At 62.8% G+C, this 41,429-nt stretch carries 34 protein-coding genes and 1 pseudogene; 20 read left to right on the top strand and 15 right to left on the bottom strand.

The window, feature by feature from the left end; genetic code table 11:
• Positions 1 to 220: 220 nt before the first annotated feature.
• The 5 genes from FS320_RS13110 to FS320_RS13090 are packed head-to-tail and all read left to right on the top strand — an operon-like array spanning position 221 to position 5,325.
• Positions 221 to 1,261 carry an ABC transporter substrate-binding protein gene (locus FS320_RS13110; protein WP_152712179.1) on the top strand — a complete coding sequence of 347 codons (1,041 nt, stop codon included), beginning with the start codon at positions 221 to 223 and terminating at the stop codon, positions 1,259 to 1,261.
• Positions 1,262 to 1,271: 10 nt separating this feature from the next.
• A complete protein-coding gene (locus FS320_RS13105; RefSeq protein ID WP_152712177.1) occupies positions 1,272 to 2,120 on the top strand; it encodes an ABC transporter permease in 849 nt (282 codons plus the stop codon).
• On the top strand, positions 2,117 to 2,908 hold the full coding sequence (locus FS320_RS13100; protein ID WP_162002961.1) for an ABC transporter permease subunit: 792 nt from the start codon (positions 2,117 to 2,119) through the stop codon (positions 2,906 to 2,908). The genes FS320_RS13105 and FS320_RS13100 overlap by 4 nt, the downstream gene beginning before the upstream one ends.
• Before the next feature lie 6 nt (positions 2,909 to 2,914).
• Positions 2,915 to 4,000 (top strand): ATP-binding cassette domain-containing protein, encoded by a 1,086-nt coding sequence (locus tag FS320_RS13095; RefSeq protein WP_162002960.1) that lies wholly within the window; start codon positions 2,915 to 2,917, stop codon positions 3,998 to 4,000.
• The gene (locus tag FS320_RS13090) at positions 4,000 to 5,325 is read left to right on the top strand and encodes an amidohydrolase family protein (RefSeq protein WP_152712173.1); all 1,326 of its coding nucleotides are present in this window, start codon (positions 4,000 to 4,002) and stop codon (positions 5,323 to 5,325) included. Before FS320_RS13095 ends, FS320_RS13090 begins: the two co-directional genes overlap by 1 nt.
• Before the next feature lie 3 nt (positions 5,326 to 5,328).
• On the opposite strand, the pseudogene FS320_RS13085 reads toward FS320_RS13090, so the two are convergent.
• A pseudogene (locus FS320_RS13085) lies at positions 5,329 to 7,196 on the bottom strand (adenine deaminase).
• A gap of 83 nt (positions 7,197 to 7,279) precedes the next feature.
• On the opposite strand from FS320_RS13085, the gene FS320_RS49750 reads away from it, so the two are divergent.
• Genes FS320_RS49750 through FS320_RS13075 form a run of 3 tightly spaced genes read left to right on the top strand, consistent with a single transcriptional unit; the run spans position 7,280 to position 8,766 of the window.
• Positions 7,280 to 7,528 (top strand): nucleoside hydrolase, encoded by a 249-nt coding sequence (locus FS320_RS49750; protein ID WP_274597170.1) that lies wholly within the window; start codon positions 7,280 to 7,282, stop codon positions 7,526 to 7,528.
• Complete coding sequence (locus FS320_RS13080) at positions 7,525 to 8,202, top strand: nucleoside hydrolase (RefSeq protein ID WP_338105324.1); 678 nt, start codon at positions 7,525 to 7,527, stop codon at positions 8,200 to 8,202. Before FS320_RS49750 ends, FS320_RS13080 begins: the two co-directional genes overlap by 4 nt.
• 36 nt (positions 8,203 to 8,238) lie before the next feature.
• Positions 8,239 to 8,766 (top strand): ankyrin repeat domain-containing protein, encoded by a 528-nt coding sequence (locus FS320_RS13075; protein ID WP_152712171.1) that lies wholly within the window; start codon positions 8,239 to 8,241, stop codon positions 8,764 to 8,766.
• Between the two features lie 2 nt (positions 8,767 to 8,768).
• Here the strand turns inward: FS320_RS13075 and FS320_RS13070 are convergent, their stop codons facing one another.
• The 6 genes from FS320_RS13070 to FS320_RS13045 all read right to left on the bottom strand — a co-directional run bounded on the left by FS320_RS13070 (position 8,769) and on the right by FS320_RS13045 (position 14,023).
• Positions 8,769 to 9,626, bottom strand: coding sequence for an SAM-dependent methyltransferase (locus FS320_RS13070; protein WP_152712169.1), 858 nt, complete (start codon positions 9,624 to 9,626; stop codon positions 8,769 to 8,771).
• Complete coding sequence (locus FS320_RS13065; RefSeq protein ID WP_152712167.1) at positions 9,623 to 10,777, bottom strand: NAD(P)/FAD-dependent oxidoreductase; 1,155 nt, start codon at positions 10,775 to 10,777, stop codon at positions 9,623 to 9,625. Before FS320_RS13065 ends, FS320_RS13070 begins: the two co-directional genes overlap by 4 nt.
• A complete protein-coding gene (locus tag FS320_RS13060) occupies positions 10,774 to 11,487 on the bottom strand; it encodes a methyltransferase domain-containing protein (protein WP_152712165.1) in 714 nt (237 codons plus the stop codon). Before FS320_RS13060 ends, FS320_RS13065 begins: the two co-directional genes overlap by 4 nt.
• Positions 11,488 to 11,493: 6 nt before the next feature.
• A complete protein-coding gene (locus tag FS320_RS13055) occupies positions 11,494 to 12,585 on the bottom strand; it encodes a type III polyketide synthase (protein WP_162002959.1) in 1,092 nt (363 codons plus the stop codon).
• Between the two features lie 118 nt (positions 12,586 to 12,703).
• Complete coding sequence (locus FS320_RS13050) at positions 12,704 to 13,624, bottom strand: DMT family transporter (RefSeq protein ID WP_152712161.1); 921 nt, start codon at positions 13,622 to 13,624, stop codon at positions 12,704 to 12,706.
• Between the two features lie 93 nt (positions 13,625 to 13,717).
• Entirely contained in the window at positions 13,718 to 14,023 is a 306-nt protein-coding gene (locus tag FS320_RS13045) for a hypothetical protein (protein WP_152712159.1), read from the bottom strand.
• 388 nt (positions 14,024 to 14,411) lie between these two features.
• Between FS320_RS13045 and purT the strand changes: the two genes are divergently transcribed.
• The 4 genes from purT (at position 14,412) to FS320_RS13025 (ending at position 19,356) form a co-directional block, all read left to right on the top strand.
• Positions 14,412 to 15,584 carry a formate-dependent phosphoribosylglycinamide formyltransferase gene (gene purT, locus FS320_RS13040; protein WP_162002958.1) on the top strand — a complete coding sequence of 391 codons (1,173 nt, stop codon included), beginning with the start codon at positions 14,412 to 14,414 and terminating at the stop codon, positions 15,582 to 15,584.
• Between the two features lie 171 nt (positions 15,585 to 15,755).
• A complete protein-coding gene (locus FS320_RS13035) occupies positions 15,756 to 17,876 on the top strand; it encodes a PAS domain-containing sensor histidine kinase (RefSeq protein ID WP_152712158.1) in 2,121 nt (706 codons plus the stop codon).
• Positions 17,876 to 18,307 (top strand): response regulator, encoded by a 432-nt coding sequence (locus FS320_RS13030; RefSeq protein ID WP_152712156.1) that lies wholly within the window; start codon positions 17,876 to 17,878, stop codon positions 18,305 to 18,307. The genes FS320_RS13035 and FS320_RS13030 overlap by 1 nt, the downstream gene beginning before the upstream one ends.
• Positions 18,304 to 19,356: a histidine kinase dimerization/phosphoacceptor domain -containing protein gene (locus FS320_RS13025; protein WP_152712154.1), complete on the top strand. Its 1,053-nt coding sequence runs from the start codon at positions 18,304 to 18,306 to the stop codon at positions 19,354 to 19,356. The genes FS320_RS13030 and FS320_RS13025 overlap by 4 nt, the downstream gene beginning before the upstream one ends.
• Before the next feature lie 226 nt (positions 19,357 to 19,582).
• Here the strand turns inward: FS320_RS13025 and FS320_RS13020 are convergent, their stop codons facing one another.
• Complete coding sequence (locus FS320_RS13020) at positions 19,583 to 19,924, bottom strand: hypothetical protein (protein ID WP_152712152.1); 342 nt, start codon at positions 19,922 to 19,924, stop codon at positions 19,583 to 19,585.
• A gap of 420 nt (positions 19,925 to 20,344) precedes the next feature.
• Here FS320_RS13020 and FS320_RS13015 point away from each other — a divergent pair, with 420 nt between their 5' ends.
• The gene (locus FS320_RS13015; RefSeq protein WP_152712150.1) at positions 20,345 to 21,988 is read left to right on the top strand and encodes a Na/Pi cotransporter family protein; all 1,644 of its coding nucleotides are present in this window, start codon (positions 20,345 to 20,347) and stop codon (positions 21,986 to 21,988) included.
• A gap of 8 nt (positions 21,989 to 21,996) precedes the next feature.
• Here FS320_RS13015 and FS320_RS13010 read toward each other — a convergent pair whose 3' ends face one another.
• Positions 21,997 to 22,197, bottom strand: coding sequence for a hypothetical protein (locus FS320_RS13010; protein ID WP_152712148.1), 201 nt, complete (start codon positions 22,195 to 22,197; stop codon positions 21,997 to 21,999).
• Positions 22,198 to 22,324: 127 nt separating this feature from the next.
• On the opposite strand from FS320_RS13010, the gene gcvA reads away from it, so the two are divergent.
• A complete protein-coding gene (gene gcvA / locus FS320_RS13005; protein ID WP_152712146.1) occupies positions 22,325 to 23,260 on the top strand; it encodes a transcriptional regulator GcvA in 936 nt (311 codons plus the stop codon).
• Positions 23,261 to 23,281: 21 nt separating this feature from the next.
• Here the strand turns inward: gcvA and mdoH are convergent, their stop codons facing one another.
• Together mdoH and FS320_RS12995 are read right to left on the bottom strand one after the other, a co-directional pair.
• Positions 23,282 to 25,477 carry a glucans biosynthesis glucosyltransferase MdoH gene (gene mdoH, locus FS320_RS13000; RefSeq protein ID WP_152712144.1) on the bottom strand — a complete coding sequence of 732 codons (2,196 nt, stop codon included), beginning with the start codon at positions 25,475 to 25,477 and terminating at the stop codon, positions 23,282 to 23,284.
• Positions 25,453 to 26,883 carry an OpgD/OpgG family glucan biosynthesis protein gene (locus tag FS320_RS12995; RefSeq protein WP_152712142.1) on the bottom strand — a complete coding sequence of 477 codons (1,431 nt, stop codon included), beginning with the start codon at positions 26,881 to 26,883 and terminating at the stop codon, positions 25,453 to 25,455. Before FS320_RS12995 ends, mdoH begins: the two co-directional genes overlap by 25 nt.
• A 325-nt stretch (positions 26,884 to 27,208) precedes the next feature.
• On the opposite strand from FS320_RS12995, the gene glmU reads away from it, so the two are divergent.
• From glmU to FS320_RS12980, 3 genes are all read left to right on the top strand, one after another.
• A complete protein-coding gene (gene glmU / locus FS320_RS12990) occupies positions 27,209 to 28,627 on the top strand; it encodes a bifunctional UDP-N-acetylglucosamine diphosphorylase/glucosamine-1-phosphate N-acetyltransferase GlmU (protein ID WP_152712140.1) in 1,419 nt (472 codons plus the stop codon).
• Positions 28,628 to 28,696: 69 nt separating this feature from the next.
• Positions 28,697 to 30,523, top strand: a complete 1,827-nt coding sequence (glmS, locus tag FS320_RS12985; protein ID WP_152712138.1) for a glutamine--fructose-6-phosphate transaminase (isomerizing) — start codon at positions 28,697 to 28,699, stop codon at positions 30,521 to 30,523.
• Entirely contained in the window at positions 30,520 to 31,089 is a 570-nt protein-coding gene (locus tag FS320_RS12980; protein WP_162002957.1) for a GNAT family N-acetyltransferase, read from the top strand. The genes glmS and FS320_RS12980 overlap by 4 nt, the downstream gene beginning before the upstream one ends.
• Here FS320_RS12980 and recG read toward each other — a convergent pair.
• Entirely contained in the window at positions 31,041 to 33,158 is a 2,118-nt protein-coding gene (recG, locus tag FS320_RS12975) for an ATP-dependent DNA helicase RecG (protein WP_152712136.1), read from the bottom strand. The two genes, FS320_RS12980 and recG, sit on opposite strands and share 49 nt — an antisense overlap.
• A gap of 88 nt (positions 33,159 to 33,246) precedes the next feature.
• On the opposite strand from recG, the gene FS320_RS12970 reads away from it, so the two are divergent.
• Both FS320_RS12970 and mfd read left to right on the top strand, forming a co-directional pair.
• Positions 33,247 to 33,543, top strand: a complete 297-nt coding sequence (locus tag FS320_RS12970) for an FAD assembly factor SdhE (protein ID WP_152712134.1) — start codon at positions 33,247 to 33,249, stop codon at positions 33,541 to 33,543.
• A gap of 313 nt (positions 33,544 to 33,856) precedes the next feature.
• The gene (gene mfd, locus FS320_RS12965; protein ID WP_152712132.1) at positions 33,857 to 37,378 is read left to right on the top strand and encodes a transcription-repair coupling factor; all 3,522 of its coding nucleotides are present in this window, start codon (positions 33,857 to 33,859) and stop codon (positions 37,376 to 37,378) included.
• A 210-nt stretch (positions 37,379 to 37,588) separates the two neighbouring features.
• Here mfd and FS320_RS12960 read toward each other — a convergent pair whose 3' ends face one another.
• Both FS320_RS12960 and FS320_RS12955 read right to left on the bottom strand, forming a co-directional pair.
• The gene (locus FS320_RS12960) at positions 37,589 to 37,933 is read right to left on the bottom strand and encodes a response regulator transcription factor (protein ID WP_152712130.1); all 345 of its coding nucleotides are present in this window, start codon (positions 37,931 to 37,933) and stop codon (positions 37,589 to 37,591) included.
• Positions 37,934 to 38,062: 129 nt separating this feature from the next.
• On the bottom strand, positions 38,063 to 39,874 hold the full coding sequence (locus FS320_RS12955; RefSeq protein WP_152712129.1) for an extracellular solute-binding protein: 1,812 nt from the start codon (positions 39,872 to 39,874) through the stop codon (positions 38,063 to 38,065).
• A 218-nt stretch (positions 39,875 to 40,092) separates the two neighbouring features.
• Here FS320_RS12955 and FS320_RS12950 point away from each other — a divergent pair, with 218 nt between their 5' ends.
• Complete coding sequence (locus FS320_RS12950; protein WP_152712127.1) at positions 40,093 to 40,878, top strand: invasion associated locus B family protein; 786 nt, start codon at positions 40,093 to 40,095, stop codon at positions 40,876 to 40,878.
• Between the two features lie 72 nt (positions 40,879 to 40,950).
• Here FS320_RS12950 and hspQ read toward each other — a convergent pair whose 3' ends face one another.
• A complete protein-coding gene (gene hspQ, locus FS320_RS12945) occupies positions 40,951 to 41,280 on the bottom strand; it encodes a heat shock protein HspQ (protein WP_152712125.1) in 330 nt (109 codons plus the stop codon).
• Positions 41,281 to 41,429: the final 149 nt, after the last annotated feature.

Raw genomic sequence — 41,429 nt, 5'->3', positions numbered from 1 at the left:
CAGGCGCCCACCGTCGAAAGCAGCGGTGATCTTCTTGCGGCCAACGGCTGGAAACGGGAAGGTGGCAGGTGTATCGTCCGGCATGGCGAGTGTGGCACAGGGCAATTGGTGGCAGGGATTAGTCTCAACAACCAAATCCTACGCTGCTTCAAGTGCTTAAGCTACACTCGCCAGCCTTCATCAACCTTCCCATGCATAAGAACGGCTAGGAGATCCTGAGATGGTAGGGCGTTGGTGGAAACCGATTGCGGGCATGGCTCTTGTCGCTGGAGCGCTGACTGCCGCTCCGGCCATGGCTCAGAACAAGACCCTCACGATCTCCTGGTGGGGTTTCAACGGCGACAAGCTGGAAGAAATCATTCTCAAGCCGTTTCGCGCCCAGTGCGGCTGCGAGCTGGTCTTCGAAACCGGCAACAATGCCGACCGCCTGAACAAGATCAAGATCCGCGGCGGCGGCGGGGTGGATGTCGTCTATCTCACCGACAGCTACTCCCAGATCGGCATCCAGGAAGGCCTGTTCCAGCCAGTCGACCGCTCGAAGGTCCCCAACGTCAACGGCATCTACGAACTCGCCAAGGAGCCGCAAGGCAAGTTCGGTCCCGCCTACACCATCGGCCGCGTCGGCATTATCTATGACAGCGCCAAGGTGTCGGCACCGATCACCTCCTGGAACCACCTTTGGCGCGACGATCTCAAGCGCCGTGTCTCGCTCCCCGGCATCACCACCACCGCCGGCCCGATGACGGTTCTGGTCGCCGCCAACAAGGCGGGCGTCGATCCCTACAAGGACGAGAGTGCGGCCTTCAAGGCTCTCGAGCAGCTGAAGCCCAACGTGGTCAAGAACTACAACACCGGCTCGGAGCTCGTGAACCTGTTCTCGACCGGCGAGGTCTCCGTCGCTATGGCGCAGGACTTCGCTCTGGCCCAGATCCAGGCGGCCGTGCCGACGGTGCGCTGGGCCGAGCTGAAGGAGGGCGATTATGCCACCCTCAACACGGTGAACATTGCCAAGGGCGCTGCGAACCCCGATCTGGCGCACCAGTTCATCAACTTCATCCTCGAACCCAAGATCCAGCAGACGCTGGCCGAGCGGGGCGTCGATGCTCCTGTTGCCACCGCAGTGCAGCTGAAGCCCGAGGAAGCGGCCCGTTGGACCTATGGCCAGAAGATGATCTCGTCCCTCAAGCGTCTCGACTACGAGAAGCTGAATGCGGCGAAGAACGACTGGCTCGATGCCTGGAGCGAGGTCTTCGGGAAGTAATCCTGCCATCATGACATCAAGACACTTCTGGCGCCGGGATGGCGCAACCGGGTGGGCGCTGTCAGCGCCCGCCACGCTCGCCGTGATCGGATTCCTGATCGTGCCGATCGGAGCGGTGATCGCGGGAACCTTCATGGATCCGCGCGGGGCTTTCTCCCCCTACATCTCCTATTTCAACAGCGGCTTTCGCACGACTGTCCTGTTTCGGACGCTGCAGATTTCGGCCTTCACGACGATCATCTCCCTGATCTTCGGCTTCATGACCGCCTATGTGGTGTCGCGTGCGCCGGGCAAGCTGAAGAGCCTGCTCATCGTGGCGGCGGTGTTTCCGCTTCTGACGGGCGTCGTGGTCCGCGCCTTCGCCTGGCTCATCATTCTTGGCCGCAACGGCATCCTGAACCAGACCCTACTCGCGCTCGGCATCGTCAACGAGCCGCTCGAGTTGCTCTACACGCAAGGCGCCGTCATCATCGGCATGGTCTATCTCTTCGTGCCGCTCATGGTTCTGTCGCTGGTCGGTGTGCTTGAGAACATCCCTCGCGATGTGCTGCAGGCCTCCTCGTCGCTCGGCGCTTCGCCCATGGCGACGTTCTGGCAGGTCCTGCTTCCCCTGGCCGTGCCTGGCCTCATCGTCGGTGCCGTGCTGGTCTTCACCGGCAGCTTCACGGCTTACGCGATCCCGCAGCTTTTGGGCGGTGAGCGCCAGACCGTGCTCGCGACGCTTCTGCAGCAGCGCGCCATGGTCTCGTTCGACTGGGTCGGCGCCTCGACGATTGCGACCATCATGACGGTCATCACCATCTCCATCGTTCTTGCGATGAGCCACATCGCCCGCCGCATCAACCCCATGGCCACGTGATGTCCGACAGACCTCATCCCATCCTCATCGCCGTCGCGGCGCTGGTCTATCTCTTCCTGATGGTGCCGCTGGTCATTGTGGTCGGCGCGGCACTCAGCGACACGACCTACCTGACCTTTCCGCCGCGGGGGCTCTCCTTGCGCTGGTTCGAAAACATCTTCGAGATCAGCGCCTTCCGGCGGACCATCGTCACCAGCCTCCAGATCGCCTTTTTGGGCACGCTGATCGCGCTCCTGATCGGCGTTCCGGCGGCCTATGCCCTCAATCGATTCCGGGTCGAGCTTCCGCGCTGGCTCGGAACGCTGTTCGTGCTGCCGATCCTCGTACCCGAAATCGTGTTCGGCTTCGCGCTTCTGAAGTCGTTGACGGTCGGGGCAGGCCTTCCGATCTTCGCGGCCCTTCTGATCGGTCACACGCTGATCGTGCTGCCCTATGTGGTGCGGGTGATCAGCGCGAGCCTGGCCTCCTTTGACTTCTCCATCGAGGAGGCAGCGATCAGCTTAGGGAGCGCTCCGGTGAAAACCTTCTTCACCATCGTGCTGCCGAATGTGAGGGCAGGGGTGATCGCCGCATTCATTCTCGCCTTCATCACCTCGCTTAATGACGTGTCAGTGTCGCTCTTCCTGACAGGACCGGGCATCAGCACTCTGCCGATCCAGATCCTGGCGCATGTGGAGCAGTTCTTCGACCCGACGGTCGCCTCCGTCTCCGTCCTTCTGATGTTCCTCACCGTGGCCGTGATGGCCATCGTGGAGCGAACCCTCGGCCTCACCTTTCTTGCGAAGTAGCTTTCCGTGGCACAGCCTCTCGATATCAACGCCGTTTCCGCCCATTACGGGACGACCAAGGTTCTCGAAGATCTCTCGCTCTCGGTTCAGGCCGGAGAACTCGTGTCCCTCCTCGGTGCCAGCGGCTGCGGCAAGACCACGACCCTGCGCCTCATCGCCGGTTTTCTATCGCCCACCAGCGGATCGATCCTGCTCGGCGGGCGCGACTTGACGCGGTTGCCAACACATAAGCGCGATATCGGCCTGGTCTTCCAGAACTACGCCCTGTTCCCGCACCTGTCGGTCCTCGACAACGTCGCCTTCGGCCTCAAACAGCGGGGCATCGCCCCAGCCGAGCGTCGCAAGCGAGCCTTGGCCATGCTGGAGCGCGTGGGCCTCGCAACTCTCGCAGACCGCGCGCCGGGCGCGCTCTCGGGCGGACAGAAGCAGCGTGTCGCTTTGGCGCGGGCGCTCGTTATCGAGCCGCCGCTCCTGATGTTCGACGAGCCACTCTCCAATCTCGATGCCAAGCTCAGGGTCGAGATGCGCGTCGAGATCCGCCAACTGCAGCGCGCCAACGGCACCACCTCGGTCAACGGCACCACCTCGGTCTATGTCACGCACGACCAGGAGGAGGCGTTCTCGATCTCCGACCGCGTCGCCATCATGGATGCCGGGCGCCTCATGCAGTTTGATCGGCCTGAGGTGCTCTACCGCCGTCCGGCCAACACCTTCGTGGCCCGTTTCGTCGGCTTCGAAAACATCATTCCCTTGAAGGTGGTTGCGCGCGACGGCGATGTCGTGACCGCTGAGATAGCAGGAATGCGACTGCGGCTGTCTCAGAACCTGTTCGGCGCGATCCCGGACACGTTCCTGCTCGCCACGCGGCCCGATGGCCTGATGGTATCGACCGCTTCGGCCGCTGAAGGGCTTCCCGCCCGATTGGGCCTGCGGACCTATCTCGGCCGAGCCTATCAGTATCACTGTGAGACGGCTGCAGGCCATCTGATTGGCAACGGTAGCCTGACGGCGCCGTTGGAGGCAGGCACAAGCGTGAAGCTCGTGCCGGTGCCGGAGCAATCCACCATCCTTGCCTCCGAGGAGGACGAGTGATGGCTGCGATTCTGATCAAGAACGCCTGCCTTCTGCCTATCGATACGACCATGAGCGTCATCGACGGCGGATGGATCCATGTCGAGGGCAGCACGATCCGGGCGCTTGGGTCCGGCGAGCCGCCTCAGGTGGAAGGCGCCGAGATCATCGACGTCGACGGCGATGTGGTCATGCCCGGCATGGTCAATCCCCACGCGCATCTGGCGATGACGCTCTTCCGCGGCCTCGGCGAAGACGTGGACGACCGGCTTTTCCGCTATGTGCTGCCGATGGAGCGCAAGTTCGTGACGCCGGAGATGGTGCGTGTCGGCACGCTTCTCGGCGCGCTCGAATCCATTGAGGCGGGCGTCACCACCATCGCCGACATGTATTATTACGAGACCGAGGTCGGGCGGGTACTTGATCAAGCCGGGCTGCGAGGTGTGGTCGGCCAGACCCTCGCGACCTTCGATCCGCCCGATCACAAGACCATCGACGAGGGATTTGCCCTTGTCGAAGAGCTGGTGGCCGAGTTCTCGGGTCACGAGCGGATCGTTCCGTCCATCGCGCCCCATGCGCCGTACTCGACCGACGTCGAAATCATGGCCCGCGTCGCCCGGTGGGCCGAGGCACATCCGGGCGTGCCGGTGCAGCTCCATCTCGCCGAGATGGACAGCGAGATGGAATGGTGCCGCAAGAACCACGGCCTGCGGCCCGTCGCGGTGGTCGAGAAGGCGGGGCTTCTGCTGCCCGGACTGATCACGGCCCATTGCCTGCATATCGACCCCTTCGAGATCGAGCGCATGGCCAAAGCGGATGTACGCGTGGCCCACAATGCCCGCTCGAATGCGAAGGCCGGGCGCGGCATCGCGCCCATCGAGGCCATGCGGGCGGCGGGCATCAAGGTCGGCATCGCCACCGACGGACCGATGAGCGGCAACACCCTCGACCTGTTCAGCCAGTTTGGTCCGGTTTCCATGTTCCAGAAGCTGCTCGGTCACAGCCGCAAGCCCATGCCGGCGGCCCAGGTGATCCGCATGGCAACGCTGGAAGGAGCGCAGGTGCTGGGTCTCGACAGCCGCATCGGTTCGCTCGAGCCCGGCAAGCAGGCGGATCTCATCCGCATCGACCTGTCGGCGCCGCGTCTGCAGCCGGTCTACGACATCTACGCCACGCTGGTGTTTTCAGCGATGCCGGCTGATGTGCAGGACGTGATGGTCGGCGGCCGCTGGATCATGCGCGGCCGCAATGTCCAGAGCCTGGAGCGCAAGAAGATCCTGCGCGATGCGGGCCAAATCGCAGCCACGTTCAAGGCCGAGATGGCGCGGATCGACGCGGCGGGCTGATTCTTACCAGACGACCGGGTGCGTCTGTCCGGTCGCCACGTTGACGAAGCCTTGTGGAGCGGCCTCGCACGGCGCGACCAGCACCCAGCGCCAGGGCGCACAGGTGAGGGTCGCGAACTGGAGCCGCTCCGGAAAGCCCGGAAACCAGCGCGGCGAGAAGGTGGGCTCGTACAGCCATTCGATCTTTGCCGCTTCCGCGTACAGCTGCTGCATCTCGGCATCGAGGTCTTCCGCCGGGCGCTGGGTCATCAACCCACCGATCTCGTAGCGCACCTCGGCCAGCACCTTTCCGCCGCTGACGAGAACCCAGCCGCCGCCGATTTCCGCAACGCGGTTGGCCACCATCGCCATGGCTTCGTCGGACGATCCTACGATCCAGAGATTGTGCTTGTCGTGAGCGACCGTGCAGCCGACCGCCGTATCGGGCGTTTTCGGGCCGCAGCCAAGCCAGAACATGCGGGAGATCTTTGCCTCGCCTGAAAAGCGGTCGACGATGGCGAATTTCGTTACGTTACGCCCTAAGTCACGCTGAACCTCACCGGCGTCTACAGGAAGTTCCATCGTGATGAAGTCGTCGTGCCAGTGGAACGGTCGCAGCAGTGCCGCCTGCACGCTGGCGCGGTCGGGTGCGGCGACGACGAAATCCCTCGCTTCAATCCTGCGCTGGATGTTCACTGTCTTCGAGGCCCAGTCGGGCCATTCGATGGAGGGCAGAGGACCCAGATAATCCGTTCCCTTGGACACCGGCTTTCCGTCCGCCCAGACCTCAGCGATCGAGAGCGTCTCCACGTCGTCGAGAAGCACGATATCCGCGAAGCGTCCTGGCGCGATGCTGCCGACCCAGTGTCAGCCGCATGTGTCGAGCTGGATTGATCGTGACGCACTGGATCGCGATCTCAGGCGAGAGCCCCGACTGAACGGCCAAGCGGACATTGTGATCCGTGGCGCCCATCCGCAGCGTATCCGACGCGCTGCGGTCATCGGTGGCGAAAGCTACCTGCGACCAGTCCGAGAGACCGCGCTGAAGCAGTCCCCCGATGATCTCAGGCATCGAATGCGGCCTGATCTCGATGAAGATGCCGTGGCGCAGCTTGTCCCAGACTTCCTCAGCCGTCCAACCCTCGTGATCGGAGGCAAGTCCCGCTGCGGAAGGCGTTAATGGAGTTCATATCGCGCAAGCCCGCGCCGTGACCCTCCACGACGCCACGCTTCTCGAACGTCGCCTGGATCATGCCCCAGAGCCGCTTGTGCGAAGGGTTCTCCGGGTTCCAGACGGCGGGCCAATCCATGACCTCGTCGAGGCCCGCGACCATGAGGCTTTCTCTCAGAAAGCCAGCCTGCTCGTCGTAACCGTAGTATCCGCCACCCCATTCGTAGGCTGTCGGAGGCACGGCCGATCCCGGAAGCGGGAAGATCTTCATCGGCGAGCCGTGCCGCCGGGCGGTGAGCCAGAATTCGAGGTTGTGGGGGCCATCCACGTTCGAGAATTCATGGCTTGCCTCACAGGTCCAGGTATTGCCGCGCGGCAGAACGAGCGCCGCCTCGTATTCGGGCGTGATGTGCGAGCTCTCGATATGCTTGTGCACCTCACCGAATCCAGGGACAGCGGCGAGATCGCTGCGATCCGCGTGCGCACGAGCCGTTCCGGGGTAGGTGCCTGAAGGTCCGGTCCAGGCGATGCGCCGGCCGCGGATGGCGATCTCCTGATCCTCGACCCACGTGCGCGTGTGAACATCGAGCAGGCGACCGACCCGCAACAGCATATCGGCAGGCCGCTTGCTCAGGGCGACCAGAACGAGACCCTGGCGGATGTTCACCTCATCCTCGGCATTCACCAGGAGATCGTCGGGAAGCGAGGCTGAATGGATCACGGAGCACCTGTGACTATGGTCAAATTCCGTCCGGTGTCGGATAAGCGGCCGCACGGACTCACAGCAAGGTTTCTAACCTCATCATGCCTCACGCAAAACCCCGGCTGATCGTCATCGATACGGATCCAGGCATCGACGATGCCATTGGAATCCTGCTTGCCCTTGCCTCCGCTGAATTTGCCATTGCGGGCATGGCGACGGTTGCCGGCAACATCGGCATTGAAACGACGACTCGAAACGCGGGCCGGCTGCTGGCTTTCGTCAGCCGGGAGGATATTCCGGTCTTCGCAGGTGCGGCTACGCCTCTGTCCCGGCCGGACCTGAGCCGCTGAACCTGCATGGGAAAGACGGCATCGGCGGCGTCGCTCTGCCTGATCCCACAAAGCAGCCGGAAAACCAGCCTGCCGTCGCATGGCTGGCGGAACTCCTGCTCAACGAGCCGGCCGGTACAGTCGATGTGCTCGCTCTCGGACCGCTGACCAACATCGCCCGCCTCATTCTCGAAAAGCCGGAAGCCGCCAGTCGCATCGGCCGGATCATAGCCATGGGAGGCGTGGTTCACGAGGCTGGCAATGTGGGTCCGCGCTCCGAGTTCAATCTGTGGGCCGATCCGGAAGCGGCGGCTGTCGTCGTGTCTTCGGGACTGCCCCTCGTGCTCGTGCCGCTGGACGTGACCCGACAGGTGCGCGCCACGCGGGATTTCGCGGAGGCGCTGTCTGCGACCGGGATGCCTCTGGCCGCCATGGTCGCCGATCTCATTGAGTCCTATTTCGAGACCACGACTCATCGGCAAAGCCGTCCGCTCCACGACCCTTGCGTGATGCTGTTCGCACTGGCACCGGAACTCTTCCGTCTGGAGGATTTGCGCTTGAGCGTCAGTACCGGTTCCACGGAGGAAGCGGGAGCGTTGACGATCGGGGAGAAAGGGACGCTGGTTCAAGTCGCCTTGGGCGTCGATGGTTCAGCCGTTCTCGATCTACTCTCCGCGAAATTGACCGCTATCTGAGGCATGAATGGTCTCACGAGTCGTATGGAGCGCACGATGCAGAATGAACCGCCCAAGCCGGAACTGGACGAGGAGACGATCGCCTTCGCCCAGCGGGTCTTTCAGCATGCCAGGGCAGGGCAGGCGCAGGATCTCGAGGAATTGTTGCGCATGGGGCTGCCGCCGAATCTGCGCAACGAGAAAGGCGACTCGCTCCTGATGCTGGCGAGCTACCACGGCCATGTCGATGCCGTGCGGGTTCTCCTGGCGCATGGCGCAGACCCGGAACTCGCCAACGATCGCGGGCAGACGCCCTTGGCGGGCGCGGCCTTCAAAGGCGACATGGCAACGGTCCAATGCCTGCTGGACGGTGGAGCGGATGCCAACGGCCGCAGCGAGGGCGGAAAAACCCCGCTCATGATCGCAGCCATGTTCAACCGCACCGAGATCGCCGAGGCCCTTCTGGCGCGAGGAGCGGATCTCCAGGCACGCGATGCGGGCGGCCTCACCGCCGAAGCGCTTGCCGGCGCCATGGGCGCCGCGGACACGGCGGAGCAACTTGCCAGGGCGGCACCGAATTTCTGAGATCAGGCAGGACTTGGTGGCCTATGGGCCGTCAGAAGCCCGTAGCGCATCGATCCGGTGGCATAGGCCAGCCAGATCCGCGGAAGGCTCAAGGCAAAGATGCGGTTCTGGGAGCGCGCATCGAGCAGGTAGCGCCGGTAGTGCGAATGGGTCAGGAGCTTCTTTGCAACCCGTCCGGTGCAAAGAGCCCAGGTGCGCCTCACCTTCAGGCTGAGATCCTCGAATCCATCCACGACGAAGCCGGCCGTTTCCGCCCATTCGCGGTATTCCGCCTCGGTGCCCATACCAGGCAGGCGTCCTTCACGACAGATCGGCTCGAGGAGCAGGCGCTCCTCCCAGGGGTGGGCCTTATCGCGTGCGAGCCAAGCATAGATGGCAAGCCGCCCAACCGGTCGGAGAGTTCGATACGCTTCGTCGAAGAACCGCTGCTTGTCCGTCATATGCTCGGAACTCTCGATCGCGATCACATGGTCGAAGGCGCCATCTTCGAATGTGTTCGCGAGCCAATCCTGCCGCATGAACTGGAGAAGGGGCGATCCGGCCGCTCGTCTTTCTGCCTGCCGAAGCTGCGCGGATGAGAGGGTGACGCCCATGACATGGACACCGTGATGCTCGGCAAGCCATTCGGCCGTCGCTCCATAGCCGCAGCCGATGTCGCAAACCTGCTGCCCGGGCCTTAGCGCCAATGTGTCGGCCAAATGTGCGATCAGAGCCTCGACAGCTTGATCCGGTGCTTCCCGGCCCGTCGTCCAGAGACCGTGATGGACGTGCTCGCCCCAGATCTCGCGATAGAACGGATCGAGCTCATCATAATGCTCCGCGACAGCGGCGGATGACTGAGGCTCTCTGGGGACGATCATGATGCAGAAAGCGCTCTGCTCATGGAGGCCTCCTGCACACGGGTCAGCGTCGTCACATGCCGCATCGCAGCCGGCCAGATCCGGCACAGATGAAAGACCGCTCGCTGTCCTGCCGCGTGTCGCACGGCGCGGTTCAGGATGGATGCGAGCCGGATCGAGCGGTGGATATCGGAGCGGATCCAGCCATGGTAGATCGAACTCACCCTGCCATGCGCAAGAAAAGTTGAGGCGGCAAGACATCCGCTGTGCAGAGCGATCGACATGCCCTCGCCGGTAAAGGATGGAATGACGCCGACCTGATCGCCCAGCCGGAACAAGCCTTGTGGCTCGTTTGGGTCCGGCGCGTGGACAAAGCCGTAGGGGATTTGGAAGATGGACAGCGGGCGCTCGAAAAGCGCCCGCGCGCCTTGGAGGCGTTCCGCGATATACGGACACCCACCGATGATGCGATCGAGAAGGGTGTCCCAGCTTCTGCTGACCTGTTCAAAACATTGCCGAGAAACGACGAGGCAGAGATTGGCAACATACTGCTCGACCATCTGGAGCCCGGCATAACCGCCTGAAAAGAGAATGACTTCCACGGCGCCCTCGAGCGCCTGCTGCTGCTCCTCTGCCAAATGATAATGCATCTTGAAGCCGATGAGGTCGTCCATGGCGCCGGCATACACTCGCTTCATCCCTCTGACGTCATGCTTGCCCGTTGCCAGGAAAGCAGTCGCCGCAGAGATTTGACCGCTAGACGCAACATCGATGCGGACCTTCGAAGGATCTACAGAGATGGACTTGACAGCCTGGCCTCTGATGATCCGGGCTCCTCGGGAATGGGCCTGCTGCAGCAGAGCCTCGTCCAGGATCCTGCGGGATAATCCTCTGGCGACAAAGGGCAGGCGGACTTTTGTCATACTCCGCCCCTGGATGAGGCGCAGGTGCGAGATGCGGCTTGCTCCAAGTGCGTCGAGGTCGATGCCGAGATGGGCCAAATAGGTCTGAGCCTCGATGCTTAGAAACTCGCCGCAGACCTTGTGTCGCGGCTCCGCATCGCGTTCGATCAGGAGCGCAGGTCGTCCGGCACCGGCGAGAATGCTGGCCGCGGATGCGCCGGCGAGACCGCCGCCGACGATCACGATCTCTTCTGCGCGTCCCTCGCTCATTTCAATCGGCTCACGCAGAGGCGGAAGGCCGGATACCAGCGGATTTGAGCAGTTCCAGGCTTAAGACCGGCTGAAGCCAGAATTGTCTCCCAATCCTTCCGGCGGAAGCTGCGGGCTATCGAGATCGGGCCATCATGCCGCACGAAGCGATGCCATCCGGCCGCCCAGGACAAGGCGCGGAAGAAATGGAACGGGATGGGATGACGGTAGAGATCGGCGATGTACCAGCCGCGCGTGGCGACCCGCTCCATCCAGCGGACAAAGCCTGCAAGCTCCTCATTCGACATGTGGTGCGTCGTCTGCGAGCAGATGATGAAGTCGATGGGGCGTTCAGGCTGGAAATCGAAGACGTTGCCGGTCCGGTAATTGATGCCAACACCGGGAGGCGTCGCAGCGCGGGCAATCAGCTCGCTCATGGGGTTGAGATCGACGCCGATCAGGCTGGCGGGCCGGTTCCGACGGCGGCTCCAGGCATGGATCCGTCGCAGCAGGTCACCGTATCCATATCCGACATCGAGGATCGTCACCCGATCCTGTGGGTTCAGGTGGCGGGTGGCGCGGTCGAGCCATTTCAGGATCGGTCCATGTGTCATGGTCACGACATTGACCGTGGCCAGATCCTTCAGGCAGGAGCGGTAGTCGTCGAGACTGACGGCCTCGGTATCCATCCATTCCGTCTCGGGGCTGCGCTCGGCAAAACTCCGACTCATGGGGCTTCATCCGGCAAGGGTGAAGCGGAAGGTTTCGGCCACCAATCCCGGGCCGAATGCCATTCCGAAACCGTTTGAACTCGGAGGGGCATCCTGCATGATCCGGCCGAGAACGAACATCAGTGTGGCGGACGACATGTTGCCGAAGTCTCGCAACACATTACGCGACCAGCGCAACGCCTCAGGCCCGAGGTCGAGACCCTGTTCGACCGCATCAAGGATTGTTCTCCCGCCGGCGTGGACTGCCCAGAGGTCGAAATCGTCCTTGTGCTGGCCGCGCAGGATACCGCCATCATCATTGCGGGTGGCCTCGTGGCGAAGGGCTTTCGTAATCTGCTGGGGAACCTCTCCGGACAGGCTCATCTCGAACCCAGCATCGCCGATACGCCAGGTGATGAGATCGCGGGTATCCGGAATCGTCGCGACGCGAAAATCCTTGAGCGCAATGCCTTTCGGTTCGGCCGAGACGAGGCTCGCCGCGCATCCGTCGCCGAACAGCAGGGCGCTGAGGATGACCTCGAGGTCGGAGGTTTCCTGAAGATGGAGCGTGCAGAGTTCCAGATTGACCACCAGGACCCTGGCGCTTGGCTCGGACCGGACGATGTGATGAGAAACCTTCAGAGCGTTGACGGCGGCGGCGCAGCCCATGAACCCTACCATGGTGCGCTCGATGGAGGGATTGAGCCCTAAACGCTCCATGAGCTGCTGATCGAGCCCCGGGGCTGTAAATCCGGTGCAGGAAGCGACCACCATGTGGGTGATGGATGTCAGGTCCTCTTGCAGGCCGAGAGCCTCGATGGCCTGCTGCGCGAGATCGACGGCATGGGTCTCGAAGCGCTGCATGCGGGCACCGGTCCCGACAAACTGTCCAGGTCGGAAAAAGCCTTCTCGGTCAGCGGCTGCCTCAAGGTTATCGCTCGGCGGTAGGGTCGAGTAGCGGTGTTCGATCCCCGACCGCTGGACCATCCGCCTGAAGATCAGCTTGTCCTTCCGCTCAGACAGAAACTGATCCACGAAGCCGATGAAGGTCTGGTGGACATCGTGCTGCGGAACGGCGGTGCCGATCCGGTTGATATACGCGCCTGCCAAGGAAACCACCCTGTCTACCTTGGCCCTGGCCCGGACACCGAGCAATCAGAGCCCTACAAAGGCGGAGATAGGGCGGCTTGGAGATGAGGAAACGAAGGTTGACGCAGAAGTCGCACCCCGGGAGGCTTCAATGGGGTATGGGGGCGGCCACCGTTTCGGGCTGGGCAGGCTCGGCTGGAGCCGCACCCTGAGGCTGCCCCCGCTTGAGCGTCTGTTCCCGCGCGAAGATAAACAGACCGGCCGCAACGACGATGAAGATGCCGACCAATGCCAGAGCATCGGGCCATTCGTCGAAGAACAGCGCCCCGATGGCCAGAGCCCAGAGGATCTGGCTGTACTGAGCCGCTCCGAGCCGGTCAGCCGGAGCGTACAAGGTCGCGATGATAAACAGGGCTTGCGCAACGAAGGCGGTTGCGGCGAAGGCGAGCAGCAGCACCCATTGATGCATCATCGGCCAGGCAAAGCCCGGAATCATCAGAATTCCGGCCAGAAGTGTCGTTGCCAGGAAGACGGTTCCGATCAAGGTGAAACGTTTCTCGGAGTGACCGATCATCCTGCCCGTAATGACACCGCCTGCCGAGCATAAGGCGGTGGCGAGCGCCGCCAGGTGGCCCGGCAGAAACTCCTTGAAGCCCGGACGCACGATGATCAGCACGCCGATGAAGGCCGCGCAGACGGCAAGGCCACGGCGCCATCGGACATGCTCCTTCAGCACGAAGATGGAGAGGATCGTGACCAGGCTGGGCATGAGGAACATAAGGGCGAAGGCCTCCGCGAAGGGCAGGCTCCGGAAGGCCATGACGCTGAGCGGCGTCGTAATGGCGATCAGGAAAACCCGAAGCCCCATGAGCCAGGGCTTATTCCACCGCACCAGATCGACGAGCCTGTCGCCGGGCTTCATGAAGACAGGCGATAGGAGAAAGGGAATGAGATATCCGAAGAAGGTCACCTCGAAGGGATCGAGGCCGTGCCCGATTTCCTTTACCAACGCGTCGCCCCAGGCGAAGACGGCAAAGGCAAGAAATGCAAGAACAATACCTTTGACCATGGTCGGACAATCCCGCAGGACGGCGGCGGTGAGGATGCGCAGGGACGAGCGGTTGCGCCAGGCGCGTCCGGACGGGGTGAGAGGATAAGGGAACTATCTCGGCATGACGAGGCGGGGGCGCTTGCGCTCGACCACCACGACCTTCGGGCCTTCGCTCCGCTCAGACATGATCATACGCTCGGGCAGGCGCTCGGAACGGCGGGGCTGGGACACCGACTTCAGCACGACGGGACGTACTTCATCCTCCGGCAGTCCCATGAGCTGTGCGGCGATCTCGACCTGGCTTTCAATGTTATCCGTCAGTCCTTGTGCCGCGACAACCGCCTCCTCGAGGACGGGGGGTTCGACTCGGGTCACGCGCCGGTTCCGGCTCTCGGATGATTTCTTCTTGGCTAGCATTGGGCTTCTCCTGCGCAGACCCCTTAGCCCATTGAACCTGGGATTGCGTAATGCGCGATTGAGGCGGCAGGGCTGCATCCAGCGCAAGCGAGGCCGAAACCCTGTCGCTGCTGTTGAACGCTACGCAAGGGAAACTTGATCCATGGTGTGCTGTTAAAATGCCGAAAGCAGCGGGTTTCAGACGGATCTGCAAAGAGGAACCAGGACTGAGATTATCCTATGTGAATAAGGACCGTCTGTTGCCGGTTTGAAAGAACCGGGACTCGACCCTGCGGCCTGTCTCAGCCATGGATGCTTCAAAGCGCTGGCTCTTCTGTACCAGGGGAATTAAGTCTGGCGCGTTGTCACACAGGCAAAGCGGCCCAAGTCCTGAACGAAAGGCATTACCGTGTTCACAGCCAAGATTCTTCTCCTCGGATCGGGCGAGCTCGGCAAGGAGTTCGTGATCTCGACCAAGCGCTATGGCTGCTACGTGGTGGCCTGTGACAGCTATGCGAACGCTCCCGCCATGCAGGTGGCGGACGAGTCCGAGGTGTTTTCCATGCTCGATGCGGGTGCCCTCAGGAACGCTATCGAGAAGCATCGGCCCGATTTCATCGTTCCGGAGATCGAGGCGATCCGCACGGAAGTGCTGCAGGATTTCGAGGACAAGGGATTTACGGTCGTTCCCTCCGCCCGAGCCGCGTCGCTGACCATGAACCGGGACCGGATTCGGGAGCTTGCCGCAACCGAACTTGGTCTGCGCACGTCAAAGTACCGCTATGCGGAAAGCCTGGAAGAGGTGAGGGAAGGTGCCGAGCACACGGGTCTGCCCTGTGTGATCAAGCCGGTTATGTCCTCTTCCGGCAAAGGACAGAGCACGGTGAGAACGCCCGATCAGTTGGAACTGGCCTGGAACGATGCCGTGGCGAACATGCGCGGGGACCGGAAGAAGGTGATCGTCGAGGAGTTCATCGCCTTCGAGTACGAGATCACCCTGCTGACGATCCGCTCGCGTGAGGGCGTCTCGTTCTGCGAACCCATCGGGCATCGGCAGGAGCGAGGCGATTACCAGGAATCCTGGCAGCCGACCCCCATGACCGAGAAGCTGCTCGACGACGCCAAGGAAATGGCCCGGAAGGTCGTCGATAATCTCGGCGGCTACGGGATCTTCGGCGTCGAGTTCTTCGTGACCCGTGACGAGGTGGTTTTCTCCGAGCTCTCCCCCCGCCCTCATGACACGGGCCTCGTGACACTTCTTTCCCAGAACCTGTCAGAGTTTGACCTTCATGCCCGCGCCGTGCTGGGCCTGCCGATCCCACAGGTTCGACTGCACGGTCCCACCGCCTCGGCCGTGATCCTGGCCGACCGGGAGGCCGAGCGGTTTACGATTCAAGGGCTGAGCAATGCCCTCGTCTTGGGCTCGGCGGACGCGGACGTGGAGGTGCGTATCTTCGGCAAGCCGACCACCCGCAAGCACCGCCGCATGGGGGTCGCTCTGGCCTCCGGCGGTACGGTGGAGGAAGCGCGCGAGCGGGCGCGGCAGGCGGCTAGCCGGGTCCAGATCGGATACGAGCCCTGAGCGGGCACTGACGCCACTCGCTCGGGATGGCCGCTGCGGCTTTTGAGTGTCGGATTGGTCACAGGTACAGGGTGATTGTCGCGCCCTATGGCACTTGGCTGTGAGCCGCCTAAATACGGACAAACTCTGTCAGGCAACAACGAGGGGGCTGGCGGCCGCCCAGCATAGTGATTGAAGACGATCAATTTCGAAGCGCTCTTCAGCGCGTCTCCGAACCCTTACGTGCTGCTGGACCTCTCGCTCACCATTGTCGGGATGAACGACGCCTATCTCCACGTCACCATGCGCAAGCGGGAGGACCTGCTCGGACGCAACATGTTCGAGGCATTTCCGAGCGATCCCGATTCTTCGAGCCACCGGCAACTGCGAGGTTCCCTTGAGAAAGTCGTCCGGGAGAAGACTGCGGATTATCTATCGTTGATCGAGTACGCCATTCCGCTGCCGAGCGGCCAGGGATTCGAGGAGCGCTACTGGAGTGCGACCCATACGCCGCTCTTCAACCACAACGGCGAGATGACCTTCATTCTCCAGCACACGGTCGATGTTACGGAACTACATCGGCTGCGGAACCTGGCGAGAACCACAATCCTGCCGTCCGGTCCCTCCGCGCTGATCGAAACGGATATGTTCCGCCGCGCGCAGGCCGTGCAGGAAGCCAACCAAGCTCTGAGTGAGGAGCGACAGCACCTGCGAGGATTGTTCCAGCAGGCGCCCGGCTTCATGGCCGCCCTCGGCGGGCCCGATCACGTCTTCACCATGGCCAATGCGGCCTATCTCCAGCTGATCGGTCGTGAGAACATTGTTGGGAAGCCCGTCCGGGACGCGTTGCCGGAGGTGGTAGGGCAGGGCTTCATCGATCTTCTCGACCGGGTTTATCACAGCGGTCAGCCTTTCGTTGGCCGAAGCATCCGTGTTCACTTGAGGCAGTCCTCCGGGGATGTTCGGGAGGAGCGCTTTCTCGATTTCGTTTATCAGCCGATCTTCGATCCCGATGGACAGGTGTCCGGCATCTTCGTGCAGGGTCATGATGTCACTGAGCAGAAACGCAGCGAGGAGGCCCTGCGCGAAAGCGAAGAGAGATTCCGCGCCATTGCCAATTCAATCGACCAGCTGATCTGGGCGACGCAGCCGGACGGGCATCACGACTACTACAACCAGCGCTGGTACGAGTATACGGGCGTTCCAGAAGGCTCGACCGATGGCGAGGCCTGGAATGGCATGTTCCATCCGGATGATCAGGAGCGGGCGTGGGGCGTCTGGCGCCACTGCCTTGCGACGGGCGAGCCGTACCACATCGAATACCGGTTGCGGCATCGCTCCGGTGAGTACCGATGGGTGCTCGGACGGGCCCAGGCGGTTCGTGACGAGGAAGGGCGGATCAAACGCTGGTTCGGAACCTGCACCGACATCCATGATCTCAGGCAGGCTCAAGACGCGCTTCGAGAGAGCCGCGAGCGTGCACTGCGCACCGAGGAGGAAACCCGCCGACTGGCATCGATCCTGGCGGAGCGGGTGACCGAACTCGATGCCGCGAACGAAGAGATTCAGCGCTTCGCTTATATCGTTAGCCATGATCTGCGGGCTCCGCTCGTCAACGTCATGGGTTTCACGAGCGAGCTCGAAGGGGCGCAGGCCGAGATCGAGCGGTTCTACCGGAATGTTCGGCAAGCCGATTCCAACCTGATCTCGCCGGAAATACGCGCGGCTATCGAATCCGATCTGCCAGAGGCGATCGGCTTCATCCGGTCCTCGACCGTGAAGATGGACAAGCTGATCCGTGCGATCCTGAAACTGTCCCGTGAGGGAAGGCGGGTTCTGGCTCCCGAGCCCATCGATATGGCCCAACTGCTCGAGGCCCAGCGCCACAGCGTTGCGCATCAGCTGCACGAGCGGAGCGCGATACTGCTGATCGAGCCCCTTCCCGATCTCACCAGCGATCGGCTGGCCATCGAGCAGATCTTCGGGAACCTCATCGACAATGCGGTAAAATACCTTCACCCATCCCGCCCTGGTCGGATTGCGGTCCGGGGGCGGCATCTCGGGGCCAATGTTATCTATGAGATCGAGGATAATGGGCGGGGCATCGATCCGAAGGATTTCGAGAGGATCTTCGATCTGTTCCGACGCTCCGGAGTCCAGGATCAGCAGGGCGAGGGAATCGGGCTTGCACATGTACGCGCTCTTGTGCGAAGGCTCGGCGGGACAATCTCCGTATCGTCGCGGCTGGGCGAGGGCTCGATCTTCACCGTCGTCCTGCCAAGCTATATCAGCATGAGTTCGGAAGCCGCCTGATGCCCCACCAACAGCCCGTCACCATCATCATGGTCGAGGACGATGAGGGACATGCCCGCCTGATTGAGAAGAACATCCGCCGGGCGGGCGTCTACAACGAACTTCGCACCTTCACCAGTGGGACGGCTGCCCTGGAGCACCTGTTCAGCGAAGCGGTGCGCAATGCCGGTCCCTTCCTGGTTTTGCTCGATCTCAACCTGCCGGACATGAACGGGGTCGACATTCTCGCCAAACTGAAAAGCGACGAGAAGCTGAAACGTGCTCCGGTGGTGGTGCTCACGACTACGGATGATCGGCGCGAAGTGCAGCGCTGCTACGACCTCGGTGCCAATGTCTACATCACCAAGCCGGTGGAATACGAGTCCTTCTCGCAGGCCATCCGCCAGCTTGGGCTCTTCCTTTCAGTCATTCAGGTTCCCGAAGCCCTATGAGCCAGGGCGTCTCGGAAACCCCACCGATCCGGCTTCTTTATATCGATGACGATCACGGCCTTGGCCGGCTCGTCGAGCGCTCGCTGTCACGCTACGGCTTTCAGGTCAGACATGCCCTCAGCGGCGATGAGGGTCTGAATCATCTTGCCGCCGAGCATTTCGACGTGATCGCGCTCGATCACTTCATGCCCGGCAAGGAAGGCCTCGAGGTTCTCACCGAAATCCGGACCCTCTCCAATCCGCCTCCGGTCGTCTACGTGACCGGAGCCGATGAGGGGAGGATTGCAGTCGCCGCCCTGAAGGCAGGCGCGGCCGACTACGTCATCAAGGATGTCGGCGGGGTTTTCCTCGATCTCCTCCGGACGGCTGCCGAGCAGGCGCTCGCCGCCGAAAGGCTCCGCCAGGGGAAGGAGGCCGCGGAAAGGGAAATGCGCGAGGCGCGAGAGCGGGCAGAGATGCTGCTCCGCGAGGTGGATCATCGCGTTGCAAACAGTTTGCAACTGGTCGCGTCCCTCGTCGCCATGCAGCAGCGGGCGCTCGGCAGCGATACCGTCGCGAGAGACACGTTGCGGGAAACCCAAAGCCGCATCACGGCCATCTCGCAGATCCACCGGCGCCTTTACACCTCGAACGACGTGCGGTTCGTCGAGATGGATACCTACCTGCAAGGTCTTGTCGAGGAACTCGAGGGCGCCATGCGTGCCGCTGGGCGCGAGCACACGATTACCCTGTTGGCTGAGACGATTTCGATTCCGACGGACAAGGCGGTCTCCGTTGGCGTGATCGTAACAGAACTTGTCACGAACGCTTTCAAATATGCTTATCCGGCCGGCAGGACGGGTGATATCCGTGTTGGCCTGTCTTCCGCAGACGGTCATGCGGTACTTGTTGTCGAGGATGACGGGATCGGGTGGAAGGGCACCGGGGTGGTGCAGGGAAGCGGCCTTGGCACGAAGATCGTGAAAGCCATGGCATCCAACCTACAATCCGCCATCGAGTTCGATCAGAATCACATGGGGACCCGGGCCAGCCTGTCCTTCGTGATCTAGATCGTTAAATTTGGTCGAAGAGCAGTTTTGGAAGGCTAGCGCATCGCGCGGAACCAGAGGTTCGCGTCAGCGAAAAATTGACCCGTTTTTCTGCAGCCGTCGATGCGCTACTTTGGGAATTGAGCCTCGGACCCAAAAGTGGGTCCGAGGCTCTCGTGCGATTGCTTCCCATGCTGCACGCGGCATCGCTTCGATCGCGATCTTTCAGACGTGCAGGATTCTAAGCTTACCGCGGCTGATTTTTCTTAGAGATCCCGGCACTGAAGCGTGCCCGGATCTCTCCGACGATGATGTTCAACTCCCGTTGCAGGCGGTTGAGTCGCGAGAGCAACTCTCCGTCCGGCATCCCTGTTGGATTCGGGCGGGATTCTCCGTTGGGGACAGGGTGCGTCATGCTGCGTAACTCTTCCAATGTCGTCGGGCCGATATTGGGGACGGTCAGCCATTGGGCATCTGAAATGCTGGCAACTTCGCGGATGGTGGGACACCGTCCTTGAAATTCCGCCAGAATGGCTCCCCGGACGCGTCCGGAGCATTTCTCAATTGGAAATGGATCGTCCAAACCCATCTCGCGCCCTCGCACACCAACCAGTGAGATACCGTCAATCAACGCCCGAACCGCCTTGGAACTTAGCTTTGTAGGACACTCCATGCGTACCGATTATACGAAGAAAAGAGCAGACGACCTTAAGGGGATGACGGCATGCGTTAGGAGTAGCCAAATTGGTATCGGCTAAGGCTTTGCGGTTTTTGAGTTTATGCCAAAACTCTAACGGCTAAGCTGCGCTGCCTGGCAGGATGCCGGTGCATCCATGGTGACAAGGTTGAGTTTTCCCGGCCACGGCATTCCCGTGAGGGAGCATTCACGGCGATTTTCTGGAGATTATTCCGGTACATGGTCATTATTAGCCGGCAACCTTATTGCGGTTGCGCCGATTGGTGGGTAAGCAAGGGGATTGTGCCGTATTTCTCGAATCCAGAGGACTGAATGTCTGCAACCTCGGTCTTGATCCACCTTTTCGGTGAGATTGCCCTGCTTCTCTGGGGCATCAACATGGTCAATAGCGGGGTTCAACGCGCTTTCGGCAGCGATCTGCGCTGGATCCTTGGGGTGGCGCTGAGGACGCGCCTGCAAGCCTTTCTCGCCGGTGTCGGTGTGACGACGGTCCTGCAAAGCAGCACGGCGACGGCCTTGATGGTGGCATCCTTTACGGCGGGAGGGGCGGTCGACATCATTCCGGCCCTGGCCGTGATGCTCGGCGCGAATGTGGGCACGACGCTCATCGTGCAGGTGCTCTCGTTCGACGTGTCCCTGATTTTCCCGGCACTGATCTTCGGCGGCTTCGTGGCTTACCGGAGAGGAAGAACAAGCCGGATCAAGGATCTCGGACGAGTGACCATCGGCCTCGGGCTGATGTTGCTGTCGCTTCATCTCCTGAGTGAAACGATTAGGCCTATCGAATCCTCGACGGTTATCAAGGACCTCCTGGCCGTCATTGCGCCTGATCCGCTGATCCTGGTGCTTCTGTCAGCAATCTTTGCATGGCTTGCCCATTCCAGCGTCGCCGCGTTGCTGTTCATCATGTCACTCGCAGGCGCCGGCGTCATCGACGCTCATTCGGCTCTGGTGATGGTGCTGGGCGCCAATCTCGGCAGCTCTCTCAATCCCTTGCTGGAGGGCACCAGCGGCGATCCCGTCAAACTGCGCGTGCCGTTCGGAAATTTCGCCATGCGGGTTATCGGTTGCCTCGTGGCATTGCCGCTGATCGACCCGATCCTGTCGGCAATGTCGATTTTCGACCCGCATCCGGCGCGGCTGGCGGCGAATTTCCACACGCTGTTCAACGTCATGGTCGCTGCAATATTCATCCTGCCGCTGCCCTGGATCGCGCAGCTGTTGCTCAAGGTCTTTCCGGAGAAGCTCCGCGCCTCCGATCCGGGCACGCCGCAATACCTCGACAAGGATGCCCTCGATACGCCGTCCGTCGCCCTCTCCAATGCGGCCCGCGAGGTCCTGCGCATGGTCGACACGGTGGAATCCATGTTACGGAGTTCCCAGGATCTCTTCCGCGAGGACGATATCAGCCGGGTCGACCAGGTGAGCCGCACGGACGATGTCTTGGACCGGCTTTTCAGCGCGATTCGCCGATATCTGAGCTCAATCAACCATGAGTCCCTGAGCGAGACGGAGGCGAAGCGTCTCTCGGACATCCTCGCCTTCGCCATCAACCTGGAACATGTGGGCGACATTATCGACAAGAACCTGATGGAATTGGCCGCCAAGCGCATCAAGAACCACCTGCGCCTGCCGAAGGACAGCCTGGAAGACATCACCAGCATGCATGCGAAGCTTCTGGAGCATCTGCAGCTTGCGGCCTCAGTGCTCATGTTCCAGGACCTTGGTTCCGCCCGCAGGCTTGTGTCCGAGAAAGAGCGGTTCCGCGATCTTGAGCGTGCGGTCGCCCAGAAGCATCTCGAACAACTTCGGTCCGGCAGGACGGTGGGCGACACGAGCGTGCTTCAGCTCGATATCGTGCGCGATCTCAAACGAATCGAGGCCCATATCGCCTCGACCGGGCATTCGCTCCTCGAACAGAGCGGAGAGCTCAAGCCAAGCCGCCTGACGTCCTGACCGCCAGACTATTTCTCATCCTTCAGGGCGCGCCAATCCATGTAGCGGATTGGTTCGGGGAGGCCGACGTCACGCCTCTCATGATCCGACAGTTGGCTCAAGTCGGAGATGATCGGCCCTTTTCTCTGGAAGACGGGCCGGAACCAGAGCTTCACATGCAGCCAATCACTCTCGACGCCGCGAAGGCGGCGGGCATCTTCGTATCTCATGACAGCCTACCGTGGTTGTTGGCCTGGGCTTCAGCGCCCTCAGTGATGAGATTGAAGATGCGCCTGCAGGGGGAGCTTGACAAAGCAAATGCCAATGGGCTGACATAAGGCAGGCTTATGGATCGCTATGTCTAAACTGCCGTCAAAACTTCCCCCGATGAGTGCCGTCAGAGTCTTCGAGGCGGCAGCACGCCATCAGAGCTTTACCCGCGCCGCCGAGGAACTCGGCATGACGCAGGCTGCCGTGAGCTACCAGATCAAAATCCTCGAGGACCGGGTCGGGGCACCGCTCTTCATCCGCTTGCCCCGCCAAGTGACGCTGACGGCGAAAGGGCGTCAACTCGCCCCGGCTGTGACCGAAGCTTTCGACGCTTTGCGGAACGCATTCGAAGGCGTCGAGGAGATGGTCCAGACGGTCCTGTCGATTACCACCCTGTCGACCTTTGCATCCAACTGGCTTGTGCCGCGTTTGGGGCGGTTCCGGCAGCTGCATCCGAACATTGCGGTTCAGATCGCCGTCTCGACCGAGATCGTGGAGTTTTCTCAAAGCGAGTTCGACATAGGAATCCGGAGCGGCACGGGCGATTGGCCGGGTCTTGAGACGCGTGTTCTGTTTCCCAACCAGTTCATACCCGTCTGCAGCCCGGAGTTGCTCCAAGGCGTCGAAGTGCGGGAGCCTATCGACATTCTCAAACTTCCGCTCATCTCGCCGAGCGATCCTTGGTGGCAGGATTGGTTCGCTGCGGCAGGAGTGAAGAACGTCGATCTCTCCCGGCGTCCGGACAACTCGCTCGGGGTGCAGCAGTTCGAAGGCATGGCGGCCATCGCCGGTCAGGGAGTGGCACTCATCAACCCCTTCTTCTTCCCTGACGACTTGGCGTCCGGGCGGCTCGTGAAGCCTTTCGATCTGCTGGCCACCACGGATCGAAGCTATTGGCTCGTTTATCCGAAGGCTCGCAGGCGATCCGCCAAGATCGAGGCCTTCCGGGATTGGGTGTTGAGTGAGGTGGCAGGGGACAGCGAAAGAACCTTTCCCGCAGCCCAGACGAAAACCGGAACCTGAAGCCCCGGTTGCGAGAGATCGTTACTCTGCGGCCTGAGCCTCAGGGGGCTTGGCGTTCAGATGCACGAGCATATCGATGAGCGCCCGGTCGTGGAGAACGACCATGCGTTCCTTGTTGTGGAGCCAGCTGACCGCATCCTCGATGGTCTCTGCATCGACGAGTTTGGCTTCCGCTAGAGCCCGTTCCGTCTCGATGACGCCGCGTTTGCGAGGCTGGGCGGACGGAAGCATTTCGATATGGCGCTCTCTCAGGTTCGCATCCGCATAGATGGCCCGGATACTGTCGGCATCGTCGAAGCCGAAGGTGATGTTGCGGGCCTGCAACTCGTTGGCGCGTGTCGCAATAGCCGGCGGCCGATACTCCTCAGGGGTTCGCAGAAGCCCGAGCCGTTTCAGCGCAAGACCGGCATCGAGCTGGCCGCTGAGCCATGAGAGAGGAATGGCAAGCAGCAGGCCGATGATCGTTGGGGACATCCACAGGAACAGGGATGTGGCGATCATGAAGGCGGAGATGCCCGCCAGCGCACCGAGAACCGTATGGGCCCGATGGCGGCGGACGATGTCCTTGAATGGAATGGACCCGTCGTCGCGGCGCTGTGGCTGCCAGCCGGTGTCGCGTCCGAGCAGGATCTGGAAGACGGAGCCCGACTGGATGAGCATCAGGATCGGCGCCAGGAGCGCGGAGAGGATCATCTCGATCGTGGACGAGATGATCAGCCGGATGCAGCCTCCCGATGCGCGCCGGTCGTCGCCGCGAATGAGCATCAGCAGAAGACCGAAAATCTTCGGTGCCAGCAGGATGCCCATGGTCAGTGCGAAAAGCGCCAAGGCTCGCTCCGGATCGAACCGGGGCCAGATCGGGTAGAGCCGAAAATCGCGGGCGAAATATTCCGGCCGGATGTAAGTGGTCTGCAGGACGAGCGCGATACCGACGATCAGTTGGAACAGCCAGAACGGCGAGGCCAGGTAGGACATGATGCCGGTGGCGAAGTGCTGCCGCGTCGGCAGCTTCAGGCCCTTGGCAGAAATGACCCGCGTGTGCTGGAGATTGCCCTGGCACCAGCGCCGGTCTCGGGCCGAGAGATCGATGAGGGAGGGGGGGCTCTCCTCGTACGACCCTTGCAGATCCGCCAGCATATAGACCGACCAGCCAGCGCGGCGCAACAGCGCCGCCTCGACGAAGTCGTGGCTCAGGATATGGCCGCCGAACGGAGGCTTGCCCTTCAGATCGGGCAGGCCGCCATGGGCGGCGAAGGCCTTGGTGCGAATGATCGCGTTGTGGCCCCAATAATTGCCGTCGCGTCCCATCCAGACCGCGAGGCCCATGGCAATGACCGGACCGGTGACCCGGGCGGCAAACTGCTGGACGCGGGCAAAGAGCGTGTTGCGGTTGATGATGAGAGGCAGCGACTGGATGATGCCGGCATCGGGATCTGCTTCCATGGCGGCGGCCAGGCGCACGATGCACTCGCCGGTCATGAGGCTGTCGGCGTCGAGCACGAGCATATGCTCGTAATGCCCGCCCCACCGCGACACGAAGTCGGCGATGTTGCCAGCCTTGCGGTGATGGTTCTTCTGCCGGTGGCGATAATAGAACCGCGCCCCAGGACCCAGACGCTCCCTTAAGGCAAGGAATGCACGCTCTTCCGCCACCCAGGCATCCGGGTGCGTGGTATCGGAGAGAATGAAATAGTCGAATTGGTCGCCAAGGCCCGTCGCTTGAACCGATTCATAGATCGCTTCCAGGGCGGCATAGGTGCGGTCCGTCTGCTCGTTGTAGACCGGCATAACGATAGCGGTGCGCTGCTGCAGCGAGGAAGGCAGAGGTCCCCGATGTCCGGGGCGCCTCAGCAGGGCGAAGAAGCCCAAGAGTGCGCTGGTGAACGCGATGGCAATCCAAGAGAAGTTCACCGTGAACAGCGCAACGAGCACCCACTGGAGTGCAGTCGTACGGCTCACCGACACGACCTGATACATCTCGTAGGTGCCGTAGGCCGTCAGCAGCAATCCGCCTCCGAAAACGAAGAGGCGGGCAAGCCGCGTCCCCAGCTTGGGATGCTGGAGAAGTGGTTTGCGCTCCTCCGATTCCGCCCAGCGCCGAAGCGACTGGGTCGGCATGTCGAGGCGCTTTTCGGGGGGCATAGCGGATGCGGGCCGCCCCAGGGCGGCTACATTCGGGTTTGAGTCGGGACTTACGGTGTCCAACGATAAAGCCATGTCTCGCTAATCGGTTTCCCGCCTGCTTCGAGGATCAGGCGCATCTCACACGCGTTTTCGTTGCCCGGGTCAAGCTCGAACGCAACTCTTACCGTTTTTCGCTCCGGATATGGCAAAAGTTTGAGGTTCTGGAACGTCCCAGGGCCAACGGTTAGAACCGATTTAAGGTCCGCCGGCAAATTGTCACCTAGAGCATCTCCGGAAAAGTCGACTGTGAAGCGCCGCCTCCGGCCCCCGCTGCCACGGCCGGAGCGCGTGGCCGATACGGTTGCGAGCGGCGGACGCTCCGGTGAGTTCCATCCCCAGTACTGTCGGTACGCAACGGCAACCTCGGATCCGGCCGTCATCGGCGCCTTCGGACGCCAGTAAGTGAGAATGTTGTCGTTGATCTCGGCGTCGGTCGGGATCTCGAGCAGCTGAACGCTGCCTTGGCCCCAATCGCCCAGAGGCTCGATCCAGAGGCTCGGACGGCGCTCGAAGTGCTGGTCGTCGTCCTGGAATGTTTCATAGGAACGTTCCCGCTGCAGCAGACCAAATCCGCGCGGAGAACTGTCGACGAAAGCCGAAATCTGAAGCGTTTCTGGATTGTGCAGCGGACGCCACAGCCATTCTCCCGAGCCGTTCAGCATCTGAAGACCCGAGGACTCGTAGACGGCCGGTCTGATATCGTCCGAGTTCAGGAGATCGTTCGGCCCATAGAGATAAGTCGACGCGATGCCGCCCAGTCCGACGTGCTCCAGATTGACGCGTGGGAAGAGGGTCGTTTCCACATCGACGATGGTCATGTCGCCCGGGCGGAACGTCATGCGCACCGCACCCGTGGTCGATTCCGAATCGAGCACGCCATGGACGGTGATGGTGTTGCTGCCCACCGCGGGGCGCTCGAGCCAGAAAGCACGGAAGACCGGAAACTCCTCGCCGCGCGATTCGGCCGGACGCAAGGTCAAAGCCCTCGCGATTGCGCCGTAAGTCTGGCCGCGTGCGATAGCGCGAAAGAAGGTGCCGCCCTGAACGAAGGCGAAATCGAATGGTCGGCCGTTTCCGATCTGCGCGATCAGCTTGAAGCCGGAATAGCCGATATCTGGTATATTGTTCGGTAGGTTGATGCGGCCATAGTCGAATTGAGAAGGACTAAAGCCAATCCGGCGGACGGCACCGTCCTCCACGACGAACAGATCGACCGCATCCCTGAAGACGAAGCCGCGATGGAGCGGCTCCACGGAAATGCCACGGGCTTCCGTGCTCCAGATGGCCGGCTGGTTGTATCGGATGGCGGAGTATTGCTCCTGATTCAGGTTGGCAAAGACATCCGGCAGATCGTTGGGGGCTGCCGCATACGGCTTCTTGGAGAGCTGTCGCGCAATGTCGATCACAACCGCAGGATCGAAACGCTGATTCTCGCCCATCCTTGCTGAAATCGTCGCTTGGGGTGTTTGGGCTCGAGCGGCTGACGCGTATGCAAGCCCGGCGACGGAGACGCCGATATAGGCCAGCATGTCGCGCCGGCGAGGATGGAAAGGGGACGGACCCCTTGGCGAAACCGGCACAGCGATACTCTTGTGTGAACGAGGCTCTTCAGCCAGACAGTTGGAATGCTCTATACATATCGTCAATCGTGAGCATGAAGTAAACGAGGCCGGGGGCGGAAACCACCTCATTGCTCATGAAATGATTGCCGAAATACCTCTTCTGATTTAGCTCCACGGCAAAGTGCCATCGGATTGAAACTGTATGACCTCGATTGATGCCTTCAAGACGCCCTCTTCCCGGAGCTGTCTCGCCGTCGTACTGGCGGCGGGCGAGGGCACTCGGATGAAATCCGGAAAGCCCAAAGTCCTGCATCAGGTCGCCAACCGTTCCATGGTCGGGCATGTGCTCGCGACCCTCACGAAGGCTGGCGCCACGAGCGTCGCGGTGGTCATCGGGCCGGATCGCGAGGACGTGGCCAAAGAGGTTCAGAAGGGTTTCCCCGAGGCGCGGATCTTCGTTCAAAAGGACCGGCTCGGCACGGCCCATGCGGTTCTGAGTGCTCGCGAGGCCCTGGAACTGGGAGCGGACGATGTGATCGTCGCTTTCGGCGACACGCCGCTCGTTCTGGCTGAGACCTTCGCCAAGCTGCGGGCGCCGTTGGCACAGGGAGCCGGCGTGGTCGCCATGGGCTTCGAGGCAAAAGATCCCACGGGTTATGGCCGTTTCATCACGTCGGGCGACGAGCTTCGTGCCATCCGCGAGCACAAGGATGCCAGCGTGGACGAACGGGAGATCACTCTCTGCAACGGCGGCCTGATGGCCATCCGCGGCGACCTTGCGCTAATGCTGCTCGATCGGGTCGGGAACGATAACGCCAAGGGCGAATATTATTTGACGGACATCGTTGAGATTGCCCGAGACCTCGGGCATCGGACGGCCATCGCCATTGTGCCTGAAGAGGAGGTGCACGGCGTCAACGACCGGGCGCAATTGGCAGCGGCCGAGCACATGATCCAGGGCCGCCTCCGCGAGGAGGCCATGGCATCCGGCGTGACCCTCATCGCTCCCGAAACGGTCTTCTTCAGCCATGATACCCAGCTCGGTCAGGATGTGGTGGTGGAGCCCCATGTGGTCTTCGGCCCGGGTGTCGTCGTCGAGGAGGGAGCGGTCGTTCACAGCTTCAGTCATCTGGAGGGTACGAGGATTGCATCGGGAGCGGGTGTCGGGCCCTTCGCGCGCCTACGCCCCGGGGCTAGGATCGGCCCCAAGGCCAAGGTCGGCAATTTCGTCGAGATCAAGAACACGGAACTCGGGGCCGGCGCCAAGGTGAGCCACCTGACCTATCTTGGCGACGCCAGCATCGGCGCCGAGGCGAATATCGGCGCGGGCACGATCACGTGCAATTACGACGGTTTCGGCAAATACCGGACCGAAATCGGCGAGGGAGCCTTCATCGGGTCGAATTCCTCGCTCGTGGCTCCCATCACCATCGGTAAGGGCGCATTCGTAGGCTCCGGCTCGGTTATTACGGACGATATCCCCGATAACGCATTGGGTCTTGGCCGTGGACGTCAGATTGTAAAGGAAGGCTGGGCCATCGAATTCCGACATAAAGCCAGGCCGCCAGGAAGAAATAATCGCTCTTGTCACAATAGGTTACGCAAGTTGATTCCGTTCTGAGGCGAGGCCTCTTTAAAGAGAGAGACCTCAAGCGTTGCGCTGTCGAATTGCATAAGGAAGTTTCTGGGAATGTGCGGAATCGTCGGAATCGTCGGGAAAACGCCTGTCGCGCCACAGATCGTAGAGGCTCTCAAGCGGCTTGAGTACCGGGGTTACGATTCCGCGGGCGTCGCAACGCTGGAGGAGGGACGGCTGGACCGCCGGCGGGCCGAGGGCAAGCTGCGCAATCTGGAGACCAAGCTGTCGCAGGCCCCACTGTCCGGCGTCGTCGGCATCGGACATACCCGCTGGGCGACCCATGGCAAGCCCAACGAGACCAACGCGCATCCGCATGCGACCGACAAGCTCGCGGTCGTCCATAACGGCATTATTGAGAACTTCCGTGAGTTGAAGACCGGGCTTGAGGCGAAGGGCATCCGGTTCGAGACCGAGACGGATACCGAGGTGGTGGCCCAACTAGTGACCTACGAGATCCGCCAGGGCCGCCTGCCCATCGAGGCCGTCGCCGTGACCCTGCCGCGCCTGCGCGGGGCCTTCGCTCTCGGTTTCCTGTTCTCGGGCGAGGAGGATCTCCTGATCGGGGCCCGTCACGGCGCCCCCCTCGCTATCGGCTATGGCGATGGTGAGATGTATCTCGGCTCCGACGCGCTGGCGCTGGCACCGTTCACCGATGAGGTGGCCTATCTGGACGATGGCGACTGGGCAATCCTGACCCGCAGGGGGGCCGACATCCGCGACGAGACGGGCAAGCCCGTGCAGCGGGTCCGTCATAAGATCCCCGTCGGATCCTTCCTGGCCGACAAGGGCAATTACCGCCACTTCATGGCCAAGGAGATTCACGAACAGGCGGAAGTCGTGGGACGCACGCTTGCCCACTATGTCAATTTCGCCTCAGAACGGGTTGAACTGCCTATCGAATTACCGTTCAGCTTCAAGGATCTGACGCGTATCTCCATTTCGGCCTGCGGAACGGCCTACCTCGCCGGATTGATCTCGAAGTATTGGTTCGAGCGTCTGGCACGGATCCCGGTCGAGATCGACGTGGCCTCCGAGTTCCGCTACCGCGAGGCCCCGCTCGAGCCCGGCGGCCTAGCGCTGTTCGTGTCCCAGTCGGGTGAGACGGCGGACACCCTCGCGTCGCTGCGCTACGCCACCGCGGAAAAGCAGCACACGCTCTCCGTGGTGAACGTGCCGACCTCGACCATGGCGCGGGAGAGCAGCGTCATCGCGCAGACGCTTGCCGGCGTGGAGGTGGGCGTGGCCTCGACCAAGGCCTTCACCTGCCAGCTCACCGTGCTCCTGTCTCTCGCCATCGCGGCCGGCCGGGCGCGTGGCACGTTGACTGTGGAGGAGGAGAAGGAGCTGGTGAACGCACTCGTCGCCGTTCCCGGTCAGATGACCGAAGCGATGAAGCGCGAGCACCAGATCGAGATCCTGGCCCGCGACCTCTCCAAGGCGAAGGACGTGCTCTATCTCGGACGCGGCACGTCCTATCCGCTCGCCATGGAAGGGGCCCTCAAGCTCAAGGAAATCTCCTATATCCACGCCGAAGGATACGCAGCCGGCGAGCTCAAGCACGGTCCGATCGCGCTCATCGACGAGACGATGCCGGTCATCGTGATCGCGCCTCACGACAGCATCTTCGAGAAGACGGTCTCGAACATGCAGGAAGTGGCGGCCCGCGGCGGCCGCATCATCCTCATCACGGACGAGCGTGGCGCCCTCGAGGCCGGGCTCGACACCATGGCGACCATCGTGATGCCCTCGGTGCACCCCATCGTGGCCCCGATCGTCAACGCGATTCCGATCCAGCTGCTCGCCTATCACACGGCCGTTTTCATGGGCAAAGACGTGGATCAGCCGCGCAATCTCGCGAAATCCGTGACGGTGGAGTGAGCGCTTCCACGGCCTCCATCCGTTTGGCCCGGCCCAGCGATCTGGGCAAACTCGGTGCCGTCGAGCGTTCGGCGGCCTCGGTCTTCAGGAGCGTCGATCTGGCTTGGCTGGCTGACGGCGGGACGATGGACCCCGTGGTCCTGGAGGCCCTTTGTCAGGACGGAACATTGTGGGTTGCCGTGGATGAGCGGGACGAGCCGGTCGGTTTCCTCGCAGCCCATGAGCTGGATGGACACTTCTACATCGCTGAGGTGTCTGTCGGGGCCTCGCATCAGCGTCGGGGCATTGGTGCCCGACTGGTAGAGGCTGCCATCGAGCATGGGAGACGCTTGGGATTCGGTGCCATGACGCTGACGACCTACCGCGACCTGACATGGAACGGACCGTTTTACACGCGGTTGGGCTTCGCCGAGATCGAACCCGGTGAGGCCGGTCCAGGGCACCGCGAGAAGTTGCGGGAAGAGGCAGCGGCCGGACACGACCCGGCAAGCCGCTGCATCATGGCGATCCGCCTCGATCAGCCGGCCCTCAGCAGCCGGATCGCGGAATCCCGCTCGAACATATAGAGCAGCACCCGCAGAGCCTGCCCCCTCTCGCTGACGAGATCGGGGTCGCGATCGACGATCAGGCGGGCGTCGTCCCGGGCGGCGCCGAGCAGGTCGCCGTCCACCTCCAGGCGGGCGAGCCTGAAGCCGGGCGTGCCGGACTGGCGGGTGCCCAGAACCTCGCCTTCGCCGCGCAGGCGCAGGTCCTCCTCGGCGATCCGGAAGCCGTCCTCGGTCTGGCGCATCATCTCGAGACGGGCCTGGGCGACCTGACCCAGCGGGCCCTTGTAGACCAGCAGGCAGGTGGAGGATTTCGAGCCACGGCCGATGCGTCCGCGCAACTGGTGGAGCTGGGCGAGGCCGAATCGCTCGGCGTGCTCGATGACCATGATCGTGGCGTTGGGCACATCGACGCCGACCTCGATCACGGTGGTGGACACGAGGACCTTGGTCTCTCCGCTGGAGAAGCGCTCCATGGCGGCGTCCTTGTCCTTGCCGGCCATCTTGCCGTGAACGAGGCCGACCTGATCGCCGAAGAAGCTTTGCAGCATCTCGAAGCGCTCCTCGGCGGCGGCCAGATCGATGGACTCGGATTCGCCCACGAGGGGACAGACCCAGTAGACCTGATCGCCATTAGCGATGGCGCGCCCGATGCCGCCGACCACTTCGTCGAGCCGGTCGATGGCAATCAGTTTCGTGGCGATCGGCTTGCGGCCCGCCGGCTTCTCGCTGAGCACGGACACGTCCATGTCGCCGAAATAGGTCAGCGCCAGGGTGCGCGGGATCGGGGTGGCGGTCATGACGAGAATGTCGACGGCTTCGCCCTTGGAGCCGAGCGCCAGGCGCTGGTGCACGCCGAAGCGATGCTGCTCGTCCACGACGGCGACGCCGAGATCCTGGAATGCGACGCCTTCCTGGAACAGGGCGTGGGTGCCGACCGCGATCTGGATGCTGCCATCGGCGAGCCCCGCCAGAATGGCTTTGCGAGCCGCGCCCTTCTCGCGTCCGGTGAGGAGGGCAAGGGTCAGCCCGGCCTGTTCGGCCATGGGAGCCAGGCGCTCGTAATGCTGGCGGGCGAGGATTTCGGTCGGCGCCATCATGGCGGCTTGGCGTCCGGCCTCGATGGCGCTCGCCATGGTCAGCAGGCCCACGACGGTCTTTCCCGAGCCGACGTCGCCCTGGAGCAGACGCAGCATCTTCTTGTCGGACACGAGATCGTGCCGGATGTCCTCGATGGCCTGCGCCTGGGAGCCCGTGAGACCGAAGGGCAGGGCGGCTTTCAACCGCTCGACCAGATGCCCGTCGCCCGCATTCACCCGGCCGGGCAGCCGCCGCATGCGGCTTCGAACCAGAGCCAACGCAAGCTGGGAGGCCAGCAGCTCGTCATAGGCGAGGCGCCGGCGCGGGGCGGATTTGGCGAGGGCGTCCTCGGAGAGCTGCGCGGCGTTGTCCGGCCTGTGGAGGGTCAAGAGCGCCTGCCGGAAATCGGGCAGCGCGTTCCGGTCGAGCCAGGCTTGATCCTGCCATTCGGGCAACTGAGGGGTCTTCTCGAGGGCGGCGCCGATGTAGCGGCCGACCATCCGGGAGGAGAGGCCCTCGGTCAGGCCATAGACGGCCTCGACCGCCGGTAGGCTCTCGATGCCGCGCTCGTCCAGGATCCGGTCCGGGTGGACCATCTGGCGCCTTGCCTCCCAGAGCTCGATCTTGCCGGAGACGTAGCGGCGCTCGCCGACGGGCAGCAGCTTTTCCAGACGGGCTTTCTGGCCGTTGAAGAAGATCAGCGTCACGTCCCCGGTCTCGTCCTCGACCAGGACCCGGTAGGGCGCCCGGCGTCCCGGCGGCGGGGGGCGGTGAGCGACGACGGTGACCGAGAGCGTCACCGGCTCGCCGACGGGGGCATCGGCCACCGACCCCTTCATCTCCCGCGAGATGCCGCTCGTTGGGACGTGGAACAGCAGATCCATGACGCGGGTCGGCTTGCCCGGTTCGCCGAGGAGACGGTCCAGCAGGGGGGCGATCTTCGGCCCAACGCCGGGCAGGGTGTTGGCCGGGGCGAACAGCGGATCGAGAATGGAAGGACGCAAGGACATTCAATCGGGTGGCAACGGGGAGGGAGATGGTTATATAGCGGCCAAGCCGCCCTTAGGCGACGCAATCTTATCAGATCGGAGCATTGTCATGAGCGGAACGACACGCAGCAGCGCCGGCCTCGACATCCGTCGCAGGCAGATCCTGTATCGCTCCTGGCATCGCGGCATGCGGGAGATGGACCTGATCATGGGCCGCTTCGCGGACGCGCAGATCGGCGAGCTCTCGGAAGAGGACCTCGCCGAGTTCGAGCGCCTGATCGAGGTGACCGACCGGGACCTGCTCGGCTGGATCACGGGCGAGATCGAAACTCCGCAGAACTACGACACGCCCCTGTTCAAGCGGCTGAAGGCGTTCCACACCCACACCTCGCCGATTCATAGTTGAAGACCTCCCCGCGAAGGCTCTTCCTGCCTTGCAGGATACTTAGAGTAAGAGCACTTGAATGTAGGCTCCCTCGTCATGGCCGGGCTTGTCCCGGCCATCCCGATTGGAAAAACGCTGTACCTCAATCAATCGAGATCACCGGCACGAGGCCGGTGATGACGTGGGAGGACGATGCTCGGTGAGAGGAAGCAAAACACCTCAACAGGGATGACAGGAAGCACGGCGTCGGACTACACCATCCCTCTTTTCTCTCATTCGACGAACCGGGCGGAATCGCCTGCGTTCTTCTTGATCTCAGACCCGATACCTCATCATGAAGCCAGCCCTGACCCGTGCCCTCGATGCCCTGAAGAAGGGTCAAAGCCTGACGTTGTCCAGCGTGCCGGACGGCTTCGACGCGCTTGCCGTCGCCGATCTCGCGCGCGGCCTGTCGGGGCAGGTGGAAGGTCCGGCCGTTCTGGTCCATGTCGCCCGCGACGGGCAGCGGCAGCAGAATTTCGCCAGCAGCCTCGCCTTCATCGCGCCCGAGATCGAGATCCTGACGTTCCCGGCCTGGGACTGCCAGCCCTATGATCGTGTTTCGCCCAATGCCGCGATCACCGCGCAGCGGATGACGACGCTCGCGCGGCTCGCCCGCTCCAAGACCTCCGAGGACAAGCCGCGCATCCTGTCGACGACCGTGAACGCCCTGGTCCAGCGCGTGCCCCCGAAATCCCGCATTGCGGCGGAGACCTTCTCGGCAGCGCCTGGCAACGTGGTCGACACGACGCAACTGATCAACTGGCTGGAGGCCAACGGCTTCCTGCGCACGGGCACCGTTCGGGACACGGGCGAATACGCGGTGCGCGGCGGCATCATCGATCTCTTTCCGGCAGGGCTGCCCAACCCAGTTCGCCTCGACTTCTTCGGCGATGCGCTCGAATCGATCCGCGCCTTCGACCCCGAGACGCAGCGCACGGTCGGGACCCTGCGCTCCCTGGATCTCGTGCCCATGAGCGAGGTTCAGCTCACCACCGAGAGCATCCGGCGCTTCCGGCAGGCCTATGTGGCGGCCTTCGGTGCCCCCACCCGCGACGACCGGCTCTACGAGGCGATCAGCGAGGGGCGGCGCTATCCCGGTCTCGAACACTGGATGCCGCTGTTCCACGACCATCTCGACACGCTGCTCAATTATTTGCCGGGCATTCCGGTCGTGTTCGATGCGCTGGCCGACGATGCCGCTGCCGAGCGCCTTGCCCAGGTGAAGGATTATTACGACGCCCGCCGCGAGGGCATGGGGCAGAACCAATCCGGCGTCGCGCCCTATCGCCCGCTGCCGCCGGATGCGCTCTATTTCAAGCCCGAGGAATGGTCCGAGCGCACCGCGGGACTTCCGCTCGCGCGGCTCACGCCGTTCGCGCTCCCGGAGTCGGCCGGTCGTCTCGTCATCGACTGCGAGGCACGCCAGGGCCGCAACTTCATCGCCGAGCGCGCGGACGAGAACGCCAACGTGTTCGAGGCGGTGATCCGGCACATCCGCGACCTCCAGGCCGCCAAGAAGCGCGTGATGCTTGGCGCCTGGACCGAGGGCTCGCGGGAGCGCCTCTGCCACGTGCTGCAGGACCACGACTTGCGCCAGACGAAGCCCATCGCGCGCTTCTCGGACGCGATGGCCTATCCGCGCAACGAAATCCCGGTCGGTATCTGGCCTCTGGAATCGGGCTTCGAGACGGCCGATCTCGTCGTCATCAGCGAGCAGGACATCCTGGGCGATCGTCTGGTGCGCCAGAAGCGCAAGTCCAAGCGGCCGCAGGATTTTCTCACTGAAGTCGCGGCGCTGACGCCGGGCGATCTCGTGGTCCACGTGGATCATGGCATCGGGCGCTTCGAGGGGCTGAAGACCATCGAGGCCGCGGGGGCGCCGCATGACTGCCTCGAGCTGCATTATGCGGGCGGCGACCGCCTGTTCCTTCCGGTGGAGAACATCGAGCTTCTGACCCGCTACGGCTCCGAGGAGACGGAGGTCCAGCTCGACAAGCTCGGCGGCGGGGCTTGGCAGGCACGCAAGGCCCGCATGAAGCAGCGCATCCGGGAGATGGCGGGCGCGCTCATGAAGATCGCTGCCGCCCGCATCCTCAAGGACGCCCCGCGCCTGACGCCGCCGGAGGGGCTCTACGACGAGTTCGCTTCCCGCTTCCCCTATGACGAGACCGAGGACCAGCTCAACGCCATCGAGGCCGTGCTCGACGACATGGCCTCGGGCCGCCCGATGGATCGTCTCGTCTGCGGCGACGTCGGCTTCGGCAAGACCGAGGTGGCGCTGCGGGCCGCCTTCGTGGCCGCCATGGGCGGCAAGCAGGTGGCCGTGGTGGTGCCGACGACGCTGCTCTCCCGCCAGCATTACCGCACCTTCTGCGACCGCTTTAGGGGCCTGCCTCTCAACGTGGCCCAGGCGTCCCGCTTCGTGCCGGCCGCCGAGATGAAGAAGACCAAGGAGGGGCTGGCCGACGGATCGGTCGACATCGTCATCGGCACCCATGCCGTGCTCGGCAAGACGATCAAGTTCAAGGACCTCGGCCTCATCATCGTCGACGAGGAGCAGCATTTCGGAGTGTCGCACAAGGAGCGCCTGAAGGAGCTGCGCGCCGAGGTTCACGTGCTGACCCTCTCGGCCACGCCGATCCCGCGCACCCTGCAGCTTGCTCTCACGGGGGGCCGCGAGCTGTCGCTGATCACGACGCCTCCGGTGGACCGCCTGGCGGTGCGCACCTTCATCACGCCCTTCGATCCGCTGCTCATCCGCGAGGCGCTCCTGCGCGAGCGCTACAGGGGCGGACAGGCGTTCTACGTGGTGCCACGCCTCGACGATCTCGGCGACGTGAAGGCCTTCCTCGATAAGGAGGTGCCGGAGGCGAAGGTGGCGGTGGCGCACGGCCAGATGGCGGCCGGTCAGCTGGAGGACGTCATGACGGCCTTCTACGAGGGCAAGTACGACATCCTGCTCTCCACCACCATCGTGGAATCGGGCCTCGACATTCCGACCGCCAACACGCTCATCGTCCACCGGGCCGACATGTTCGGCCTGTCCCAGCTCTACCAGCTGCGCGGACGCGTCGGGCGCTCCAAGACCCGTGCCTATGCCCTGTTCTCGGTCCCGGCCAACAAGTCGCTGACGGTTCAGGCGGAGCGGCGCCTGAAGGTGCTGCAGACCCTCGATACCCTGGGAGCCGGCTTCCAGCTCGCCTCGCACGATCTCGACATCCGCGGCGCGGGCAACCTCTTGGGCGAGGAGCAGTCCGGCCACATCAAGGAGGTCGGCTACGAGCTCTACCAGCAGATGCTGGAGGAGGCGGTGGCGCAGCTCAAGGCCGGCATCGAGGAGCCGGCTGAGGATCAATGGTCGCCCACCATCGCGGTCGGCTCGCCGGTGATGATCCCGGAGAGCTACATCGCCGATCTGCAGCTGCGGCTGGGCCTCTACCGCCGCCTCTCGACCTTCGAGACCGATCAGGAAATCGACGCCTTCCGGGCGGAGCTGGTGGACCGGTTCGGCCCCGTGCCGTCCGAGGTCGACCAGCTTCTCAAGATCATGGCGATCAAGGTGCTCTGCCGCCGTGCCAACGTGGAAAAGGTGGATGGAGGGCCGAAGGGCATTATCATCTCGTTCCGCGACAATTCCTTCGCCAATCCGACCGGCCTCATCTCCTACGTCACCGAGCAGGCCTCCTTCGCGAAGGTACGTCCCGACATGAAGATCGTCTTCATTCGCGACGTCGAGACCCCGGACGAGCGCATCAAGGCCTCGACCACGATCCTGCGCAGCCTCGTGCGCATCGCGGAGAAGAAGGCGGCATAAGAGGCTGGATCATCGACTGCCCCTCCCGCACTTCGTGCGCGGAGGATCACAATCTCTCACGTCATGGCCGGGCTTGTCCCGGCCATCCCGATACGAAGGGGTGCGCCGCCTCAAGCAACCGAGATCACGGGCACAGGGCCGGTGATGACGGCGGAACGAATCTTCGTCGGCCTCCGAGGGCCGCCTGAGCCTAATTGGGATGGACGTGTGTCAGAGATCCGGCGCCGCGACGGCGTGCATGCTGAGCTGGTTCTGGAGCATCGTGGCGGCCCCGTTCACACCGCCCGTGATGATGACGGGCGTCCCGCTCTCCGCCAGATTCTTGCGCAGGCGGCTGGCGAGCTCCATGAAGCGGCGGCGCTCGGCCCATCCGGCCTGGCGAGGCATTTGAAGCACCACGGCAGCCGGGCTCGGGATCAGGGCTAGAACGTCGTCCGCGGCCTCGAAGGGGGTCGTGACGCTCGCATATCCCATGCCGGCCAGCTCTGCAGAGAGAGCGCCGTCGGGAGCACGTTCGCCATTGTCGACAACAAGGACCTTCGGCATTCCGTTCATGACGATACCCTGCGGTTGGACGCGACAGATGGGACAGGAGGTGCTCACCTAACGTCGAAGCGCAGCATTAGTTTCATTGTCTACATGAATGGAAGCTCAACAATAGGTGGTATGCGCCGCCCATTTGGGTTAGCGCGGCGGCCGCCACCACGTGTCGATATTGGTCCCCATGAGCGGTGTCCTGTCCGGCCGTTTCAGGTCGTTGCTGTAGGCAAGCCATTGATCTTTCAGGTAAAACAGAGGAACCACATAGAAGCCTGACAGAAGCGTCCGATCGAGGGCGCGAACGGCGGAGACGAAATCCTCCCGGCTTCTGGCCTCCAGCAGGGCGTCGATGAGGTGGTCTATTGTAGGCGAGGCGACTCCGGCGTGGTTGTGCGAGCCGCTTCTCCCGGCCGCAGTCGAGCCCCAGCGGTTGCGCTGCTCGTTGCCCGGGGAGGGCGTCCCGGCCCAGAGCCACTGCACCATGTCGAAGTCGAAGCGGGCGAGACGGCGCCAGTACTGCACGTCGTCGACGAGGCGCACCCGCGCCTGAATGCCGATGCTGCCCAGGGATTGCGAGAAGTTGAGAGCCAGCCGTTCCTGCGAGCGGGAATTGACCAGCATTTCGAAGGCGAAGGGCTCTCCGCTGCCCTTCTTGCGCAGGACGTCGTTCTCGAGAACCCAGCCCGCCTCGGACAGCAGCGCGAGAGCGCGTCGCGCCATGTCCCGGTCCCGGCCCGATCCGTCGCCGGCGGGCGGCTCCCACCGGCCTTCGAGGATGTCTTCGCGGACGGCGCCGGGAAACGCCGCCAGCAGGGCCCGCTCCTTTTCATCGGCGGGCCTGCCGGTGGAGGCGAGGTCGGAACCGGAGAAATAGCTGTCGGAACGGGTCAACTGGCCGAAGAACAGGTTGCGGTTCACCCAGTCGAAATCGAACAGGTAGCCGATGGCCTCCCGGACCCTGACGTCGGCGAACAGGGGTTTTCGGGTGTTGAAGACGAAGCCGTTCATGCCCTTCGGCAGCCGGGTCGACATGGTGTCCCGGACGATGCGGCCCTCCCTGACGGCGGGAATGTCGTAGCCCGTAGCCCACTGGCCAGGGTCGCCCTCGATCCTAAAATCGTAAAGTCCCGCCTTAAAAGCCTCGAACAAGCTGTTGGCATCGCGATAGAAATCGTATCGGATCTCGTCGAAGTTGTAGAGCCCGCGGGTGATGGGCAGATCCTCGCCCCAGTAATCCTTGCGGCGGGTCAGGACGACCCGTTCGCCGGGCCTGACCTCGGTCAGAGCATAAGGGCCGGAGCCGATGGGCGGGGTGAGAGAAGTCTTGTCGAAGGTCTCCATCCGGGTGGCATGGGCGGGAAAGATCGGCATGGTCATGCCGATGAGCAGCGGCAGCTCCCGGTCGTTCGAGCCGGACAGGTCGAACCGGATGCGGTGCGGGTCCAGAATCTCGACCGATCTGACCTGCCCGAAGCTCGAGCGGTAAAAGGGTTTGCCGTATGTCTTCAGCGCCTCGAACGAGAAGCGCACATCCTCGGCCGTCAGCGGATGGCCGTCGGAAAAGCGGGCCCGGGGATCGAGGTTGAAGGTGATGAAGCTCCGGTCCTCCGGCATCTCAACGGTGCGGGCGACGAGGCCGTAGATCGTGAACGGCTCGTCGGTCGAGCGCATCATCAGGCTCTGGAGCGCGTAGCGCGGCACCACGTCCGGGGCGACGCCCAGAACGATCAGGGGATTGAGGCTGTCGAAGGTACCCTGGAGGGCGAGCGTGATTCGGCCGCCTCTCGGCGCCTGCGGGTTGGCATAGGGCAGGTGCTCGAAACCCGGCTCGAGCGCGGGCTCTCCATGCATCGCGATGCCATGACGCAGCATCCCCTGCTCGGCGGCGGCGGACCCCAAGCCCGGCAGGAGAAAGGCAACAGCAAGCAGCAGATTCCGTATAAGCCAGCGGCCCATGGCTCTCCCGGTGCAAGACGGCACTTACCTGGGCAATGTTGTACAGAAATTTACCTCAGGTGACTGGAAACCTAGCACACGAAAGGTTAAAGGAGCGCCACACGTCTTGTCTTCGCCACATTAGGCAAGGATTTGGACCCCGTCATCGCAGGTTAAGAACACGCCGGATAAACGGCCTATTCGAAAGCCGATCTTTCGACTGAAGAGGATCTAACGACATGTCATTCGCGACACGCTTCGCGAGCCTGGGGGGGACCCGTGGCCTGGCAACAGCTCTGGCCCTTCTGGTGAGCGCACCCGTTCTGGCTCAGACCGCTCCGGCTCAAAGGCCCGCCGCTCCGGCTGCCCGTCCCGCCGCTCCGGCCCAGCAGCCGGCTCCAGGCGCCCAGCCGCAGCAGAATGCCGGCCCCACGGTCGTGACCGTGAAGGCCGAGCCGTCCCAGCCGGAATGGACCAAGGTCTGCGGCAAGGACCAGAACACCAACACCGAGATCTGCTACACCACCCGCGACTTCGTGTCGGATCAGGGCCAGCCGGTTCTCGCTCTCGCCGTCTATGACGTGAAGGGCCAGCAGCCGCAGAAGGTCGTACGCTTCGTGATGCCGCTCGGCCTGCTCCTGCAGCCCGGCCTGCGCTTCGCCGTCGATCAGGGTCAGGCGACCCCCGGCCGCTACGTCATGTGCCTGCCCAACGGCTGCTTCGCCGAGGCCCAGGTGAAGGACGACTTCATCGCCGCCATCAAGAAGGGCGCCAACCTGAACGTTAGCGTCCAGAACCAGATGGGCCGCGAGATCACCTTCGCCGTTCCGGCGGCAGGCTTCGGCAAGGCCTTCGACGGTCCTCCGAACGACCCGAAGGTGCTCGAGGAGCAGCAGAAGAAGCTCCAGGAAGAGCTGCAGAAGAAGAGCGAAGAGATGCGCCAGCGCATGCTCCAGAGTGGCGGTGCCGCTGCTCCGGGCGCTGCCGCTCCGGGCGCTCCGGCTCCGGCTGCTCCCAAGCCGTAAGGCTCGAGGCATCGAACAAACGAAAACGCCGGGCTCAACAGCCCGGCGTTTTCGTTCGGCTTGACGAGGATCTCAGTTGGCCAGGATCGGATGGGCCTTGTAGCTGCCATTCTTATCCCGGGTGAACATCTCGGCAATCATCGGATTGCGCAGCGGCTCACCGGAATGGTCGGGCAGGAGATTCTGCTCGGAAACGTAGGCGATGTATTCGGTTTCCGCGTTCTCGGCGAAGAGGTGGTAGAAGGGCTGGTCCTTGTGGGGCCGCACTTCCTCAGGGATCGACAGCCACCAGTCCTCCGTGTTGTCGAATTCCGGGTCGACGTCGAAGATGAGCCCCCTGAAATCGAAGACCCGGTGCCGAACCACTTGGCCGAGCGCGAATTTTACTGAACTCGCTTTCATGGTAACATTGGCAAAAGTCCGGGCTGAGCTGGCGGGTCGGGGTTCCGGCGCAGCGACAATTCTGATTCAATCCCCTGCATGTCACCGGCCCCGGATCTTGATGGCCTGTCGAACGCCGATCTGAAGCGGTTGGTGCTGGAGCTGTTGGG

The organism is Microvirga tunisiensis, from assembly GCF_009296175.1.
Classification (GTDB): domain Bacteria; phylum Pseudomonadota; class Alphaproteobacteria; order Rhizobiales; family Beijerinckiaceae; genus Microvirga; species Microvirga tunisiensis.
This window is presented reverse-complemented; position numbering and strand designations above follow the sequence as displayed.

Excerpts from the sequence above, each read along its gene's own strand:
- FS320_RS49750 (WP_274597170.1), top strand. The coding sequence starts at position 7,280 with ATGCCTCACGCAAAACCCCGGCTGATCGTCATCGATACGGATCCAGGC.
- FS320_RS13020 (WP_152712152.1), bottom strand. The coding sequence starts at position 19,924 with ATGGGTTTGGACGATCCATTTCCAATTGAGAAATGCTCCGGACGCGTC.
- glmS (WP_152712138.1), top strand. The coding sequence starts at position 28,697 with ATGTGCGGAATCGTCGGAATCGTCGGGAAAACGCCTGTCGCGCCACAG.
- mdoH (WP_152712144.1), bottom strand. The coding sequence starts at position 25,477 with ATGGCTTTATCGTTGGACACCGTAAGTCCCGACTCAAACCCGAATGTA.
- FS320_RS13015 (WP_152712150.1), top strand. The coding sequence starts at position 20,345 with ATGTCTGCAACCTCGGTCTTGATCCACCTTTTCGGTGAGATTGCCCTG.
- FS320_RS13075 (WP_152712171.1), top strand. The coding sequence starts at position 8,239 with ATGCAGAATGAACCGCCCAAGCCGGAACTGGACGAGGAGACGATCGCC.
- FS320_RS12995 (WP_152712142.1), bottom strand. The coding sequence starts at position 26,883 with ATGGGCGAGAATCAGCGTTTCGATCCTGCGGTTGTGATCGACATTGCG.
- FS320_RS13030 (WP_152712156.1), top strand. The coding sequence starts at position 17,876 with ATGCCCCACCAACAGCCCGTCACCATCATCATGGTCGAGGACGATGAG.
- glmU (WP_152712140.1), top strand. The coding sequence starts at position 27,209 with ATGACCTCGATTGATGCCTTCAAGACGCCCTCTTCCCGGAGCTGTCTC.
- gcvA (WP_152712146.1), top strand. The coding sequence starts at position 22,325 with ATGTCTAAACTGCCGTCAAAACTTCCCCCGATGAGTGCCGTCAGAGTC.
- FS320_RS12955 (WP_152712129.1), bottom strand. The coding sequence starts at position 39,874 with ATGGGCCGCTGGCTTATACGGAATCTGCTGCTTGCTGTTGCCTTTCTC.
- recG (WP_152712136.1), bottom strand. The coding sequence starts at position 33,158 with ATGTCCTTGCGTCCTTCCATTCTCGATCCGCTGTTCGCCCCGGCCAAC.
- FS320_RS13090 (WP_152712173.1), top strand. The coding sequence starts at position 4,000 with ATGGCTGCGATTCTGATCAAGAACGCCTGCCTTCTGCCTATCGATACG.
- FS320_RS13010 (WP_152712148.1), bottom strand. The coding sequence starts at position 22,197 with ATGAGATACGAAGATGCCCGCCGCCTTCGCGGCGTCGAGAGTGATTGG.
- FS320_RS13070 (WP_152712169.1), bottom strand. The coding sequence starts at position 9,626 with ATGATCGTCCCCAGAGAGCCTCAGTCATCCGCCGCTGTCGCGGAGCAT.
- FS320_RS12970 (WP_152712134.1), top strand. The coding sequence starts at position 33,247 with ATGAGCGGAACGACACGCAGCAGCGCCGGCCTCGACATCCGTCGCAGG.
- mfd (WP_152712132.1), top strand. The coding sequence starts at position 33,857 with ATGAAGCCAGCCCTGACCCGTGCCCTCGATGCCCTGAAGAAGGGTCAA.
- FS320_RS13110 (WP_152712179.1), top strand. The coding sequence starts at position 221 with ATGGTAGGGCGTTGGTGGAAACCGATTGCGGGCATGGCTCTTGTCGCT.
- FS320_RS13045 (WP_152712159.1), bottom strand. The coding sequence starts at position 14,023 with ATGCTAGCCAAGAAGAAATCATCCGAGAGCCGGAACCGGCGCGTGACC.
- FS320_RS12960 (WP_152712130.1), bottom strand. The coding sequence starts at position 37,933 with ATGAACGGAATGCCGAAGGTCCTTGTTGTCGACAATGGCGAACGTGCT.
- FS320_RS12950 (WP_152712127.1), top strand. The coding sequence starts at position 40,093 with ATGTCATTCGCGACACGCTTCGCGAGCCTGGGGGGGACCCGTGGCCTG.
- FS320_RS13060 (WP_152712165.1), bottom strand. The coding sequence starts at position 11,487 with ATGAGTCGGAGTTTTGCCGAGCGCAGCCCCGAGACGGAATGGATGGAT.
- FS320_RS13065 (WP_152712167.1), bottom strand. The coding sequence starts at position 10,777 with ATGAGCGAGGGACGCGCAGAAGAGATCGTGATCGTCGGCGGCGGTCTC.
- FS320_RS13050 (WP_152712161.1), bottom strand. The coding sequence starts at position 13,624 with ATGGTCAAAGGTATTGTTCTTGCATTTCTTGCCTTTGCCGTCTTCGCC.
- FS320_RS13105 (WP_152712177.1), top strand. The coding sequence starts at position 1,272 with ATGACATCAAGACACTTCTGGCGCCGGGATGGCGCAACCGGGTGGGCG.
- FS320_RS13025 (WP_152712154.1), top strand. The coding sequence starts at position 18,304 with ATGAGCCAGGGCGTCTCGGAAACCCCACCGATCCGGCTTCTTTATATC.
- hspQ (WP_152712125.1), bottom strand. The coding sequence starts at position 41,280 with ATGAAAGCGAGTTCAGTAAAATTCGCGCTCGGCCAAGTGGTTCGGCAC.